The 57,671-nt window shown below is 34.2% G+C and carries 52 protein-coding genes (1 of these 52 running past the window's edge); 3 read left to right on the top strand and 49 right to left on the bottom strand.

Going from position 1 to position 57,671, the window contains the following annotated elements:
- The 11 genes from B5D16_RS06775 to B5D16_RS06825 form a co-directional block, all read right to left on the bottom strand.
- Nucleotides 1-381: transposase (locus tag B5D16_RS06775; protein ID WP_078766240.1), on the bottom strand; the 381-nt coding region annotated here is incomplete at its 3' end.
- Nucleotides 382-463: 82 nt separating this feature from the next.
- The gene (locus B5D16_RS12660) at nucleotides 464-2,014 is read right to left on the bottom strand and encodes a cellulase family glycosylhydrolase (RefSeq protein WP_143405068.1); all 1,551 of its coding nucleotides are present in this window, start codon (nucleotides 2,012-2,014) and stop codon (nucleotides 464-466) included.
- Between the two features lie 499 nt (nucleotides 2,015-2,513).
- Complete coding sequence (locus B5D16_RS06785) at nucleotides 2,514-3,209, bottom strand: ABC transporter ATP-binding protein (RefSeq protein WP_143405069.1); 696 nt, start codon at nucleotides 3,207-3,209, stop codon at nucleotides 2,514-2,516.
- Between the two features lie 24 nt (nucleotides 3,210-3,233).
- A complete protein-coding gene (locus tag B5D16_RS06790; protein WP_078766243.1) occupies nucleotides 3,234-5,591 on the bottom strand; it encodes an ABC transporter permease in 2,358 nt (785 codons plus the stop codon).
- Nucleotides 5,592-6,376: 785 nt separating this feature from the next.
- Entirely contained in the window at nucleotides 6,377-6,652 is a 276-nt protein-coding gene (locus B5D16_RS06795; RefSeq protein ID WP_341465201.1) for an acylphosphatase, read from the bottom strand.
- 80 nt (nucleotides 6,653-6,732) lie between these two features.
- On the bottom strand, nucleotides 6,733-9,681 hold the full coding sequence (locus B5D16_RS06800; RefSeq protein WP_078766245.1) for a glycoside hydrolase family 3 C-terminal domain-containing protein: 2,949 nt from the start codon (nucleotides 9,679-9,681) through the stop codon (nucleotides 6,733-6,735).
- A gap of 40 nt (nucleotides 9,682-9,721) precedes the next feature.
- Nucleotides 9,722-10,441 carry a YesL family protein gene (locus tag B5D16_RS06805; protein WP_078766246.1) on the bottom strand — a complete coding sequence of 240 codons (720 nt, stop codon included), beginning with the start codon at nucleotides 10,439-10,441 and terminating at the stop codon, nucleotides 9,722-9,724.
- A gap of 140 nt (nucleotides 10,442-10,581) precedes the next feature.
- Nucleotides 10,582-11,430 carry a carbohydrate ABC transporter permease gene (locus tag B5D16_RS06810; RefSeq protein WP_242943006.1) on the bottom strand — a complete coding sequence of 283 codons (849 nt, stop codon included), beginning with the start codon at nucleotides 11,428-11,430 and terminating at the stop codon, nucleotides 10,582-10,584.
- 9 nt (nucleotides 11,431-11,439) lie between these two features.
- Entirely contained in the window at nucleotides 11,440-12,414 is a 975-nt protein-coding gene (locus tag B5D16_RS06815; RefSeq protein ID WP_078766248.1) for a carbohydrate ABC transporter permease, read from the bottom strand.
- Between the two features lie 124 nt (nucleotides 12,415-12,538).
- On the bottom strand, nucleotides 12,539-13,969 hold the full coding sequence (locus tag B5D16_RS06820) for an ABC transporter substrate-binding protein (RefSeq protein ID WP_078766249.1): 1,431 nt from the start codon (nucleotides 13,967-13,969) through the stop codon (nucleotides 12,539-12,541).
- Between the two features lie 157 nt (nucleotides 13,970-14,126).
- Nucleotides 14,127-15,149 (bottom strand): LacI family DNA-binding transcriptional regulator, encoded by a 1,023-nt coding sequence (locus B5D16_RS06825; protein WP_078766250.1) that lies wholly within the window; start codon nucleotides 15,147-15,149, stop codon nucleotides 14,127-14,129.
- Nucleotides 15,150-15,721: 572 nt separating this feature from the next.
- Between B5D16_RS06825 and B5D16_RS06830 the strand changes: the two genes are divergently transcribed.
- Nucleotides 15,722-18,157: a glycoside hydrolase family 94 protein gene (locus tag B5D16_RS06830; RefSeq protein ID WP_078766251.1), complete on the top strand. Its 2,436-nt coding sequence runs from the start codon at nucleotides 15,722-15,724 to the stop codon at nucleotides 18,155-18,157.
- A gap of 282 nt (nucleotides 18,158-18,439) precedes the next feature.
- Here the strand turns inward: B5D16_RS06830 and B5D16_RS06835 are convergent, their stop codons facing one another.
- The 8 genes from B5D16_RS06835 to B5D16_RS06865 form a co-directional block, all read right to left on the bottom strand.
- Nucleotides 18,440-20,329, bottom strand: coding sequence for a leucine-rich repeat protein (locus B5D16_RS06835; RefSeq protein WP_078766252.1), 1,890 nt, complete (start codon nucleotides 20,327-20,329; stop codon nucleotides 18,440-18,442).
- Nucleotides 20,330-20,480: 151 nt separating this feature from the next.
- Nucleotides 20,481-22,265 carry a leucine-rich repeat protein gene (locus tag B5D16_RS06840; RefSeq protein WP_078766253.1) on the bottom strand — a complete coding sequence of 595 codons (1,785 nt, stop codon included), beginning with the start codon at nucleotides 22,263-22,265 and terminating at the stop codon, nucleotides 20,481-20,483.
- Between the two features lie 401 nt (nucleotides 22,266-22,666).
- Nucleotides 22,667-26,503 (bottom strand): leucine-rich repeat protein, encoded by a 3,837-nt coding sequence (locus B5D16_RS06845; protein WP_078766254.1) that lies wholly within the window; start codon nucleotides 26,501-26,503, stop codon nucleotides 22,667-22,669.
- 35 nt (nucleotides 26,504-26,538) lie between these two features.
- Complete coding sequence (locus tag B5D16_RS06850; protein WP_078766255.1) at nucleotides 26,539-28,047, bottom strand: SH3 domain-containing protein; 1,509 nt, start codon at nucleotides 28,045-28,047, stop codon at nucleotides 26,539-26,541.
- 233 nt (nucleotides 28,048-28,280) lie between these two features.
- Nucleotides 28,281-28,406, bottom strand: coding sequence for a hypothetical protein (locus B5D16_RS12720; RefSeq protein ID WP_278286358.1), 126 nt, complete (start codon nucleotides 28,404-28,406; stop codon nucleotides 28,281-28,283).
- 250 nt (nucleotides 28,407-28,656) lie between these two features.
- The gene (locus tag B5D16_RS06855) at nucleotides 28,657-29,838 is read right to left on the bottom strand and encodes a hypothetical protein (protein ID WP_078766256.1); all 1,182 of its coding nucleotides are present in this window, start codon (nucleotides 29,836-29,838) and stop codon (nucleotides 28,657-28,659) included.
- Between the two features lie 244 nt (nucleotides 29,839-30,082).
- Nucleotides 30,083-31,381, bottom strand: coding sequence for a hypothetical protein (locus B5D16_RS06860; protein WP_078766257.1), 1,299 nt, complete (start codon nucleotides 31,379-31,381; stop codon nucleotides 30,083-30,085).
- Nucleotides 31,382-31,891 carry an RNA polymerase sigma factor gene (locus tag B5D16_RS06865; RefSeq protein ID WP_078766258.1) on the bottom strand — a complete coding sequence of 170 codons (510 nt, stop codon included), beginning with the start codon at nucleotides 31,889-31,891 and terminating at the stop codon, nucleotides 31,382-31,384.
- Between the two features lie 253 nt (nucleotides 31,892-32,144).
- On the opposite strand from B5D16_RS06865, the gene B5D16_RS06870 reads away from it, so the two are divergent.
- Both B5D16_RS06870 and B5D16_RS06875 read left to right on the top strand, forming a co-directional pair.
- Nucleotides 32,145-32,711 carry a transposase gene (locus B5D16_RS06870; RefSeq protein ID WP_078766259.1) on the top strand — a complete coding sequence of 189 codons (567 nt, stop codon included), beginning with the start codon at nucleotides 32,145-32,147 and terminating at the stop codon, nucleotides 32,709-32,711.
- Nucleotides 32,678-33,529, top strand: a complete 852-nt coding sequence (locus B5D16_RS06875) for an IS3 family transposase (protein WP_242943013.1) — start codon at nucleotides 32,678-32,680, stop codon at nucleotides 33,527-33,529. Before B5D16_RS06870 ends, B5D16_RS06875 begins: the two co-directional genes overlap by 34 nt.
- A 143-nt stretch (nucleotides 33,530-33,672) precedes the next feature.
- On the opposite strand, the gene B5D16_RS06880 is transcribed toward B5D16_RS06875, so the two are convergent.
- From B5D16_RS06880 to B5D16_RS07025, 30 genes are all read right to left on the bottom strand, one after another.
- The gene (locus tag B5D16_RS06880) at nucleotides 33,673-33,978 is read right to left on the bottom strand and encodes a hypothetical protein (protein WP_078766261.1); all 306 of its coding nucleotides are present in this window, start codon (nucleotides 33,976-33,978) and stop codon (nucleotides 33,673-33,675) included.
- A gap of 193 nt (nucleotides 33,979-34,171) precedes the next feature.
- Nucleotides 34,172-34,351 (bottom strand): chorismate--pyruvate lyase, encoded by a 180-nt coding sequence (locus B5D16_RS06885; protein ID WP_078766262.1) that lies wholly within the window; start codon nucleotides 34,349-34,351, stop codon nucleotides 34,172-34,174.
- Nucleotides 34,352-34,367: 16 nt separating this feature from the next.
- A complete protein-coding gene (locus B5D16_RS06890; RefSeq protein WP_479723673.1) occupies nucleotides 34,368-34,721 on the bottom strand; it encodes an arsenate reductase family protein in 354 nt (117 codons plus the stop codon).
- Between the two features lie 109 nt (nucleotides 34,722-34,830).
- Nucleotides 34,831-35,718, bottom strand: a complete 888-nt coding sequence (locus tag B5D16_RS06895; RefSeq protein WP_078766264.1) for a phosphotransferase — start codon at nucleotides 35,716-35,718, stop codon at nucleotides 34,831-34,833.
- A 149-nt stretch (nucleotides 35,719-35,867) separates the two neighbouring features.
- Nucleotides 35,868-36,677 carry an HAD family hydrolase gene (locus tag B5D16_RS06900; protein ID WP_078766265.1) on the bottom strand — a complete coding sequence of 270 codons (810 nt, stop codon included), beginning with the start codon at nucleotides 36,675-36,677 and terminating at the stop codon, nucleotides 35,868-35,870.
- Between the two features lie 150 nt (nucleotides 36,678-36,827).
- Complete coding sequence (locus tag B5D16_RS06905; protein WP_078766266.1) at nucleotides 36,828-37,664, bottom strand: hypothetical protein; 837 nt, start codon at nucleotides 37,662-37,664, stop codon at nucleotides 36,828-36,830.
- A gap of 707 nt (nucleotides 37,665-38,371) precedes the next feature.
- The gene (locus B5D16_RS06910; protein WP_078766267.1) at nucleotides 38,372-40,117 is read right to left on the bottom strand and encodes an NADH-dependent [FeFe] hydrogenase, group A6; all 1,746 of its coding nucleotides are present in this window, start codon (nucleotides 40,115-40,117) and stop codon (nucleotides 38,372-38,374) included.
- 17 nt (nucleotides 40,118-40,134) lie between these two features.
- Nucleotides 40,135-41,955 carry an NADH-quinone oxidoreductase subunit NuoF gene (gene nuoF, locus B5D16_RS06915; RefSeq protein WP_078766268.1) on the bottom strand — a complete coding sequence of 607 codons (1,821 nt, stop codon included), beginning with the start codon at nucleotides 41,953-41,955 and terminating at the stop codon, nucleotides 40,135-40,137.
- Between the two features lie 17 nt (nucleotides 41,956-41,972).
- Nucleotides 41,973-42,344 carry a (2Fe-2S) ferredoxin domain-containing protein gene (locus tag B5D16_RS06920; protein ID WP_078766269.1) on the bottom strand — a complete coding sequence of 124 codons (372 nt, stop codon included), beginning with the start codon at nucleotides 42,342-42,344 and terminating at the stop codon, nucleotides 41,973-41,975.
- A gap of 54 nt (nucleotides 42,345-42,398) precedes the next feature.
- Nucleotides 42,399-42,950: an ATP-binding protein gene (locus tag B5D16_RS06925; RefSeq protein WP_479723672.1), complete on the bottom strand. Its 552-nt coding sequence runs from the start codon at nucleotides 42,948-42,950 to the stop codon at nucleotides 42,399-42,401.
- The gene (locus B5D16_RS06930) at nucleotides 42,947-43,684 is read right to left on the bottom strand and encodes a PHP domain-containing protein (RefSeq protein WP_078766271.1); all 738 of its coding nucleotides are present in this window, start codon (nucleotides 43,682-43,684) and stop codon (nucleotides 42,947-42,949) included. Before B5D16_RS06930 ends, B5D16_RS06925 begins: the two co-directional genes overlap by 4 nt.
- Nucleotides 43,677-44,009 (bottom strand): DRTGG domain-containing protein, encoded by a 333-nt coding sequence (locus B5D16_RS06935; RefSeq protein WP_078766272.1) that lies wholly within the window; start codon nucleotides 44,007-44,009, stop codon nucleotides 43,677-43,679. Before B5D16_RS06935 ends, B5D16_RS06930 begins: the two co-directional genes overlap by 8 nt.
- Nucleotides 43,996-45,258 (bottom strand): [Fe-Fe] hydrogenase large subunit C-terminal domain-containing protein, encoded by a 1,263-nt coding sequence (locus tag B5D16_RS06940; protein WP_078766273.1) that lies wholly within the window; start codon nucleotides 45,256-45,258, stop codon nucleotides 43,996-43,998. Before B5D16_RS06940 ends, B5D16_RS06935 begins: the two co-directional genes overlap by 14 nt.
- Nucleotides 45,259-45,269: 11 nt before the next feature.
- Nucleotides 45,270-45,719, bottom strand: coding sequence for an ATP-binding protein (locus B5D16_RS06945; protein ID WP_242943007.1), 450 nt, complete (start codon nucleotides 45,717-45,719; stop codon nucleotides 45,270-45,272).
- Nucleotides 45,691-46,041: a hypothetical protein gene (locus B5D16_RS06950; RefSeq protein ID WP_078766274.1), complete on the bottom strand. Its 351-nt coding sequence runs from the start codon at nucleotides 46,039-46,041 to the stop codon at nucleotides 45,691-45,693. Before B5D16_RS06950 ends, B5D16_RS06945 begins: the two co-directional genes overlap by 29 nt.
- A gap of 30 nt (nucleotides 46,042-46,071) precedes the next feature.
- Nucleotides 46,072-46,569: an NADH-quinone oxidoreductase subunit NuoE family protein gene (locus tag B5D16_RS06955; RefSeq protein ID WP_078766275.1), complete on the bottom strand. Its 498-nt coding sequence runs from the start codon at nucleotides 46,567-46,569 to the stop codon at nucleotides 46,072-46,074.
- 458 nt (nucleotides 46,570-47,027) lie between these two features.
- Complete coding sequence (locus B5D16_RS06960; RefSeq protein ID WP_242943008.1) at nucleotides 47,028-47,834, bottom strand: radical SAM protein; 807 nt, start codon at nucleotides 47,832-47,834, stop codon at nucleotides 47,028-47,030.
- 65 nt (nucleotides 47,835-47,899) lie between these two features.
- Nucleotides 47,900-48,505: a protein adenylyltransferase Fic gene (fic, locus tag B5D16_RS06965; RefSeq protein ID WP_078766277.1), complete on the bottom strand. Its 606-nt coding sequence runs from the start codon at nucleotides 48,503-48,505 to the stop codon at nucleotides 47,900-47,902.
- 53 nt (nucleotides 48,506-48,558) lie between these two features.
- Nucleotides 48,559-49,035, bottom strand: a complete 477-nt coding sequence (locus B5D16_RS06970) for a dihydrofolate reductase (RefSeq protein ID WP_078766278.1) — start codon at nucleotides 49,033-49,035, stop codon at nucleotides 48,559-48,561.
- 16 nt (nucleotides 49,036-49,051) lie between these two features.
- The gene (gene crcB, locus B5D16_RS06975) at nucleotides 49,052-49,414 is read right to left on the bottom strand and encodes a fluoride efflux transporter CrcB (RefSeq protein WP_078766279.1); all 363 of its coding nucleotides are present in this window, start codon (nucleotides 49,412-49,414) and stop codon (nucleotides 49,052-49,054) included.
- 97 nt (nucleotides 49,415-49,511) lie between these two features.
- On the bottom strand, nucleotides 49,512-49,640 hold the full coding sequence (locus B5D16_RS12725) for a hypothetical protein (protein WP_278286359.1): 129 nt from the start codon (nucleotides 49,638-49,640) through the stop codon (nucleotides 49,512-49,514).
- A gap of 142 nt (nucleotides 49,641-49,782) precedes the next feature.
- On the bottom strand, nucleotides 49,783-50,781 hold the full coding sequence (locus B5D16_RS06980) for a type II toxin-antitoxin system antitoxin SocA domain-containing protein (protein WP_078766280.1): 999 nt from the start codon (nucleotides 50,779-50,781) through the stop codon (nucleotides 49,783-49,785).
- Nucleotides 50,782-50,816: 35 nt separating this feature from the next.
- Nucleotides 50,817-51,200, bottom strand: a complete 384-nt coding sequence (locus B5D16_RS06985) for a hypothetical protein (protein WP_078766281.1) — start codon at nucleotides 51,198-51,200, stop codon at nucleotides 50,817-50,819.
- Between the two features lie 179 nt (nucleotides 51,201-51,379).
- The gene (locus B5D16_RS06990) at nucleotides 51,380-52,051 is read right to left on the bottom strand and encodes a DNA cytosine methyltransferase (protein WP_242943009.1); all 672 of its coding nucleotides are present in this window, start codon (nucleotides 52,049-52,051) and stop codon (nucleotides 51,380-51,382) included.
- 117 nt (nucleotides 52,052-52,168) lie between these two features.
- The gene (locus tag B5D16_RS06995) at nucleotides 52,169-52,924 is read right to left on the bottom strand and encodes a DUF6414 family protein (RefSeq protein WP_078766282.1); all 756 of its coding nucleotides are present in this window, start codon (nucleotides 52,922-52,924) and stop codon (nucleotides 52,169-52,171) included.
- 37 nt (nucleotides 52,925-52,961) lie between these two features.
- Nucleotides 52,962-53,744: a DUF4393 domain-containing protein gene (locus B5D16_RS07000; protein WP_159444321.1), complete on the bottom strand. Its 783-nt coding sequence runs from the start codon at nucleotides 53,742-53,744 to the stop codon at nucleotides 52,962-52,964.
- Between the two features lie 29 nt (nucleotides 53,745-53,773).
- Nucleotides 53,774-54,676 (bottom strand): Eco47II family restriction endonuclease, encoded by a 903-nt coding sequence (locus B5D16_RS07005; RefSeq protein WP_078766284.1) that lies wholly within the window; start codon nucleotides 54,674-54,676, stop codon nucleotides 53,774-53,776.
- Entirely contained in the window at nucleotides 54,676-55,902 is a 1,227-nt protein-coding gene (locus tag B5D16_RS07010; RefSeq protein ID WP_341465202.1) for a DNA cytosine methyltransferase, read from the bottom strand. The genes B5D16_RS07005 and B5D16_RS07010 overlap by 1 nt, the downstream gene beginning before the upstream one ends.
- A 996-nt stretch (nucleotides 55,903-56,898) precedes the next feature.
- Nucleotides 56,899-57,483 (bottom strand): HD domain-containing protein, encoded by a 585-nt coding sequence (locus tag B5D16_RS07020; RefSeq protein WP_078766286.1) that lies wholly within the window; start codon nucleotides 57,481-57,483, stop codon nucleotides 56,899-56,901.
- A 97-nt stretch (nucleotides 57,484-57,580) separates the two neighbouring features.
- A protein-coding gene (locus tag B5D16_RS07025) for an L-lactate dehydrogenase (protein ID WP_078766287.1) crosses the window boundary here: on the bottom strand, nucleotides 57,581-57,671 show its 3' portion. Its footprint extends 854 nt past the window's final position; the window shows 91 of its 945 coding nt (coding positions 855-945); its start codon lies off the right edge, out of view — the gene reads right to left on this strand; it ends in the stop codon at nucleotides 57,581-57,583.

The raw sequence follows: 57,671 nt of genomic DNA on the forward strand, positions 1-57,671 counted from the left end.
AAATATATCCTCGATTGACGTGGAAAGTTCGTTACGAATAAAGTTGCCGAAAGTGGCAAAGGTAGGAGCTTTCATTTCATCCAACAGATACATGAATCTTATGTCATTATTACAGAGCTTTTCAATTTCTCTTAGCGAACAATAACCATTCTCCATGAAAGCAAACAGAATTACTTTTAGTAACTTTTCTGCATCACATCTTGGACGACCTGTTTTGTAGCCTTTCCCTTCTACAAAGTATGGTGTTAGGTCGATGTGGTCCATTACATCACAAAAAGTATAAACCGGATCAGAAATATCAATTAATTTTTCGATAACTAATGGTAATTTTAGTTGTTTTAATGTATAATTATCATTGGTTTTATAATTAGTTAGTTGCATAACCTAATTATACCAAAAAGTAGCTATGAGCGCGAGCTCATAGCTACTTTTCTGTTAGGGGAGTTTTTTTACAGCCCCTTTACTATTTAATCTTCAATTCTTCATCATCACTTGTAAGAATGAAACCTATATCGTTAAGTGATGCACCCTTAGCAACATCTTCGTTATAATCAACATTTGTAATAGTAAGCTTGTTACCCTTAGCTTTATACTTACCATTCCAGCTCTGATCAACCTTAATGTCAGAAGAGAACTCAAGTTCAATCTTCCATCCACCTTCGATATCATCACCTTTATTCTTAACCTTTAAGTCAAACTGATAATAATTCTTGCCATTGCCTTCCCAAGTATTTGAGATGTTTGCCTTAATGTCGAACTGGTCATTAGCTACCTTAGTTCCTTCATCATCATCGCCATCTTCTTCCTTGTCAGCATCACCCATGTTGCTCTTACCGTCTTTTTCGTTATCTGAAGCACCACTGAGCATCTTCTTAAGCCAGATACCTTCATCACTTAAGTCATCATCCTTAAATCCTGACTTTTTCTTACATCCGCTATCAATAATTGCAGATGATTCATCCTTATTTGAAATGTTCCAGCATACATAGCTTACACCATAATCGTTCATGGCCTTAACCCATTTATCAGCTTCTGCCTCATTGCATCCACCATTACCAGATGCATCACAAATACCAAATTCAGAAACAAACACTGGAAGGCCATCCTTAATTGCAGCCTTCATAGTCTTACGTAAATCTGCCTTATGTGTATTTGCATAAAAATGTACTGTATACATTATATTATCAAATTTCTTAAGCGGATCTGCTGCTGCCTCATCAGGCTTCTGACACCACTGAGGTGTACCAACTAAAATAACAGCGTCCTTATCTTCTTTTCTAATTACAGGAATAACTTCTTCTGCGTATTCCTTAATGTCATCCCAAGTTGTTCCACCATTAGGCTCATTACAAATTTCATAAATAACATTATCGTTATCCTTTAATTTGCCACATACTTCTTTGAAGAACTTCTTAGCTTCGTCTATATTATCATTAGGATTGTTATCTGATAAAATATGCCAGTCAACAATAACATACATATCGTTCTCAGTAGCATACTTAACACCATCATAAACTAAATCCTTAAGTCCATCCTGATCACCATCTGTACAATATCCGCCATTTTCAGCAGTATACATTGCAAGTCTAATTACATTAGCACCCCATCCCTTAAAATCAGCAAATGCATCCGCATTTACATATTCAGGAAACCAGCCAATACCATGAGTACTAAGGCCACGAAGCTGAATAGGATTTCCATCCTTATCGCAAAGTCTTGTACCCTTAACCTGAAGTGCACCACATGTTTTTGGAGAAGCACATACTAGCTTTCCATCTGACTTGCTGTCTTTATCATCATCGTCTTCTTCGTCTGAATCTTCATCATCCGAATCCTCATCGTCATCATCTTCATCTTCGCTATCATTATTAGACTTATTCTTATCTTTCGAATCTTCTGTCTTCTTATCATCACTCTTCTTACTACTATTGCAAGCACTCATGCTTCCGATAGAAAGAATCACGATTAACATAGCAATTAATAATCTTCTTAATAAATTAATTTTTGTCTTCATTTCTACTCCACCTTGTAAAAAATATTTATTGATAAACATCAACCTCGTTCTTTATTTTCCCCATTATTAAGTCATGTTTACCACAAATAATACTACCATATTTTCAACTCATTAACAATCAGATTTTATTTGTTGTCAATAATTTATTTGCTTCACCTGCGTTCTTGTGTTATAATTATTTTGCTACCATATTGAAACTGTAGCTGGGAGGAGGTGATTCACTTGGAGACGCTTATATCCTTTTTGATTTCAGTTGCAGCAAGCATCGTTGCATATTTTATATGTAAATGGTTAGACTGAATCATATGGTAGTGTTTAGGTTATGTTCTTCCTACAAAAAAAGAACAACCCCTTAGAGCAGCAACTCTAAGGGGTTATTTTTATTCACTTGAATAAAACTTATATCCTTTGTATGTCAAATATAATACTTTTTTATCTTTTTGTCAATTATGAATCATAAAAACAAGGTCCCAAGTGGGACCTTGCAAGTATGTATTTATTAGGCTGTCATGGAAACAGGTTTAACAGTTTTAATCTGGCCATCAACAAGTTTTACAAGTGATGTACCATATTCTGCTGCCTCTTCTGAATGAGTAACCTGAATAATTGTTTTATTGTACTTTTCATTAATCTTTCTGAAAAGTTCCATAATCTTAAATCCTGTCTTTGAATCAAGGTTACCAATAGGCTCATCAAGGAATAAAATCTTTGGATCAAAAACTAATGCTCTTGCAATAGCAACTCTCTGCTGCTGACCACCTGATAATTCACGTGGAGTAAGCTTTCTCTTTTCCTTCATTCCAATGATATCAAGACATTCATCAATCTTATCCTTATAATCTGAAATCTTCTTTCCACTAAGCATAAGTGGAAGTGCAATATTATCCTCAACACTTAAATTTGGAACCAAGTTATAAAACTGGAACACAAATCCAATGTCCTCATTTCTCATTCTGCAAAGTTCCTTATCCTTAAGAGTGCTCAAATCAACACCATCAATTTTAACTGAACCAGATGTAGGCTGATCAAGGCCGCCTAAAAGATATAACAATGTTGACTTACCACCACCTGATGGACCCATGATTGATACAAATTCTCCCTCTTCTATATTTAAACTAATATTCTTTAAAACATGTGCTGTTTCCTTACCATTCTGAAATGATCTATTTACGTTCTTTACTTCTATAATTCCCATTTTAAATTCCTCCATTATATCTAACTATTCATATTTAAGTTCAGCAATTACGCTGATGTTCTTACTCTTCTTTAATGCTGAAAGTGAAGCTACAATTACAATACCAATTACAACTAATCCATATACCAAAACTGCCTTAGGATCAAAGTTTACTGGCATTGGAGTATCCATACTCTTTAATAATGATTCAATTCCAATGTTAAAAGCAAATGCGATTGGAATCGCTACAATAACACTCCATACAGCACACATCATGTTCTCTGCTAAAATAAGGTTTCTTCTTTTACTCTTATTCATACCAACTGATGTCATTACAGCAAATTCTTTTCTTCTCTGCATAAAGCAAATTGTAATATTATTGAAAATACCAATTGCTGCAACACCAAGTGCTATATAAGCAAACGCCGAAAACATCTTCATCATTACTGCATTATTTTCAACATTTAATTGTTTCTCTTCTTCCTTACTTCTTACTGTTGCTCCGTATTTCTTTGTCATTTGCTGGTATTTCTTATCCATACTTGCACCATCTTTAACTATTTCAAATGTAATACCTCGAGCTTCTCTAAGACCATATAATGATTTCATCTTTTCCTGATTAATAAGACAAATCATTCCACTGTTATAAAGTTTAAAATCTGCAATAGTTACAATTTTAAATTCATTTTCTTTTTCATTAACTGTAAGTTTAACTGTATCTCCAAGTTTCTTATCTAACTTCTTAGCATAACTTGTTGAAATTACAATAACATTATCTTTTGAATCTATGAACTTCTGGTAATCATCCTTAAGATCTTTTTCATAAAATCCAACATAACTATTGAGGTATCTACCGTATGCTTTTGGCTCAACACCATATACGCCAAGAGACTTACCATTAAGCTTACCTTCAGTACCATAAATAGGTGAAATTGAATCTGCTTTAACATTTTTATCATTTTTAAGTTCATTAATTAAACTATCTGTTGTACTCTGTGTTGCGTTACTATCAATTATGTTTCCAATATCATAATCATATTCCATGTCTTCATATGCACCAACAACAACGTCTGTCATACTTGTTGATGATGAAACAATACTAAGTATTGCTGCTAAACTAATTGTAAGAAGTTTAATATTACTTCTTAAAAGTTTTGAAGTTCTAATATTATTAATTGCAAGGAACATACTTGTGTTTCCTCTGAATAACTTAGCTCCAATTCCTGTAAGGAACCTTGTAATAATACCAGTTTTTTCGTGAACTTCAACTCTATTTATAATAACTTCCTTAACCTGAAGTTTCTTGATCTTTCTAATTGGAGCATGCGCTGAATACAATGAAAGAATCACAGCAAATGCACATCCAATTGCGATATGAACTGGATTAAAGTGAACTTCATTATAAATACCATACTTTTTATATGGACTAATAAGTCTTGTTAAAATAGCAAGTCCACCACATCCAACTACGCTACCAATTATTGCTCCAACTACTGCATAGAGGAAAGCCTCTAAAAGCAACATACGCTGAACTTTTTTCTTAGTAGCACCCTGGCTCATAAATGTTCCGATTGTCTGCATTCTTTCAGTAATTATAAGTCTGAATACACCTCTTATGATCAAGACGCATACTACACAAACAATACCAAGCATAATGTAAAGAATTGTTTGAATCATATTGTCGCCTTCACTATCATAATTGTATTCTAAATTTGTACCTATAACTTTTTCGTTATTCTTATTAAACTTTTTAAGTTCCTTATCAAGTTCGTCCGGTGATAAATTATCTTTTGTGTAATCTGCAACAACGCGATTATAAGCACCATTTGCATTTAATAACTTGTTTAAGAATTCATAATTAACAACAACTGTAAACTGCTTTGTTTCATCACTATAGAATATTCCATCTGCAGTTGCTAATCCAGTAATCTTTAACTCTTTCTTCTCACCAGAGATAAGAACATTAAGTTTATCTCCAACCTTAAGTTTTCTTTCATCTGCAATTCTTTTTGAAATAATACAATCTGTATTATCTGATGATTTAAGACTTCCCTCAATCATATCTTTATCATATGATTTCATACCTCTAAGGTTTGTATAAATCATCTCATCTTCATCATCAACAACTGCTGGCATATCAATTTCGCCATCTAAATTTTTAATACCAGTCTTGTTAATGTCCTCTTCTTTAAAGAAGATCTCCTCAGTATTTGAACTGATTGCAATGTCTCTTCCTGCAGCCGCTTTCTTCATCGGCTCTGTGAAGCTTTCCACGATTGTATCAATAAGTCCTAAGCTCATAACCATCAATGCACAGCTTAGCATTATTGAAAAAATCAATAGGAAAAGTCTTCCCTTTTTTTCTAACATGTTTTTCCTAATGTACCTAATAAATACTTTCAAACCTGTCCTCCTTCTAAATTCTTCCTGAATTCATTTTTTCATGTGGTTAATTTTTTCATGTTCTTAAGTTTTTAAACTCTTTTCTTGTATTTCTCTTTATTCTTTCATATAAATCTCTTTTTCCCTCTTTAATAAATCTTTCATGGTTCTTGTCCGCTTAAATTTTTTCATGATTTTGTTGTTCTTTTCTTACTCTTTATAAATTTTGTTTCTCTTCTTCTTTCCAGATGCGATGGCCATTCTCGACTGTCGTTGCATTGTTTGTCGTAGTACGTTACTCGTTGCAACGCCTGTCGTACTACATCTGTCGTAGTAAATATATCATATATAAAAATCACTGTCAACACTTTTTAAAAAAATTTTTTATTTTCTGGATTTTAGACAAGTCCATTAACTCCTATACACTTAAAATACATAGCTTTTAGCATATTAGATTAATTTATATACATAACGCTTTTATCATATATATAAATAATAACTAATCTTTATTAAGTAACACTTAATTTAAGTCTTAAGAAAGTCTTAATTGTATTAGAGATACTATATCCATCATGTCCATCCTAATATATTAATTATTAAGGAGTCATTAAATGAACTTTTATATCACGAAATTTACTTTTGGCTACCTTCAACTTATTTTGGCTCATAGGTAGGCTTACCCCTTACTCCACCCACCCCACCATCTCACAATAAAAAAGCAAGCCGAGCATAACACTCAACTTGCTTCACACATCATATTATTAAAATTATTTTACTAGTATTCCAATAATATCTAAATCTTCTCTCTACCTGACCCTAAAGCTTCTTTCATCTTCATCCACAGGTAAAGACTTAACTTCCATATTCTCGATTTTAATAAATCTACCTTGTTCAATGGTCATAATAACCTGATCTATTTGTGCTTCACTTCCTTGGATTTCCATGGATACACTACCATTGTATTCATTTCTAACCCAACCAGTACAACCAAATCTAGATGCTGCATGACTTGCTCTATATCTAAATCCAACACCCTGTACCCATCCATAGAACACTATGCTCTTTCTAATTATCTCATCCATCATAATTCTCCATAACAAATATAACTTAGCATAAATAAAATTACACTAAGTTATATTTTTATAATACATTTTAATATTTTTTATTTAAGTTTACTTCTCTCGATTTCAACAACACATCTTATAACAGATGCTGCACATGCCTCTAAGTCAGCTCTACTAATCTTGAATCCTTCAACTTCTTCACCACTTTGAACAGCCTTAAGAATATCTTCAACATCCTGAGTGCAACCGGGCATAATAAGGTCATTACCAGCATACACACATCCTGAAGGTGCAGACTTTGGATTAACAATTTCATACATATAAAACTGATCGAAGTTACCCATGGTTGTGCACCAATCACTCATAACAAGACCGCTGTATCCCCATTCATCCTTAAGAATATTTTGAACAAGTCCGAAACTATTTGAAGAATGATAACCATTAATCAAGTTATAACTTGTCATAAGAGCTCTAGGCTTAGCTCTTCTAACACAGATTTCAAAACCTCTTAAGTAAATTTCACGAAGTGCTCTCTCACTCATAATATTATTAACGAAAAATCTATTATCTTCCTGATTATTAGCAGCAAAATGTTTGATAGTTGTACCCTTACCCTTATGAGCCTGAACACCTTCAGTAATTATTGCAGAGCACATACCCGCAACAAATGCATCCTCTGAATAATACTCAAAGTTTCTACCACAAAGAGGATTTCTATGAATATTCATACCTGGTGCAAGCCAAAGGTCGACACCATATTCTTCCATTTCACCACCTACAATATCACCAGCTTCATAAAGAGCACTCTTGCTCCAAGTCATAGCAAGTGACCAAGCAATAGGAATAGCTGTACAATACTGATAATAAGTAACACACTTACTCTCATCTAAATCATCGGCCCATGGTGTATATGTATCATCAAAAATCTCACCACCAGGAATATAATTTCCATCAAGATCTGTTTTAAATACAGGCTGAAGTCGTAAACCTGCTGGTCCATCTGCAGTAACTAACTTTCTAACTCCTCTGCTTTCAAAGATGCAATCTGAAGTATCCGCAGCTGCACCTGGTACAGAGACTGAAGAATTACCTGCTATCTCTTCAACATCCTTTTCCTCGTTAGATACTTCTTCCTTATGCTTACCAACTGCAAGAAGTGCAAGTTCTCTATCAGATAACTGTGAAACCATATCTTCTACAGAAGCTTCACCACTTAGTATCATATCGATACTAACATCCTTCTTTAACCTACAATTATTATCATCTTCTAAACTTGTAATATCTTTAGTGTTACTATCACAAGAATATGCCATACTTTCACTACATTTCTTCTTTGCAATATCACTAGCGCTTTCTCTAACTTCAGTATATTTAAATTCAGTAATTTTAATATCTCTAGCCTTAACATCTACAACAAACTTAGACTCTGCTTTTCTTTCATCAAAATCTTCACCTTCAGCAAGCTTATAACCTGACTTAAGTTCAGAAAGTGCGCTAGGCTTCTCCCATATAGTTTTACAAAGACCAAACTTAACCATCTCATCCAAATTGATATCTGCCACATACTCAGTCTCTGCAACATTCTTACCAACATAAATTCTATAATTACCCTTGTGAAGAACCCATGCACTACAATTCTCGCAATATGAAGCCATATCCTTAATATCAACAACCACATATGCATCCACTTCTTCACCAGGTGCAATTTCACCTGTCTTTGTATATCCGATAAGAACCTTACTAGCCTTATCCATTTTTCCTTTTGGAGCAGAACCGAATACTTCCACTACTTCCTTACCAGCAAATGCTCCTGTATTCTTAACCTTAAATTCCAAAAGCACCTTATTAGACAATTCTTCAAGATTCTCAAAACGACCGCAATCAGCGAAAATCTCATTTGCATATCTTTCATACACATCTGAATCTGAATTGAATTTTCCATTTACCTTATCACTAGAATTTTTATCATCCTCAAACTTTAATATATCATTTATATTGTTTGAACCACTTAATCCACCTGCAAGTTCACCCCACGTCTTCTTACATAATGCTTTATAAATGTCCATATCACCAACTGGATTTATATGAGCGAGTTTAGAATAAACTTCATTCATCTTACAAACATTAACAAGCTTAGTTTCAAAACTAGTATAAGATTTTCCATAACCAAATGGATAAATAACCGGAATCTTAAAAGTATCAAAATACTTATATCCAACATAGATTCCTTCACTATATACTTCCTCATTAACATTGCCATTTACATGGCTAAATGTAGCTGATGAAGGATAATCCTCGTATGCATTTGCCCATGTATCTGTAAGACGTCCTGACGGATTAACCATTCCAAGTAAAACTTCAGGTAATACTTCACCTGTTAAATTTCCAAGCTGTCCTAAAAGAATAATAGAATTAATACCCTCTACCTTTTTAATTTCAGACATATCTAAAACACCGCCAACATTAAGAACTAAAACAAACTTCTCATAATGCCCGGCAAGTTTCTTTATACTTTCAAGTTCTTCAGGGAATAATACATAATCACCTTTATTCTCTGATCTATCACATCCTTCACCAGAATTTCTAGCAAGAATGTAAATACACAAATCTGCATCCACAATATCATCTTCAAGAATAGGATTAATTTCACATTCCTTAATTCCTTCATTCATGGCTACTGATGCAACATTAACGCCTAATGATGCTGCACGCTCTGCAGCCCATGCTCTATATTCACTAAAATGTTTTCTTCTTTTTTCATCATATCTTAGTAGCCAATCGCTACTAACTATTCTAAAACCATACTTATTAAGGCCTTGTTCAATAGTTACAAAACTTCTACTATTTACAGAACCCGATCCTGTACCACCCTTAACTGTCCATCTAACGCCATTACCAAAAAGCGCAATATTACATGGTTTCTCAATTGGAAGCAAACCGTCATTCTCTAATAAAACAACCGCTTCCCTTGCAATATCTTTCGCTCTTTTAGCATTATCTACTTCTCTTTGTGAAATCTCATTACTTGTTGATGCAAAATATTTCATACAACCTCCAAACACTGTTCTTTAATATATGTACATACATTTATCTATTGTTTTCTGTTTCTTCTACTTTCTCTTCTTTATTCTCTTCTTTCTCATCATTTGTTTTCTCTACTCTTTCACTATTAATTCTAAATACTTTTCTTACTGTATATGAAGTTCCATATGCAATTACTGCTGGAATAAATAATACCCACAAATACCATGTAAGAAGGAATATCATAGGTTCAAAATAAAATGAAAACAACACTGGTGTAACCCATGCAACTACAATCTTAATCCAACTACCAAAATATCCAACTGATAAAATAATTGAATTCTTTATTGTTCCCAAAAACGTATTTTTATATCTTGCAATAAGAGGAAATAAAAACGGAATTGCAAGAACAACAATTAGCAATTCTATAAACAAAACAAAGAAATATACAACTCCTATAACTCCTCCGACTTTCTGTATAACAAGAAATTCAGCAGCCATTACAACAAATGCAACTACTAATGCAAGCCATGTTAATGTAGCCTGTTTAAAATTCTTTTTAAATTCCGTAAAGAATGGGTATATAATTGTTTCTTCTTCATTTTCCTGCAATCTGATACACATAGAATACAACGCTGTAAATGATGCTCCTATTGTAACTATTGGCAAACAAGCTATTATAAAACAAATATTTAATCCAAACACATTTCCAAATACCTCAAAATATCTAAATAATCTATTTCTATCATCCTTAACTGGTTTTTCATTATTATCTATATCTGCCATCTCTCTAATCCTTTCTAGTGTTTATTATATATAACCAACTCCATATATTTTAACATTAAAACCGATATTTTTACATAGATATATTGTTTTTTCTATATAAAAAAAGCAGGCATTTCTGCCTGCTTTATAAACATATTAAATTATTCTTTTACACCACCAAGAGCAACACCTGCAACGATATATCTAGATAAGAATGCGTACATTACTAAAATAGGTAATACTGTGATGAAAAGTCCACAGTAAATCTGACCCATATCCTGAGTTTTATCATTAGCTTTTAACGCTTCTACGTACATAGGCATTGTCATCTTCTTTCTCTCATTACCAATAATCATTGTTGGTGTGAAGAGGTTGTTCCATGAACCAACGAATGCGAAGATAGCCTGTGTAGCCATAGCAGGTTTAATCAATGGAATTACGATTCGGTTAAATGTACCAAATTCTGTTGTACCATCAATTCTTGCTGCTTCAATTATTTCATATGACAAACTTGCTTCCATGTACTGCTTCATAAAGTAAACAGTAGTTGGAGCAGCCATAGCTGGAATAATCAAAGGAATATAAGTTCTATATGTATTTGTCATTTTAGCAACCTTGATGAAACCGACGATAGAAATCTGAGTTGGTACCATCATGATAGCATAAATGAATCCCCATGCTGCTTTTTTAAATTTAAAATCATATGTATGAACACCATAAGCTGTAAGTGCAGCAAAATAAACCTGTAAGAATGTAGCAGGTACAGTAACCATAAGTGAGTTCTTCATAGCCTGAAGTACGTTTACGTTACTTGTTTTTGCTTCACCTTCAAGAAGTCCCTTAAGATTCTTGAAGAAGTTTAAGCCTGGTATCAAACGAATTGTTCCCTGAATATCACTTGATTTCAAAGTTGAATTTATAAATAACAAATAGAAAGGAAATAGTGATAAGAAACAGAGAAAAATACAAATACAGTTACGATAAATCTTATTACCTGATAATTTTTTCACTCTGTCCACCTACCCTTCTACAACTTCCGCATTTTTAGCATTATTTTTTGGTTTCTTTTCCTTCTTTTCAGAAGTAGCAATGTAGAATACCATACTTACTGCTAATGTGATAAAGAATAATACTACTGAGTAAGCAGCTGCTCTACCATGATCAGGCTTATCAGCGAAAATAAACTTCTTAATCAACATAACAACAGTCTGTGTTGATGATACATGCTCTTTACCAATATTGATAATAGGACCACCATCATTAAACAAATATGGAATATCGTACATCTGTAAACCACCGATAGCCGATGTTACTAATGTAAACTGTAAAATTGGCTTTAACAATGGAACTGTAATCTTAAAGAACTGCTGTCTTGAAGTAGCTCCATCAACCATGGCAGCCTCATATAATGAAGGGCTGATACCCATGATACCTGCGCATAATACAATCATAGTATTTCCATACCACATCCAGAACTGTATAAACGCAATAATAAAGAATGTTGCCCATCCTTTTTCTAGTACATAATGTTCCGCCTTAACCATACCTAACTTTCGCATAATCTCGGTCATCGGACCATTATTATTAAACATCTTGTAGAATAATACCGCAATAGTAGCTGCAGTAATAATGTTTGGCATGTACATAATAACTTTGTACTTACCATCATGTTTTAATTTATATTTTATATCGGTAAACCATGCTGCTAATAATAATGAAAGTAAAATCTGTGGTACAAAGTTTAACAACCACAAACCAACTGTTATAGCAACGGCCCACCAAAACTCTTTCTCAGTACCAATATACTTTTTGTAGTTTTCTAAACCGAAGTGTTCTATACTTCCAAATCTTGTAAATGTTGAATAATAAAATGATTTATAGAATGTATAAATCAATGGATATAACTGAAATACAATGAAGATAAGAAAGAATGGAGCTATAAATATATATCCATACTTACTTAAGTCTACTGTTTTTTTCTTATGACCTTTCAAACTGTCACCCCGTTTCCTTAATGATGTAATAATTTAATATATTTTATTTTAACTATATATCGCGCACCAGAATTTCTGGTGCGCGACCATAATAATTTATTTAATTTAAATAATTATCAAATAATTATTTGCTAATGTGAAGATCTGAATCACACTTCTTCTCTACGAACTCAACAGCTTCGTCAACTGATTTAAGTTCACCAGCGTTGTAACTCTTAGCAGCGTCATCGATAAATGCTTTGATTGAAGCATCAGCGTATGTAACATTAGCCTGTGAGATACCTTCAGCAGCCTTAGCCCAAGCTTCGATTGGGTTCTGTCCACCTAAGAACTTCATAGCAGCGTTATCAGCAGCAAGTTCTCCACCAGTTGTTAATCTTTCATTAGCAGCTTTATTGTTACAGAAGTCACCTGTCTTATTTGTGATTTCAACAGCGATATCTGGATCACATGTTAACTCATAAAGTAAGAATGCAGCGAGTTCTTTGTTGTTTGTGTCTTTACCAACTGATACGTATGTACCGCCCCAGTGATATGATGTAGGTCCTGTGATTGCGCCCCAATCTCCGTCTGTTGCGCCGTTACCCTGCATAACGCCTACCATCCATGGACAGCAGAAGTAGCAGAATACTTTACTATCACTCTTCTGACCTGCAGCCCAAGCGCCATCCTGTGACCAAAGGCTTGTGTTGTTTGTATATCCACCATCATAGAGTTTCTTACCTGTTTCGAAGTAATCTTTAACAGCATCGTCTAACTGTAAGTTTTCTGTTCCATCATCATTAACCTTAACCCAAGGCTGTGTCTGTGAATCCCAGATTGCATATTTAACATCATCTGGACCAGATGTAATCTTGTATCCAGCTGCTTTAAGCTTATCAGCTGTTTCAAAGAACTTATCCCAGTCAGCCATAGCTTCCTGAACTTTTTCAGGATCATCTGAACCAAGAACCTCTTTAGCGATGTCTCTTCTGTAGAATACAGAACCTGGACAACCCTGCCATGTCAAACATTTAAGCTTGTCACCGAATTTACCATACTGCTTAGCGAAATCATAGCTGTTAGCAAGCATATCTTCTGTGAAACCTAATTCAGCAAGATCCATTGTAATACTGTCGTCTTCTGAGAAGTACTTAGCAACATCGTTATCAGCTGGGATAAATGTTGGATACTTATCACCTTCTAAAGCATCCTTGATACCCTGCTTATATTCATCACCTGTACCTGAAACACCGAGAGTAACGAACTCTACATAATCTTTGTACTCTGGGAACTTATCAAGAACAACGCCTAATTTCTTTGAGAAGTCATCATCCCAAGAATAAGCATAAATCTTCTTGCTATCATCCCAACCATCTGTTGATGGAGCTTCAATCTTAGCATCACCTGCTGGTGCAGCTGTTGTGTCTTCTCCACCCTTTGTTCCTGTCTCTTCTGTCTTCTTTGTTGTGTCGTTGTTAGCCTTCTTTGTCTCGTCATCTTTGCCACCACATCCTGCTAATAAAGATGCAGCCATTGTTGAAACAAGAACAACGCTTAAAAATTTCTTTCTCATGCTATCTACCTCCAAAAATAGTTTGCCATTTCAATGGCATAAATTTTTCCGCCCTTCATGCGGTAATTTTTAATTTGTTTTTTATATTATTATTACCTACGTAAATAATATCGTTAATTAGCATTCAGTATTATCACGCCCCCGTAATATAATATTCTTATTTGTTTTTACGTATATCCTTTACCGTGTTCCCTTCAAACACTTCGCCTTTAACTACAACTTCTTCAATCTTAGTTCCTTTCGGATCTTCAATAAGAGAAATAAGTTTCTCTCCTGCCTTCTCGCCGATTGATTCAGTGTCCTGACGTAATGTTGTAAGTTCCGGTTTGATATGTCTTCCTATTCTTATACCATCATAACCAGCTATTGATATGTCATCCGGTATACTTAAACCTCTTTCATTGATTTCATTGATACCACCAAATGCTGCATAATCATCTGGATAAAAAATACAAGTTGGTGGATCAGGTAAATCCAAAAGAGCTGCTGTAGCATTCTGAGAAGCTGTCATAATTCTGTATGGTGCTTCTATGTAATACTTGTTTGGTATCTTGAGACCAAGTCTCTGAGCCGTTTTCTTAAATGAGTAGATACGGTCTCTTGATACCGACGAATCATCCCCATGTACATATGCTACTTTTCTATGCCCCATATTATATACATATGTAAGTAAATCTCTTATACCTGAAATATTATCAGAAACAACTGATATTCTTCCCATTGCAATATAGTCGATTATTACGACTGGAATCTTGCTTGCGATAAGTTCCTGGATTTGTCTGTCTTCAAAATCCATACAAGCAATCATGACTCCGTCAAATCCTCTGTATCTACAATGTTCTACTAATGATAGACCGTTTCGTCCTTCTATATTAGTGTTAACAAATGTAATGTCATAACCCTTTTTCTCAACTGTTCTCTTAAAGCTGTCGAGTACGCTGGCAAAATAATCATGCGTAAGTCCGTTCTTCGCTTCATCTTCAAAAAGAACTCCTATATTATAGGTTCGCCGTGTCTTAAGTGCCCTTGCGTTAGCATTAGGAAAATAGTTCATTTCTTTAGCGACCTTACGAACAAGTTCTTTTGTTTCATCGCTTATGTCTTTATGATCATTTAGCGCTTTACTAACCGTTGCCGTACTCACCTTGCACTTGGCAGCAATCTCTTTTAATGTTCCCATATTGCCTTCTCCAAATCTTCCATTTCGGTGTGTTTGTCTTGCGTAAAATCACTTAATCGTTTTCATAAACCTAATATAAAACATATTGCACAAAAGTGCAAGTCTTTTTTTTTATTTTTTTCACGAATTTATTAAATACCGCAAAATAACTAAAATTATTATAATTAATTTGTCTAAAATTTGCAAGATTAATACTTGATTTTATCCAGATTATTTTATATACTAATCCTATATTGACTTAAACGATTTAGTAAAAAGCTTTCGCGAGAAGGCATTTTGTACAATATATATAGTATTTGTTCAAAAACGCATCGTAATATATTGCGTTTTTGCGAAACATTAACGTTAAGTTTCGTTAACTTAAAACGTTTTCGTAAACGTTAAATATAGTACACTAATATTAAGTTTCCATTTATCTACCATATTATTAACAATTATTTCGATAATTTGTTACATTATAATAGTAGATAAACTCAGATTTCAAATTGCAATCTATGAATACACAATAATAAAGATACTATGAATACATAAATAAATGTTTTGAATAAATTTAAGAAAGGAGTATGTTACATATGAAATTCGGATTTTTCGATGATAATAATCGTGAATATGTAATTACAACACCAAAAACTCCACTTCCATGGATCAATTATCTTGGATGTAATGATTTCTTTACATTATATTCTAATACATGTGGTGGTTATACATTTTATAAGGATGCAAAACTTCTTAGATTAACAAGATATCGTTATAATAATGTTCCTACTGATAACGGCGGAAAGTATTTCTATATAAAAGATGGAGATACAGTTTGGAATCCTGGTTGGCAGCCTGTTAAAACTGAGCTCGACAATTATGAATGTCGTCACGGTATGGGTTATACAACTATTACTTCTAATAAGGGAGACATTAAAGCAACTACACTCGCATTTGTTCCACTTAACGACACATGCGAACTTACAAAAGTTACTTTAACTAATACAGGTAGTGCTGATAAAGAAGTTAAACTTTTCTCATTCGTTGAATGGTGTTTATTCAACGCTGATGATGATTCAAGAAACTTCCAGAGAAACTTATCTACTGGTGAAGTTGAAGTTGTCGGTTCTACTATTTATCATAAGACAGAATACAGAGAACGTCGTAATCATTACGCTTACTTCTCTGTTAATACTGAAGTTGATGGCTTTGATACAAATAGAGATGCATTCCTTGGTGCATACAGAGGATTTGATGATCCTGTTGTAGTTGAAGAAGGAAAAGCTACTAACTCTATTACAAGTGGTTGGAGCCCAATCGGAAGTCATCAGATTAATGTTTCACTTAAAGCTGGTGAATCAAAGACTTTCGTATTTATTTTAGGTTACGCTGAAGTTGATAGAGATAAGAAGTGGGAAGCTCCTAATGTTATTAACAAGGAACCTGCTCTTGCTCTTATTAATAAGTATAAAGATGAAGCAGCTGTTGATAAGGCATTTGCTGAACTTAAAGATTACTGGACAAATCTTTTCAAAGCTTACCAGGTTAAGAGTAGCGATGAAAAGCTTGACCGTATGGTTAACATTTGGAACCAGTATCAGTGTATGATTACATTTAATATGTCACGTTCTGCTTCATATTATGAATCAGGTATCGGACGTGGTATGGGATTCAGAGATTCTTGTCAGGATCTTTTAGGTTTCGTTCATTTAATTCCTGAACGTGCTAGAGAGAGAATCCTTGATATCGCTGCTACTCAGTTCCCTGATGGTAGTGCATATCATCAGTATCAGCCACTTACAAAGAAGGGTAATGCTGATATCGGTTCTGGTTTCAACGACGATCCACTTTGGTTAGTAGCATGTACATCTGCTTACATCCGCGAAACTGGTGATGTTTCTATTTTAGATGAGATGGTTCCATTTAATAATGATGAATCACTCGCAAGACCACTTCTTGAACATTTAAAGAGATCTTTCGATTTCATAACAAATGCTCGTGGTCCTCATAATCTTCCACTTATCGGAAGAGCTGACTGGAACGATTGTCTTAACCTTAACTGCTTCTCAGAGCATCCAGGTGAATCATTCCAGACATTTGGTCCTAGTGAAGGTCCAGTTGCTGAATCTGTATTCATCGCTGGTATGTATGTTAAATACGGTAGAGAGTATGCAGATCTCAACGAATTAGTTGTAAATAATGATGAAGCTTCCAGAGCAAGAAAGCTTGCTGACGAAATGGTTGATATCGTTCTCGATGCAGGTTGGGACGGCGAATGGTTCGTTCGTGCTTATGATGCTAATAGTAATAAAGTTGGTTCTAAGGAATGTGAAGAAGGTCAGATCTACATTGAGCCACAGGGATTCTGTGTTCTTGCTGGTATCGGTGTTGAAGGTGGTCAGGCTAAACAGGCTTTAGATTCAGTTAAAGAAAAACTCGATACTAAGTACGGTGTAATGATTTTACAGCCTGCTTATACAAAGTATCATGTAGAACTTGGTGAAGTAAGTTCTTACCCACCAGGATATAAAGAAAATGCAGGTATCTTCTGCCACAACAACCCTTGGGTTTCAATCGCTGAAACAGTTATCGGTCGTGGTGATAGAGCTTTCGAAATCTATAGAAAGACATGTCCTGCATATGTTGAAGAAATCAGTGAAATCCACAGAACTGAGCCATATGTTTACTCACAGATGGTTGCAGGTGCTGATGCACCAAGACATGGTGAAGCTAAGAATAGCTGGCTTACAGGTACTGCTGCTTGGACATTCGTTAATGTTTCACAGCATATCTTAGGTGTTTACCCAACTCATAAAGGTCTTCAGGTTAATCCTTGTGTACCTAAGGGATTTGGTGATTTCACACTTACAAGAAAATACAGAAATACTACATATAATATAGAAGTTGTAAACCCTGACAATGTTGAAAAGGGTGTTAAGGAAATGTATGTAAACGGAAACCTTGTTTCTGGTAACATAATCCCTTATGATGCATCACAAACTGAAGCATCTGTTAAAATTGTAATGGGATAAATTTTCTTAAAATAATGATTGCAATTTCTTGTAAATCCTATATAATATATCATTAGGATATATTACTTGAGATTATTACTTTTGGATAAAAGTTTTTTCTCATAGACTTCTGCACCAGGGTGCGTGACGCCAGAGCGTCACCCCCGCGGTGCGCTAACTAAGTTTTTTCTTTTTTTCTTTTTTCTTTTTTTGTTTTATAAATATTTTAAAAAACACCGGTGCGTACAGCAATGTACGTCACTGGTGTTTTTTGTTATTTATATATAAAACCTTCCCTATAAGCTATTTTTCTATGATTGGTGTTCCATTTGATCTCTGCATTAATGCAACTAAATCTACAGTACTTATTCTTCCATCAAAGTTTATATCAAGTCCTTTAGAATCAATTAATAATTTGGCTCTATTAGCTGTTTCATCATATTCTACTAATTTATATTTTGGTTTTCCGCCACCAACTCCATTAAGAGCATCTGCTTCTTTTTTACTAGCCGATATATAACCATCCGTTGAATTCATTATTCTTTCTTTTAAATAATCATCCTGTAAAATAAATGCTTTATACTTGTTCACTTCATCATCATTATCATATTTATCATAACAATAATAATCCATGTTAATATCACCATTTACCTCTTTACATTCTGGTACTTGTAACATAGTTTTTTCATTTTGGAATGGATGTGAAGCCATTCTCCATTCATTAACCCAATCTTCGTAACCATATAGTTCATAACTTTCAAAATGTGGGAATATATGATTTCTATTATTATATGCTTTTGTATTTCCATCTTCATCTTCTATTATTACAAGACTAAAGAAAAGATTTCCTTTTTCAATGGACTCATTAGAGAACAAGAAGAATGCATAAAAATTATTTGCTCGGTCAGTTGTAGTATCTATGTAATACCATTTTCCACCAATTTTTACTGCATCCCATGCATGATTCCCGTCATATCCATACTTATAATTTCCTTTAGGGTATGACTTCCCCGGATTTTCTTTCACTAACTTTTCTTTTTCACTACTACTTATTTCTTCTACCTCTTGCGAAGCAACAACCTCTGCTTCAACACCTGCACATTCTAACAAAAAAGCATACATCTCTGCATCAAATTGACATTTTGTAATTGTATGACAATTAAACACCGAATCAAAAGAAGTGTTCACACTTTTATCATATACATAATTATTTACAATATAATCATGTAGTTTTAATGCTATATCATATTCTTCTGAAGCTTCTAAGCTTCCCTTTACCTTTTCACTGTTTTTACCGTAATACTTAATTCCTAAATCATTTAATAAATATTCCGCTTTTTTGTATGAATAATTTATACCAAATGGAGTACCTTCAAATATTGCATAATTATCCTTTATAATATCTGGACAAGTATCATCAGCCGATTTACATTTTACTTTTCTACCATCTATATATACATTTTCTATATACCGATTACAGTAATTCCAAAAAGAACTCTGCTGTAATATAATATTATAGTTCTGTATATTGCTTGAAAGCATTAAATCTGTTACATTTTCATCAAATATTATTGCAGATCCACAAACCTTTTTAACATTCGCCAACTTTGCTTTAGTTAAATATAATGTATCACTTCCCTTTTTTACTCCCGCCTTAACAAGCCATTCTCCAAAAACGATTATTTCTGGACAATTATCAGAATAAAAACAACAAGATCCAATACTAGTTATTTTCTTTGAATTACAACTTACAGAATTAACTTTTGCTTCATAACAAAAATAACCTTCCAATTTCTCTAAATTGTTTGAAATTTGTAAAACATCCATTTCTGCTAGTCCAAATACTAATCCCCCTATTGTCGTTACTGAATTTGGTACATAAACCTTTGAAAATTTCTGGCCGTATCCAAAATAATCTTCCAAAGTCGTAACTTTATAAACACTACCATTAATGTTTACGCTTGATGGAATACCTAATTCCCCGCACTGATCCAACACACGAACTAAACCTATTTCTGAGTTTCCCTTATTCTTATACTGGTATCTTCTTCCATTATATGTAAACTCTCCATCGTGGTCCTCTTCTGCCACTACACTAACAATATCATCAACTTTTGTTGTTGGTACCATTACTGTTAGTGCTAACGCAGCACACAGTATGCCTGCACATACCTTCTTCATTTTCTTTTTCATTTTTCATCCTCCAATATCTTAATCTACAAAACCCTTATAATAAAAACAAAACAATATTTCTTCCCCTCTAAATATTTCATGTTTTAATAATAGAGAACTAGATAAACATAAACTTAAGTTATATCTATCTAGCCCTCAATTGTCCTATATATTATTTTTTTAATGGATCTCCCAATCTCTGAGCAATACAAACCAAGTCACAAATATCAACTGCGCCATCAAAATTCACATCACATGCTGATGGATCAAATAATAATTTAATCTTGCCATTTTCTTTCTTAGCTAATGTTATTGTCTTATTACCACTTGTAGATGAATTAATTGTCTTAAATTCACTATCTGTTAAAGAAACATATCCATCTTTTGATTGTAAGCACTTATTTCTTATTGTGCTTCCCACGCAAAGGAATGCACCAAGCATTTCATCATCTCCGCCTCTACAATAATAATCTTTATTTATATCTCCATGAATCTTACTACAATTTGGTTTCTTAAGTGCGTTACTACGATTTTGGAATGTAATAGTTAATTTATTCCACTTATCATTTGAATAATTTGAATATATAGGAAATTCATCTATATGTCCGCCTCCCCACATATCTGTACCATAATCAGTTGTGTCATTAGAGAATAAGAACAAGCAATACATATGATTTGTCCTATCATTCGTTGTATCTATGTAGTATAACTTACCACCGATTTTAACAACATTCCATCTATGATTTCCCCATTTTCCATACTTATATTTTCCATCTGGGGTAACTTTACTTGGATCTTTTTTTAATAACTCTTCCTTTTCTTTCGCACTAATAGGAATTAATTCCTGTGAGTCAACAGTTTCCGCATCAACACCTGCGCACTCTACTAAATATGCATACATCATAGCATCAAAAGCACATTTTGTAACTGTATGACAATTAAACACTTTACCAAATGAACCATTTGCTGAAGTATCATATGTATAATTTTTTACAATATAATCATGCACTTTCTTACAAACATTATATTCTACCTTTGGAGACAAACTACCAAGATACTTATAATTCGGACCATAATATGTAAGTCCTAAGCTTTCTAATACATATTTTGCTTTCTGCTTTGTATATTCAGCATTAAAATATCCCCAATCAAAGAAATCATAGTTATCCTTTATAATCTTAGGAACTGTTTCATTTGCGCCTGTACATTTTACAAGTTTTCCATTCAAATAAACATTTTTAATATTGTGCTGACAACCATTCCAATAATAATTTGTCTTAAGTAAAGCATTATTATTTCCGATTTTTAAATCAGTAACATGTTCATCAAAATTAAAAACGTAATTAACTGCCTTTGTTACTCCCGATAACTTACTTGATGTCAAATCAATAGTTTTTACATCGCTTGGAACATTATATCTAACAAGCCAATCTCCTAACACTGCGATATCAGGACTTTTTGCATCACAGAAAATATATCCGCCTACTTCTTTAAGCTTTTTAGAAGCACAACTTATCTGCTTTATATCTGCTCCCCAAAAAACCCACTCTCCAATTTTTTCCAAGTTATCAGAAAGTTTTAATTTGTTAATAACGCAAAAAGCAAATGCACTATATGAAACCTCGGTTACTGTACTAGGTAACGAAATAGCAGTATATGTCTGATAATCAGCAAATGGGCCATCAATCCTTGTTACTGTTTTTTTCTTTCCTCCAATAGTTACAGTTGATGGAACTGTAACTTCTCCACCTTGCTCCTTAATTCTAACAATTGAAATTTTTGACGAATCAATATTTTTATATTGATACGTTTTTTTCTGATAAGTAAACTCACCATCATGATCATCTTCAGCAGTAACATTAATCATATCCTGCTTACTTGTTGATGGTACCTTAACGCCTACCACCATAGTTGCACAAAGTATACACGCGCATACTTTCTTCCATACATTTCTCATTTTTTGTTTCCTCCAATATAATTTCTTACCCCTGACTAACAGGAGAGCTTTCCCAATTCTCTCTGTTTTAAACTGAAAGTTATAATCCCTCAATTATAAATTCACACATTTATAAAAGCAAAAAACTAAGAACCCTTTCCCGCGCAAGTCCCTAGTTCCCTGTATTATCCTTATATATATTTAATTATTTATCTTCCCTTTATTCCGTACAAATAAAAAAAGCAAAACACATACAGTTTTCCTAAATTAATCTGTATGTACTTTACTCTTTTTCTCACTCGATTTCCATTATATTAAATCAATTATACAAAGTCAAGCAAAATTTTAACTATCGTTAACCATTTTTGCCAATATAGTTAAAATAAGGGAAACTCTTATCACGAGTTTCCCTTGTAAATCCTTTATTTTACTACGTATTTATTAGTTTTAGCTTTCTTTAAAAGTTTCTTATACTTCTTCTTAAGTTTCTTTGGAACCTTAATAACAAGTTTCTTTCCACCTTTTCTAAAGAATGCCTTCTTACCAATCTTACTAATTACATTTGACTTAATAACAACTTTCTTAAGTTTCTTATTACCAACAAATGCATTTGCTCCAATTGTCTTTACATTCTTACCAATAGTTACCTTTGTAACTTTCTTGTTCTTAAATGCCTTATTACCAATTGATGTAACGTTATATGTTACGCCATCAATCTTAACAACTGCTGCAACATTAACTTTTTTAACAGTCTTTTTCTTGTAGCCAACTACGCTTACTTCACCAATAACCTTACCGTCCTTAGTGCCAACCTTTGTTACCTTATAAATGTAATTCTTAAGTGTAAGCTTTGTACCAACTGCTGGACCATAAGCAACTTCGCTCTTAGCTTCGTCCTTCTTAGCAGGTTTAGTAGCTTCGTTTTTCTTATCGTCTGTCTTCTGTTCTTCTTTAACGTCCTTAGCTTCTTCCTTTGCAACAGTTACAGTTGCTTTATAACTAATTGAACCGTCTTCATTAATCTTAGCATCATGTTCTAATGCTTCAGTAGAAAGGAGCCATTCGATTGTCTCTACATCGTTAGGTGTAAAGATCACTTCATATGTTCCTGTTTCAAGCTTTGTATCAGCACTATCAACAAATGCGAACACACCTTCATCAATCTTTGGAAGTTCAACATCAGCTATTGTAGCGTTAGCATTTGCTGAGAATTCATATACTAATGGAGCTACAACCGGAGTTTTCTCTGGTGTGCCTTTCTTTCTAATATCAATCTTTACATTGATTTCAAGTCTAGCATTATCTGCATCCCATTCGCCAGCTTCAATAAGTGACCAATCGTAATTATCAGCATCGTTTGGATAGAAGTAAAGTGTATAACCAGTTTCTTCATTGTATGCACTATCTAAAACTGCATCTAAATCTTCTTTCCAACTATATGAACCTAAATTCAACTGGTTAATTTTAACCTTACCTAATGTATCTCCTTCGTATCCGAAAGGCTTAGGTGTAACGAACTTTGGAGTACCCTTATTAATCTTTTCAAATTTAACAGTAACACTGGCTCTTGTTAAGTTCTTACCTGTAATTACAACCTTTGCATCAAAACCATCTAAATAAGCTTTTTCAGGTGTACCTACAATCTTACCGTCAACAATTTTTAATCCTTCTGGAAGTGGATTTGAATTACTTTGTGCATACTTAACTGTTCCAGTCTGACCGTCATCATTAATTTTAATCTGAGTCAAATCATAAACTGTTCCTGCATTAACACCAACTGTTAATGGAGCAACGTTAATTTCTGTAGTATCAAGAGTAATCTGCTTACCTTCAGCAGGCTTAACATTTATTGCAATTTCTGATTTATTTGCTGGCATTGTAGCCTTAAAACTGTTATCTCCTGTTGCAGCAAATGTATCCTCACTACCAACAAATGCTACTGATTCAACATCAGCAAATGTATATCCTTCAGCCATTTTAGTAACTTCTACATTAATGTCCTTACCATATTCAGCATATATGTTTTTATCACCTTCAATGCCTTTTCCTTCAGCATCCATTGTTGCTTCTGCAACCATTCCTGGATATGTAAGTGTTACCGGGAAGAAGATGTGATTTCTTGTGCTTGTAAGAAGTTTTTGATCTGATAATTCAAAGTTTACTTTCTTAGCACAATAAATTGTTCCTACTTGCTCTCCTTCACCCTTCTGTTCACAATTACCATAATTATATATAGCACCTAAATTATAAATATTTGATTTAAATTTAAAAGTAGCGCCCTCTCTATTAATAAGATAACCTTCACTCATAATTGATAATCCATTATTATTACCATTTGAATTTAATAAATCAAATTCTCCGTAGTTATCAAATATAGATGTGCCTCCTAAAGAAATGCCAGATGTTCCATAAATTTCACCATAATTAATAATCTTTCCTAGCTTTTCTCCACCATTCCAATAAGTAACCTCAAGGCCATACTTATCACTTGATTCCATTCCTAGGTTGATTTCACCTTTATTAACAAGTGAAAGTCCATTCATAGAACTTCTTCCACCAAAACCTAAATAAGCATACTTATTATTTTCAATTATGTCAGTTTCAGCGCCCTTATTATAAGATAATGAAGTTCTTCCATTAATAATCAAATCACCATTATTAATTATCTTAGAACCTGATGCATTAAAGTCGTTACCTATACTAATTTTATTATTATTTACAAGTGTACCTTTTAATCTAAACTGCATATTTTCATCAACATTAACTATGCCGTTATTTGTTAAACCAGCATACTCAACACCAGCAAATGATCCCTCTAAATCTATACGACCATTATTTACAAAATTTCCTTCAGTACCAATTGATCCAGTATCAATATCATTCTTTGTAATCTTAACTGTAACATCTTTATCTACGGTGATGTTAGCATTTGCTCCATAAACATGCATATTGGTTATATCCATGTCTTTCTTAATCTCATAATCACCGAACAAGTAACAAGTTTTTCTTCCATATGGATCATTAAATCTAATAATACCACTCTTATTAATAGTACAATTATAATTAGAAAGCATGTAATAATCATATGTGTTTCCATAATAAGTAGTTGCGTTAGATAAGTCTATATCGATATTATCAGCTGTTGATTTATACAATGTAATATAACTCTCAGTCTTAAGATTTGCATTATCAGCTGCACGAACTATTACATTTCTTACTTTTGAACCATCTGATACAAGGCCCCAATGTTGTGGATAACTTCTATTTGTAGAAGATACATTACCTTTCTTCCAGTTGACTTTTAAATCACCAGAAACAACAGATTTATTAGAAATCATATTTACGAAATTGTCTGAAATAGCATCACCTACGTATTCGCAATTTACGTCTCCTTCAACATTTGTATGGTTAACACCACAAAATCCACCATATGTACCAAATACATTCTCTCCTTCTTTGGCACCAATTTTAATATTTACATCACCTTTTACGCTACCATAATATGTTGCTTTAGCACGTGTACTATCATAGGATATACCAGAATTACCTGTAATACACTTATTACCTGTAATTTCAAAATTAACTTCTCCTACATTAGTACAACTATTAGCACCAACAACACCATTAAAATTATATCCAATCTCACCACCTGTAACCTTACACTCAACTACAGGGGCTGTAATTCCATAAGCTGCAGTAACATCTTCCGTAATTTTACCACCACTGATATAAACACCAACTTTACCATTTAACGTCTTACCATAAGCATTTACACCATATAAATCTCTAATCTGGCCGCCTTCCATGTAAATAGTAACATCACCATCAGGTACATCAGTATTACTTGAATTCCCCCATCCAGTAATATCAGTAGTAACTGGCAAATCAGCAGTCATTTCACCATCTGTTCCTTTAAACATAAATGGTCTGTTATTATCAGCAACACCATCATGATTTGCATCAAGGAAAACGTTTGCACAATCGCTACCTTCTGTTGTTGTTTTCTTAATAACAACTGAATTACCTTTTAAATTTAAAGAGTTGCCGTTAGCAGCATATGTGAACATAGAATCAATATCGCTTTCATTAGCTAACACGTTAACCGAAGCATTTGCTGCAATACTTCCCTTTCCATTGTTCGAATCAAAGCTTTTCTTGCCATCTCTTACAACTGATGGATTAAACGCAGCAAATCCAAAAGCCGCACAAGTAACTAAGCCCGCTGCAATGAACGAACCACCTCTTAGTTTCTTATTCATTATTATACCCTCCTAGTATATTTCTTTTTTTTCTTCTAATTTTCATCAAGACGCTGGCAATATGAATATGTATATTCACGACGTCTTGTAAATCTACCAAATGTATGATTATTTAAAGCTTTTCTGTGAAGATATCTAAGACCATTTCTTGCTCTAGAGAATCCCCTTGCGCCGCCAAAATGGTCAATGCATTCATCTACAACTGCTCTTGCCTGTGCAGGATTCTGCCAGAACAAATCGCAAAAATATGCAACTAACGCATCATTTGATAAATTATATGTACGAATTGCAACAGTGACCTTGGCCTGAATATCAGACTGAATCTTGGAGCTTTGAACTTTAACACCCTGATCACTTCCAAGAAGACCCTTAACTGCAATAAGTTCCTCATTACTAAATAATCTCTTTTCGTTAACCCAGTTTTTACTACCTAAAATATCCTCATAGAGTTTCTCTGCCTTATCTCTTCCTCGTCTTCCAGCAAATGCACTCTCAATTATTTCAGCAGCCTTATCCCTGTTAGCATTACAAATCTGTCTTAAAATATTATGAGCATTCTCACCATACCACTGCCATGCACCAACAGTAATAGTCTTTTCACCACCTGTAATTGGATTTCTAGCAGATTTAAAATTACCAGATTCATTATGTGAAACAAGTTTAATTATAGAATCCAATAAAGAATTACCAGTAGGCTGTAATGAAATTGAAAGATAACTTTCTAATTCCTTCTTTTCTTTTTCAGAATACTCTCTCTGATATTCCTTAAATTCTTCTTTATCCATAGCCTTAGGACAAGTAACCTGAATCTTAATCTTTGAAATAGGAATCCAGCCTGTTATTGTGGCTGTTCTCTCAACATATGCATACTTTCTATTATCACTAAAAGCCTCAATTGGATAATCAGCTTCCTTATATCCAATTGCAACAACTGTACTATCTCTATTTGCCTTACCAAGTATTCCTACATTCTCACCTTCAACATGAGCAATAACGTCCTTATTATAAACTATGGCTTCCTTCATCTTCTTACCTGTAAGAACGTATTTGCTGCGAACAAATCCTTTTATCTTACCAGACTTAATCTTATACCAATTGTTATCATCAAGTTTTTCAAGAATTTTCATCTTTCCACCATGAGGAATATACCCAACAGTTTTTGATTTTTTATCCATAGTCTCATGAACATACAAAGCCTCAACATCGCTGTCGCCAAGATCAACAACACCCATGCCTTTAAGTGTTTCCTTATACTTTTCATACTTTGTAAGTTTCTTATTAGGCGTAGCAATATCCTTGCTCTCAGGATTATTTATATCACCTGAGCCGTCACCACCTTCAGACTTTTCAGTAGTAGCCTCACTATTATTTGATGATCCTGCAGCCCCCTCTGATGTAGTATTCTCAACATTTGTAACTGCACCTGCTGCCTTGCTTATATTCTGATTGTCATCCGATTTCCCTTTATTCTGTGTTGAGAAGAACGCCCCAAGCGTTAAAACAACACAAGCTCCGCCTATCGCCAAATACTTTTTCTTCTTCATCTTTTCTCTATAATCCTTCCTATATAAACTATGTATCCCCACATATATACCATGAATTGAGTTAACATCTACCCTACGTTAACCCACACTCCTCTATATTATACGACAAAACCCTAAATTTTACAAAATTATTACAAAATCCATTTATCAAGCATTTTCTGCATAAAAAAATCTCCGGAAACTCAGGTATTACTCAACCTGCTTTCCAGAGATTTTATTTAAATCTTTTCGCCCTACATTTCCATCTGATTTACGAATCTAAATTCGAAATCAATGTTTTCTTTAATTTTTGTCTCACGCTTTGTTCTCTTCGATGTTGCAAATAAATTGTTGATCTTTTCCCTCAAAAACTTTTTCATTACAATCCCTCCTAAATCTTTTCCTGAACCTCTTGTTCGATTCCTCTAAATAAATTTTTTCACGGTTAGTTCTCTATAAATTTTTTCTTCATGCATATATCATAGCAAATGCATATTATTATATCCATCTGCGATGCTTACATTTACCTTACAAATTTGTAAGATTACTATTTTTATATAAGCCCTTATCAATTACCCTTACACTATATAAACACTTGAAGGCTCTATTTTGTGACAAATCTAAAAATTTTTACTCTACAAACTCAACTCCCTTAAATACTGGCTCATTATTCTCATAGCCATCACCATTCTTTTTATTTGATTCAACCGGGTCCATATACAAATCTTTTCCATCCTTTGTAACAAAATGGTATAGATCGTAAAAACTATTTGCTACTTCATCGGATTTTATTTCCATGGCGATTACATGGTCTTTCTTATTCCAGCTTATATCTTCAAAATCAATTTCCTCACCTTTATCAATTCTAATCTTTTCTCCACTCTTATCATTATTAGAATAAAAATCCATAGGCTTATCCAAAACATACTTCATAAGAACCATATTCGCATTATCATCATCAAAGAAGTTTTTGTACTCATCTTCATGAATTACTTTGATCTTTTCACTATCTGTAACAAATGTCCCGTTTTTATAGCTGATTTCATAGCAAAGTGGAATCCAACCTGTATACATCAACTCATCCTTAAAGACCATTGTTAATACGTTTTCTTCCATGCTTTTAAACATATCATCCGATGCCTTATCCATATGTGGTAAATCAACTTCAGTTAAAGCCACCTTATAATCCTGTAAACTAACAAATCTACGTGAGCTTATCCAGCCTTCGCCATATACTGCAGTATCAAAATATACGAAATCATTTCCATCACTTAAATGAATCAACTTTACGTCATCAAAGAAATTTCCATCAAATTTATCTTCCGTATAATATTCCTCTCCATTACAGGATATGGCCGCTTCCATTACATTTTCACCGTTTTTATCATAGCCACTTTTACAAGTAAACTTAAGTTCATCATTCAGTCCATCATCATCAATATCATATTCATCAATAAGATACTCATACTTTGCAAGTACCTCTGAATACTCCTCATTAACTCCACCTTTTTTAGGATTAACAAGCTTAAAATCAGCAAATTCACCCGAAACAGCTTCATACATACCATCATCATTTATGGTTTCTGATTTCTTAGTCTCCTCTTTTGTTTCTTCCTTATCGCTACTTAATGTATTATCGACCATCTGAGTTTCTTTTAAAACTGTATCCTTTATTGCCTTTTCTGACTCCGTTTCTTCGTTAGTATCATTTTGATACTTTGCTGCTCCTAAAATAATTGAGCCTGTAGCAATAACAGAAAACGCCACAACTACTATATATTTAACCGCTCTTTCAAATTTTTCATTCTTCATATTTTTCTCCTTTTTATCTTCCTTTTTTTTTAATCTTATAAAAATTTTTAAAACATGTCGTGAAACTTATTATATTAATTTGTTCCTACACTATAAATACACTTAAAAGGAGCGGTTGGTCACATCCATAATTTTGTCGGGGCTGCAGGAAGGCATTTGCTGGAGATTCTTTGCACATTTACAGGTACTAAAATAGGAGCTACACATTAAGTGTAGCTCTTTATATATAGCATGATTAAAAATTTTACTGTGCCCAATGAACGTTTTCAAATATAGCTTCATCGCTATCTTCAACTGTCTGATAATATTCTATACCATCTTTTAATGGATTAAAATAAACATCCTTTCCTTCTTCAGTAACAAAATGATACATATCAATAAAACTATTAACATCTTCCATTATTTTATCTTTTCCGACTGATAATGTATCATTCCAACGAACACTCTTAAGAATTAATTTTTCACCCTTCTTAATAGTAACACTATTCGAATCGTCACTTTCTCCATCGAAAAATTCTGCGTCTTTTCTCACTGCATACTTTCCATCATTTTCCTGAAGCCATTCACGCCAATCTTCATCTGACCATTTTGTAACAACATCAACCCACTTATTATTGATTTTGAATGCATCATCAACACAGTTAATTTCAAGCATACATTCAATAGCTCCAATATAATTTAACTGACAATAATATTCAAAAATAATTTTTTTATCTTTGTTATCAACCAAAACTTTTTCTACTCTTTGCATGTATGGTAAGCAAGCATCAGATACTACTTCTTCATAATCTTGCAAACTTACTACTCTCTGAGCACTTAAAACAGTCTCTTCTCCTATATCAAAGTATACAAAATACTTGTTATCATCCATATCAATAAATTTTACATTTCTAGGATCCTGACCAAGACCAAGATCATATGTTTTCTTTTCAACATCATTTACATAAAGAGTAACCTTACCATTAACATTACCTTTATATTTTTTAGAAGTCTCATATGAAATCTTTATAACATCTTTCTCGCCATCGCCATCAATATCACTTTTAGCATATTCATACTCATATGGTTCGTTATCCCATTCACCATTATCATTTTGATTTGGCTTATTTGTACGCTTAAAATCCAACGCTTCTTTGGCATTTGCTAATTTTAAATCACTCTCTACATCTTTTACTGTTTCTGTTTCTTTTTCTGTTTCCTTTTCAGTTACTGTTTCAATTGCTGTAACACTCTCAGTTGCTACATTTTTACCGACAGTTTTCTTATTTGAACCATTATTATAATTTGCTACTCCAACAACAATTGCTAATGTAGCTGCGATTGAACCGAATGCAACAAGTGCAGTTTTTATTGTTCCTAACATTTTATCATTCTTCATCTTTTCGTTCATCATTCTTTCCCTCCTCAATCCGTCTAATTCCGATATATTATTAGAATTAGATTCGATTTTCTCAACTAATTCATCAATAATTCTTTCTTTAGACTCAGTGTTAAGCTTAATACCGTCATAGATTTCTTTGTTTTCGTTCTTAATTATACTCATCTATAACACCTCCTCTGAATAATGTTTCTTATATATCTTCTTAAGTTTCTCACGCGCCCTCTTTAATCTCATCTTAGTCGCTGATACCGAGATCTCTAAAATACCAGCAACCTCCTCAACTGACAAATCTTCAAAATAATGTAAAACAATTACACTTTGATATTTATAATCCAAATTTGCAATCTTTATAAATTCATCCATGGACCCAACGCTATAACTAGTTCCACCTTCAATACATCCCTCTAATTCATCATATGATATGTGAGCGTGTCTCCTCTTATAATCAAGAAGATTTTTACATAAATTCTGAGACACTCTAAGCAACCATGCCTTCTTATGTTCATCATCTTTAAAATCCGTATCGGACATATAATACTTAAGCATTGTCTCTTGTACAATGTCTTCAGCATCATACTTATTCTTAACCGTAAGAACACAGGTCTTAAATAAAAGATCTCCATATTTGCTCATTAAATATTCCATATCTGATCTTATATTCTGGTCACTCATAATATCTCCTTTACTTCCTAAAAGTCTAACCGGTTTATCCTTTTCACATACTACACAAATAAGTCATAACTTAGGTCACAAAAATTTTCCTAATGTATATTATACTGAAAAATAAACATTTGGTGAAATAAATATCATAGTCTTCAAGCATCTGAAAACAAGTTTTAGCATTTTCTCATCATATAAACAAAAACCGTGGCATCTTGATATGTACCCTCTTTACTGGACAAAAACCAGTAAGGAGGGTATTTTTATGCGTTATAGTTATGAATTTAAAAGAAAATGTGTTGAATTATATTATCGTGGTGAATATCCTGAAACTCCCAGTGGAATAATGGATAAAGAATTCCATGACCAAACGCGTGAGTGGGTCAGAATTGAAGAGTCCTGTGGTTCTGATGCTTTACGACACAAAAATCAGAATAAAGAATGGACTCCTGAAGAACGTTATGCTTTAGTTGCTCGCGTTATGGCTGGTGATTCTTTCAAAACAGTTGCTATTTCAGCAGGTATTAACCGGGGATTGCTGTATCAATGGGTTCGCAAATATAAGATTTACGGTTATAATGGTCTTATACTAAGGAAAGGTCGTAAATCAAAGAATACTGATATGAAAAAAGTAGGAACAAGAAAACCACCAAAACCTAATGAATCAGAGTATGAAGAATTGATTCGATTAAGGGCTGAAAATGAATATATGAAAGCTGAAATAGAAGTGATAAAAAAAGAGATCGCCTTGAGAGAAGAAAGGGAAGCTGCGCGACTCAAGGCGAAAAAGCAGCGATTATCAAAGAACTCAGAGAACAAGGATTCCAATTAAAATATCTTCTTAAAGCTATGTCTATGGCAAAATCGACTTATTATTTTGAAATTAATAAGAGGGATGTTATTGCAGAACGCAATCATGAACTATTAAAAGAGATAATAAATATCTTTGAGTCGAATAAACGAAGATATGGTGTTAGACGTGTTCATCAAGAGTTGATAAATCGCGGATACAAAGTAAACCATAAACGTGTTCAACGCCTTATGAATAAAGCCGGATTAATGGGGAAACGTCCAAAAGAGAAATACCACTCATATAAAGGTGAAGTGGGTAAAGTTGCTAATAATATAATAGATAGAGACTTTAGTACAACTGCCCCTTTACAAAAATGGACAACAGATGTATCTCAGTTCAATTTTTCATGGGGAAAGTGTTATATATCGCCAGTGTTAGATATGAATACAAATGAAATCATTTCATATGATCTATCTATGAGTCCTAATCTCGAACAGATAGCAAGAATGTTAAAGAAGGCTTTTGATAAATTTCCGTCAGTTGAAGGTCTAATATTCCATTCTGATCAAGGATGGCAATATCAGCATGCTTATTTTAGAAATACATTAAAAGAACATGGTATTATACAATCCATGTCACGAAAAGGGAACTGCTATGATAATTGTATTATGGAGACATTCTTTGGTAGATTAAAAAATGAGCTGTATTATGGCTACGAGAAAGAATACTCTTCATTCGAAGAATTCTCAAAAGCCGTTGAAGAGTATATAGATTACTACAATAACAAAAGAATTCAGGTGAAAACAAAATGGATGCCACCTGTACAATACAGGATAGCATCCATGTGTTCAACCTGATTAATAAATATGTGTCCAGGATTCTGGGTACATATCATCTAAACCACGGTTTTTATAGAATAATCATACTTTTCGGAAACTTGTTTATCCTTATCGCAATATATTAAATTATCAACTTTTCAACTAACTAAATTACTCTAATCTTAAAATTCAATTTGATTCATAAGTTTGAATTCTGAATCAACAATATCTCTCATCTTTTCATTCTTAGCTCTTTTATAAAACTTAGAACAAACAAAACTCATCACTCCGCAAACTGCTGCGTAAGCTATACAACTATTGCATAGCCCCATATCCACATCGATTCCACTTAACTTTAACGCTGCCATCATCCCACCAAATGTAGCGAAAGTACAAGTTGCGGAAGCAGCAAACATATAGTACGCTTTCATCTGTTCTAACTGCTTATAAGTATATGTTTTTTTCTTATCTCCAAATAAATTTTTCATATTCTAATCCTCCTGGTATTTATATGTTTAATTAAATAGTTTTTCTTTCGATGTATATATCTTAACAAATACCAGTCTGACTTACCATTTTTTATACTTACAATCACCTTACAGATTTGTAAGAAAATAACAAACTATCACTATCTCATAATATACGGTTATGTTATTCTATTCTCAATTTTTTTCTACCTTTTTAATCTTCTACAACTGAATACTGGAGCATTTCGTAATCTAATCTTACGCCCTCATTAATACCTTCAGGTAGTAATGCCCTCGCAACACATTTTAACTCAGCATCTGGCTCAGCTAAATTCTTTAAAAATGCATAATCTCCATCTATTCTTTCTACTATATATTCTATCTTTTCAAACATAATATTATCTTCATCCTTATTTTAATAGTTTTTCTGCCCATTCAACTTCTTTAAAACCAGTTAGTATCAAATTACCACTAACTAACAATGGTCTCTTTACTAACATACCATCACTTGCAAGCAATTTAATTTGCTCCTCCTCAGTCATATCAGGCAACTTCTTTGATAATCCCAAATCTCTATAAATCATGCCACTTGTATTAAAAAACCTCTTAAGCGCCAACCCGCTTTTCTCATAATACTTTTTAATAGTTGCCTCATCAGGATTATTCTCCTTAATATCAATCAATTCATATTTCACATTATTATCATCAAGCCACTTAAGTGCCTTCTTGCAAGTTGTGCATTTGCTGTAACAATATACCTTAATCATTTTTACCTCCTTGATTTTGGATAATATTTCTATTATTTTTATTGATCCTATCCATCTGTTTTGTCCTTGTTTTAAGCATTCTGCTTCTATGCTATTATTATAAATATTATAATTCTTGTGTATCAACTAGATTCATATTCTCGTACACCTCTCTGACCCTTTCTACGTCGCTTCCATGAAGGAAGAAGTGCCAGTACAAGAAAGTTGTGATAACTCGTGACGCCCACATATATTTTTTAATTTCAGTAACATCAACTTTTTCATCAAATATTTTTTGGTATGCATCGCCGTATGCATTTAAGAATCCATCCTCGTCAATGTTAACCCCATCAGCTCCAAGTCTACTTAAAAAGAAACTCAAATCCTCCGAAGGTCCACCAACCTTAACTCCTTGCCAATCACAAAGAATCAGATTCCCACTATCATCTTTCAAAATGTTTTCCCAATGAAAATCGCCATGAACTAGTACGCTTTTCTCTTTATTCTTAAGCGAAATAATGTCGTTGATATTTGCTGCAACATCATTAAGAATCCCCTCAGAAAACACGCCCTCATGTTCATTCAAAACACTCTTCCAGCCATTCACACAATCTTCAATTCCATTGTCAGATACGAGTTTTTGCTTGTCTGAATTATCATTCAAAAAGCCTGGAATGTCGCTCCCATGAACACCTGCCAGCAAATTCGCAATTTTGCTTATCAATTCGTCATCTATATCGGCGCGATTTAGCTCCGAATATTTCTTCATAATAAGAATTATCTCATCGTCCGATAACTCTAATTCCTTTATTACTGGAACAAATAGATTTTTTCCTTTTTTCTCCTGATAAAACAAAGCTTCTCTTTTGTACGTATCGAAAACCTTACTATCAAGTTTTTCCTTCTTAACATGCTTTAATATATACTCGCCGTCAATCATATATACTCCAGCACCACTCTGTCCATTTGTAATTTCTTCAACCTTATGTTTTACTAGGTATTCTTTTACATCCATTAATCGTTCTCCATCTATTTTCAACTAGGTATTCTATCTTTTCAAACACCGTTTTTTCTTTCTATATATGAATTAATTTATTCACTTAATTATATCAGACTTATTATAGAAAATTTGAAGCTAAATGTATATTTAGTAGATAATCTTATTTAATTACTATAGTTTTTAAAATCAGATATAAACATAAAATCACAATTTGCGTTATTTGCTGTGTTATAATCCTTTTCTTCGTCCCCAACTAGAAGAATCTGTTTCACATCCACCTCGCATTTGCTGGCTATATACTCAATTCCAGCCTTGTTCGGCTTACGATATCCGCAAGTTTTTGATGATACATACAGATCAAACTCGTTCACGATTTCCGCTATGTCTTCCCTGAAAATATAATCAGGCATACCACTCGCCAAATCCGTAAGACACGCGACCTTGCACCCATGCGCCTTACAAGACTTTATAAGGTTCTTTGTGTAATCAAAAATCACAGGTCTCAAGTTCATTCCATCGAAAAAATCTTGGATAATTTTTTTGATGAAGGAATCTATGTCTGAAGTATTATCTTTGTCGAATAATTTGTTTTCGCTTTCGTCTGAATTATTATCTTTGTCGAATTTTTTATTTTCGCTTTCGTCTGAATCATTTATATCAAAATTATGTTTATTATCTTTAGGAAAAACTTGCTCATATATTTGTTTATTTGCATTCCAAGATTTCAGAATTTCCTTAAACATATCTTCCGGATCAATTTCAATCTCTCGCTTCGTAATTCGAGGGTTGTAGGACTTCAATATCTCAACCGCTTTACTAATTTCTTCCTCAGACAAATTTAACTTATTGATTTCATTGACATGTCTAAATGCTTCCGGATAATACTCACTCCAGTTAAGCGGCATCCCAACATACTCCATTAATGTCCCACCCAAATCAAACACTATAACTTTATACTTATCAAATAAACTCATATTTCGTTCCCTCTAATAAGACCTGATTTATTCTATTGATACATCCAATTGATATTTCAATTAAATATTTATATCTTTTATTATTAAAATTATTGTATCCTTTATTATTTAAATATTGATATCTTTTATTATTTAGATTTTTACATCTTTCTATTTTAAATAATATTTAATCATTTCTTTAACATTTGCTGTATTTAATGGATGCTTTTTTGTTTCCTTAGTCAATATAAGTTTCTCTCCACTTCTGATTCCATTTTTCTCATAGGAATCCAACTTTATAAGAAACTTATTCAAGTAATCCTCATCATCAAGCAAACCTAGATGTTCCCAATAGTACTCTTTTCTATTCTTTACATTCAAAACCGTAAAGTCTGGATGAACGACCTTATTGCCAACCTTTAGAGGCTTCTCATAATGATACGGAATCTTCGCAAAATACAAAGCATCTGCAATAATAACTTCAGACTTTGATCTAACTATTTCACCACGTTGTGTTTCATATCCAACCAAACCGGATTCAAGTTTCTTAGCTACAAAAGTTTGCTCTTGCCATTTCTTTGCATACTCTTCATCCGTCATGACAATCGGCGTAACTAACTTTTTCCTACCCTCTACCAGTTTATCATAAACCTGCTCATAAGTAATCTCCGGCATAGTTTTGAAAAATCGTTCTATGCACTTTATTTCTTCTTCGATTGATTTAACAACTTGCTTTTCATAGTCGCGTTGAGCTATAGATTTTGCAATGGAGAGGTTGGATTTGGTTATGTATTTTAGATTTTGAGGGTTGCCTTTTTTGTAGACTACATACTGAATGAAATTATTTCTTTTTTCAGTTTTTAAACAGTTATCTTGTTCATAACTCCTCTTTTTTAATTCAACCAAAATCTTCTCGAGATATTCTTTCTTTTTCCTAAAATATAAGAAAATATTCATTCCCTCAAATCCAGCTATCTCTTTTGTTTCTTTATTAATATTATTACCCATAATATATCCTTTCTTTTGTTTATATTATTATTTTCAATTTAGGATTTTATATTATAGGTTAGCACGTATAGTGCAATTATATACATTGCACATCAAAAAGTAAATATCTTTTTGTCATTTTATCTATTTTTATTCCAGGTCTATTCTTACTTTTTACACTTTTTTCATTCAAAGGTAAGACTGCCACAAACCTCCACTCATCATTAGCAAGTTGCTTTTTCTTACTTTTCACGCTTTTTCAGTCAAAAGTAAGACTGCCACAAACCTCCACTCATCATTAGCAAGTTACTTTTTCTTACTTTTTACTCTTTTTCAATCAAAAGTAAGAATACCTCAGGCCTCTACTCATCATTAGCAAGTTGCTTTTTCTTACTTTTCATGCTTTTTCAGTCAAAAGTAAGAATACCACAAACCTCCACTCATCATTAGCAAGTTGCTTTTTCTTACTTTTCACGCTTTTTCAGTCAAAAGTAAGACTGCCACAACCTTCCACATACAAAAGCAACTTGGACCTCACAGAACTACAAACCCCAAACCATACACAGCTCAGCCCCACTACAAAGGGCGATTTTCCTTTATTCCTCGGGTCCGTTGCTCGTTAAATAAAAAAACGCCACCGGCAAGTAAACTTGCCATTACACCTCAAAAAAATAAGGCGCCGCATGCAAGCATGCGCGCCTTATTTTTATCCAACTCGCTTATTGCGACTATTCATATCTCTTTCTAGCAACATATGAAGTATGAAGTGTATGGTGAGCTTTTTCACTACCATATTCACCAAAGTACTCTTCATAAAGAGCCTTGATTACTGGTGATTCATGTGACATACGAAGTTCCATAGCCTTATCAGCATCGTAAAGAACTTTAGCACGGAGAGCCTTAACATCAACAGTATCACGAACATACTGAGGAACTACTGGCTGACCACCACCAGTTACACAACCACCTGGACAACCCATGATTTCGATGAATCCCCATCCTTCTGGGTTACCAGCAGCAACTTTTTCCATAACTTCCTTAGCAGCCTTAGCACCTGAAGCTACACAAAGCTTAAGGTCTGTACCACCAACATTAACTGTTGCTTCTTTGATACTTTCAGTACCACGAACTGCTTCAAGTTCGATAGCTTCTGTAGCGCCATTTAACCAAGCGTTAGCTGTACGAACAGCAGCTTCCATAACACCACCTGTAGCACCGAAGATAACAGCAGCACCTGTATCAATACCTAATGGTGAATCAAATTCACTGTCAGGTAACTTAGTGAAGTCAACACCAAGTCTGTCTAACATACGACCAAGTTCTCTTGTTGTGATAGCGATGTCAACATCTGGATAACCTGAAGCTGACTGATCTTCTCTACCAATTTCGAACTTCTTAGCTGTACAAGGCATAACTGAAACTGAAACGATATCCTTAGGATCAATGCCCATCTTTTCAGCATAATATGTCTTAAATACTGCACCAGCCATCTGCTGTGGTGACTTACATGTTGAAAGGTGTGGAAGTAAGTCTGGATAATAGAATTCACAGAACTTAACCCATCCTGGTGAACATGATGTTACCATTGGAAGTGTTCCACCATTCTTAATTCTTTCAACTAATTCGTTAGCTTCCTCAACGATTGTTAAGTCAGCTGAGAAGTCTGTATCGAATACCTTATCGAAACCTAACATTCTAAGACCTGTTACCATCTTACCTTCTACGTTAGTACCGATTGGGTAACCGAAGCATTCGCCAAGACCAGCTCTAACTGATGGAGCTGTCTGAACGATAACATACTTATCAGGATCATTAAGAGCATCCCAAACTTTATCTGTATCATCTTTCTCTGTAAGAGCACCTGTAGGACAAACTGTTGTACACTGTCCACATGAGATACAAGGTGTCTCATTAAGAGAAATTCTAAATGGCTGACCGATTGATGTATCGAAACCTCTATCGTTAGGACCAATTACACTTACGTACTGTTCCTTACAGATAGCTACACATCTTCTACAAAGGATACACTTATTGTTATCTCTTACAAGATGTGGAGTTGAGAAGTCAAGTTCATATTCTGGCTTTTCACCTTCGAACTTCTTCTGGTCTACGCCGTAATCATAACATAATTTCTGAAGTTCACAGTTCTGTGATCTTGTACATGAAAGACAGCTCATATCATGAACTGATAACATAAGTTCAAGTGTTGTCTTTCTAGCTTTCTGAATAGCTTCTGTATTTGTCTTAACTTCCATACCTTCTGATACTGGATATACACAAGCTGTTACCTGACGAAATCCTCTGCCTTCGTTAGCTTCAACTACACAGATACGGCAAGCACCGATTTCGTTGATTTCTTTCATAAAACATAATGTAGGAATTTCAATACCTACTGAACGTGCAGCGTCCAAAATTGTTGAGCCCTTTGGAGCACTGACATCGATTCCGTTAATTTTTAAATTTACCATTTCCATTATCTTATGCTCCTTTCTTACTGCTTGCTGATGGCTTTTGGTTTACAGTTAGCCATACAAGCGCCACACTTGATACATTTATCCTGCTGAATTTCGAATGCAGGAAGCTTCTTACCTGGTGCGATGTAATCTGTCTTAACGATTGTAGAAACTGGACAGTTTCTAGCACACATACCACAACCTACGCACTTATCTTTATCGATAACGAACTGAAGGAGTGACTTACATACACCTGCTGGACACTTCTTCTCATTAACGTGAGCTTCATACTCATGTCTGAAGAACTTAAGTGTAGCAAGAACTGGGTTAGGAGCTGTCTGTCCAAGACCACATGCAGAGTTAGCCTTGATGTAGTAACATAACTGTTCCATATCATCAATATCCTGCATTGTTCCCTTACCCTCTGTAATCTTTGTAAGGAGTTCTAAAAGTCTCTTAGTACCGATACGACATGGAGTACACTTACCACATGATTCATCTACTGTAAATTCAAGGAAGAATTTAGCAATATCAACCATACATGTGTCTTCATCCATAACGATAAGACCACCTGAACCCATCATACAACCGATAGCTGTAAGGTTATCATAGTCAATCTCTGTATCGATAAGGCTTGCTGGGATACATCCACCTGATGGACCACCTGTCTGAGCAGCCTTGAATTCTTTACCATTAGGGATACCGCCACCGATATCATAAATGATTTCTCTAAGAGTTGTTCCCATAGGAACTTCTACGAGACCTGTATGCTTAATCTTTCCACCAAGAGCAAATACCTTAGTACCCTTTGATCTTTCTGTACCCATTGATGCGAACCAGTCAGCACCCTTAAGTAAGATCTGTGGAACGTTAGCAAATGTTTCAACGTTATTTTCAACTGTTGGCTTACCGAAAAGACCCTTAACTGCTGGGAATGGTGGTCTTGGCTTTGGCTCACCTCTGTTACCTTCGATAGATGTCATAAGAGCTGTCTCTTCACCACATACGAAAGCACCGGCACCAAGACGGATCTCTAAGTCAAAATCGAAACCTGAACCAAAGATGTCTTTACCTAAAAGACCATATTCTCTAGCCTGATCGATAGCAATCTGAAGTCTATGTACAGCGATAGGATACTCAGCACGAACATAAACAAAACCTTTAGTTGCGCCTACTGCGTAACCACAAATTGTCATAGCTTCAACGATACAATGAGGATCACCCTCTAATACTGAACGGTCCATGAACGCACCTGGGTCACCTTCGTCAGCGTTACATACAACGTACTTCTGGTCTGCTTTATTTGGTGCACAAAGTGACCACTTAACGCCAGTAGGGAATCCACCGCCGCCTCGACCACGAAGACCTGATTTCTTAACTTCTTCGATAACGTCTTCTGGTGACATCTCAGTAAGAACCTTACCAAGTGCTGCGTAACCATCCATAGCAATATATTCTTCAATATTTTCTGGATCAATAACACCACAGTTTCTAAGAGCTACACGGTGCTGTGTCTTATAGAAGTCTGTATCTGAAAGTGAAACACCACCTTCTAACTCTTCCTTAGGTGTTGAAGTTTCATCATAAACAAGGCGGTCAACAACACGACCTTTGAGCAAATGTTCTTCAACGATTTCAGCTACATCTTCAGGCTTAACCTGGCTATAGAATGTACCTTCTGGGTATACGATAACAACCGGACCTAAAGCACATAAACCGAAACAACCTGTTTGTACGAGCTTAACTTCACCTTCAAGATCAAATTTAGTAAGATTTTCCTTGAAAGCTTCTTGAATCTTTTTACTACCTGAAGAGGTACAGCCTGTACCGCCACAGATAAGAACTTGTGAACGTATCATACAAATTTACCTCCAAATTATAATTCACCCTGATCGAGTGTATAGTCAGTGAGAACTTTGCCGCCCTGAAGATGAGCTTCAGCAACTTCTCTAGCTTTTTCTGCTGTCATTTTTACATATGTAACTTTTTCTTTACCTGCTTCAAATACTTCAACAACAGGTTCATACTGACAGATACCAATGCAACCTGTCTGTGAAACAGTTACTTTGTCGGATAATCCAAGCTCATTAACACTTTCAACAAGTGCGCTAAGTACTGGACGAGCGCCAGCTGCGATACCACATGTAGCCATACCAACAACTACACGGATTTCATTACTTCCTTCACGAAGAACAACTTTATTCTGCATCTTCTCTTTAATTGCTTGGAGTTCAGCTAATGATTTCATATTAAATCCATCCTTCCTTATTTCAATTAATCACTGAATATTTTTGTAAAATCATCATTCAGCTTCAACATATTGTTCCTTCAAAAAATCCTCAATCCACTTGATAACTTCATATTCACCAAGTGAAACTCCACCTAATACTTCTCTAAGCTCTCTTGTATCAAGCTTAATCTCTTTTCCATCCACCTTGTGAATGAACAAAAAGTCTGTATCAGGATGCCCCTGAATCAGTGTAGTGATTGAGGAAATCACATCACCAAGGGGTGTAAAATCTATATGATTTTTATTAAATTTTGCAACAACCTTCGTACCATGATTATCAGGATAATCTTTAGCAGTTCTAGATTCAACCTCTAGGCAACCACCAGTCTGTTCCGCAGCAAGCTTTAGAAGCGGAACTCCCAACCCAACCTTTCTTGTGGTACGAGTCGTATAAAATGGATCAACCACGGATTTAACAACTTCCTCACTCATTCCACATCCATCATCTATGAAAGATAAAGTGAAATTATCACCCTCTTCCTCAATTAGAATCTGTGTGAGTGTTGCTCCCGCCTTAACGGAATTCTCCGCAACGTCCAAAATATTTAAAGATAATTCTTTCATAATGTTTCACCTCTCAAAACTTTAAAGAGATTAGAAACTATATCCTGTTCTGTTGTAAGACCATCTGGTAATTCGATGCAGTTTTGTGCATCCCGCATCATATTAAGATAGTGTGCGTCTGAATTGACTAAAATAATCTTATCCCCTAGATTATATTTATCTTTATAAGTGATTATGCTTCCACTTAAATTAAATTCAACGCACTTAAAGTTTGGGGATTCCGGTAATGTTCCAAGTACTGAAACAACGCCATTTGACTTTCTATCAATATGCGCCGGAAAGCATACTCCATCAAACTCCTCCACATAATCTTTAACATTTTCATATGATATATCTGTTGCATTTGGTAAATAATACTCTTCCTGCCCGATTTCTTCATCCATACCGTTAAGAATTTGCTGCTTACCGAATATATCGACCTTATTTTTAACTAAGATTCTATGCTTTTGCAAATCCTCATCAAATGCCATCGCCCTTTCTAATGTTTCAAAAAGACAAACAACATGAATATCCTCACTTGTCGTAAGTTCCATGCCCGCAATCGGTACGATTTCATAACGCCTTGCCGCTTCAAAAAAAGCAGGACAATTCTTAGTGCTGTTGTGGTCTGTAAGTGCAACTATATCTAGGTTACACAACTTAGCCATACCAGCTATGTTATTTGGCGTATTATCGTCATCACCACAAGGTGATAAACAGGAATGTAAATGCAAATCGTAATAATACTTACTCATCAATCTTTCCACTAATCGCAAGAGCCGTTTCATATGATGGCAGTTTAGTCGATAAAACATTGACCATCTTAGCCATGGCCGTTTCAACTAAATCCTCTGAAAGTTCAACACCTTCAGATAAAATCACACATGAGCAATCACTTAATGATGCAACTGCAAGAGTATTTACATTCGTCATAATTGTAATCCATGCATTTCCCTCACTTGCTCTTCCCATAACCCATGATAAAAGATCACCTATATATGCACCCTTCACCACTCTGTCAGGTTCTGGCATTGCTAAAACATCAAATCCGCACTCCTGTGCTAACTCACTTACTGTCATCTTCACTAACTCCCTTGATTATACAAGAGCTAATATCAGCTCTTCCTCTTATAATATCCTCAGCAAATGCTCTACAACTTGGAGCACCGCATGCGCCACAATCAATTCCCGGAAGGGAACTTCTAAGGTCTCTTATATCAGCCATCATTCTCATAGACTCAGCTAAATTATCCGAAAGCCTTGCTATTGGCGCGTACTTTGGAAGTTCATTAAACAAATAAGAATCCGGAATATATTGATCCTTGTCCTTATCAAGAGTATTTCTTGAAACTGGAAGACCACGTCTAAGTGATCTTAGTCTTGCTTTTGCAATAAATGGATTTTGAACAGTTAAAACACCGCCCACACATCCACCAGGACAAGCATTAAGCTCGATAAACTCAAGCTGTGAAATATTTCCATTTTCAACCTGATCTAGAACTCTCATGACATTCTCTATGCCATCCGCAGCCAGATATTTTTCTGAAAAAATTGCTGTAGCCTCACCGCCTGACGACGCCCAGGACAACCCTATAATACCCGTTTCACAAAGACTCTTGATATCGCTACCATACTTCATTTCATCAATCAGTTTAAAATAGATATCACTAATTGAAACCACCACGTCAACCTTACTCTTATAATCAGCAAATCCGTTCTTTACGTAACTAACCTTTGCAGGGCAAGGTGTTATAAAACAAACTCCAATATCTTCATCCTTAAGTTCAGGATGTTCCTTCATAGCCTTCTCTCTTGCGAGATTAGCAGCAACTTCCATAGGTGGAAGCATGTGAATGATATTAGAATTAAGTGATGGATATCGTAGTTCTATAAGTCTTACAATAACCGGGCAGGCAGATGAAATCACAGGCCTTGTAATACCATCTGTCTTAAGGTATAACCTTGTGTACGCCGAAACTAGTTCAGCCGCTTTTGAAACCTCAAATACATCATCGAATCCAATTTTTAATAACCCGTCTAAAACATAATCAATATCATCAAGATTTTCAAACTGACCATACAACGTAGGTGCAGGTAGTGCGATTTTATATTTGAATTTATCCATTTCTTCAAACTTTGATGATACCGCCTTCTTCGCTTGGTGAGGACAATTTCTTATACACTCACCACAGTCTATGCATCTCGTATCATTAATCACTGCGTGACCATCTTGAATACGAATTGCTTCAGTAGGACAATGCTTCAAACAAGTTGTGCAGCCGGTGCATTTGCTAAGATCCAGCAGCACTGAATGTTGATAATTATTCATAATCCTTCTCTTTATGCTATATTGATCTTCATTGTAACTGTCGTTCCAACGTCCACTACAGAATCGATATGCATCTCATCCGAATATCTCTTCATATTTGGAAGCCCCATTCCGGCGCCAAATCCAAGAGACCTTGTGGTATCAGAAGCAGTTGAAAACCCTTCCTGCATAGCCTGTTCAATATCTTTAATTCCAGGACCTTTATCTGCGAGAATAATCTCAATACAGTCTTCATAAACCTTCACGTCAGCTGTGCCGCCTTTAGCGTGAATAACCATATTGATTTCTCCCTCATACATCGAGATGGAAACTCTCTTTATAATTTCAGGAGATAGTCCCAATTGTCTTAAGTTATTTTTTATAACCACGCTGGCCTGTCCGGCAGATGAAAAATCATCACCGTCTATATCAAAATGATATACCAGCATTGGCTCATTCGCTACTTTTTCCTGTAAGCCCATTCGTATATAGTATTCCACAAGCCTCGTACAATCTCTTTTTCGTTCTCATGATGACTATGCCATTAGCTCTAGCGAGTTCAAGCATCTCCTCTGTAGGTAATTTTGAACGAACAAATACGATACAAACCATATCCATCATGGTTGCAGTTCTTACAACCTGTGGATTAACAAGTCCTGTAAGTAAAACTCCCTGGTCTTTAACATAAGCTAAAACATCGCTCATAAGATCGCATCCGCAAGCGGAATATACAGGATGTGATAAATTCTCCTCGCAGCATAGAACCTCAGCATCCAATAATGTTTTTAATTCTTCAATTATCATAAATTTAACCTTCTCCACCTAAGCTATTAACTAACCCTGATACTTAGCTAAGATACCTGGGATATCATCAGCTGTAAGTTTACCATAAACTTCATCATTAACTGTAAGTACTGGGCCAAGACCACAAGCACCTATACAACGACAAGCTGTAAGTGAGAACTTACCATCAGCTGTACATTCTTCAAGTCCAATTCCAAGTTCTTCTTCAAGCTTGTCAACAAGACTCTGAGCGCCCTTAACATAACAAGCTGTACCAAGACATACTGAAATGTTGTATTCTCCCTTTGGTGTAAGAGAAAACTGAGCATAGAATGAAGCTACACCGAATACCTTCTCAAGAGGTACATCCATACCTTCAGCAATCATAAGCTGAACTTCTTTTGGAAGATAACCGTAGATTTCCTGTGCTTCCTGCATAACAGCCATAAGACGGCTCTTGTCACTCTTGTTAGCTTCGATTACAGCTTTTAATTTTTCTTCCTGTTCTGGAGTACCATTGAAAGGCAAACTGCTAATTTTCTTTTTCATTAGTACTGCTCCTCCTTCATTTTATTCTTTTGACTTTTTATTAATATCCTCTTGTTGTTGGATTATTATTCATTGTTATATAACCATTAGATTTCTTTATCATCATGTGAACTAATAATGCCACATGTCTTATTGATAAAATTTTAACAATAAAAAAGCCCGTGAAAACTCACCTAAACAATATTTTAACATAATTTCAAAGCGTTGTAAAAACCTTATTTTTACAAGCAAAAAGCGCATTTTTAGGCTAGAAAAATCATGTCATTTTCGTTTGATTTTTCTTAATCCAAAATGCGCTTATTGATAAAAATTATTGATATATTTTATTCAATTTTTAAAAATTTTTGTATTTTCGTTATAGTTTTTGATTATAATTTTCTATCTTACCGTCCTCAATAAGTATAACACTTTAGGCGTTAATGATATTTATTATCTATAAATATCATTAATTTGTCTTATCACTCTATGTTCAAAATTTCTTTAGTTTTCTTAATTGTATCTGCATCAGGCGCTGTTACTCCTTCTAATCTATACTTGATTCCAAGTTTCTCATATGTTGGAACACCCATTCTATGATAAGGTAACACTTCTACCCTTTCCACTGTTTTAAGAGTATCGATAAATTCAGCAAGTTTCTTAACATCACCTTCATCATCAGTAAGCCCTGGTACCAAAACATATCTAATCCACATAGCCTTATCATTATCTGAAAGATAAGTAGCCATATCCAATATGTTTTTGTTAGAGAACCCGGTTAAATCCTTATGTTTTTCATCATCAATCTGCTTTATATCAAGCATAAACAGATCTGTTACTTCACAAAGCTTTTTAAACTTCTCAAACCACTCTCCATCATTCATGTATGGATTACCTGAAGTATCAAGAGTAGTATGCACGCCCTCCTTCTTTGCAAGCGTAAATAATTCAATAATAAAATCAATCTGCAAAAGTGCCTCGCCACCACTCACAGTGATTCCACCGCCGTTCTTCCAATATGGTTTGTATCTAAGCGCCTGCTTAAAGATTTCTTCCGGTGTAACTACTTTGTATGAACAGAGAGAATCATTAGAATTTGTATCTTCTTTCTCTGCTTCTATACTCTCTTCTGAAGAGTCCCCATTCAATTCACTAGGAATCTTCCAAGTTTCAGGATTATGACAATATTTACATCTCATCTTACAACCTTGCATAAATACTACAAATCTTACACCTGGTCCATCTACTGCTCCAAAACTTTCTATTGAATGTACATATCCTTTTATCATATTAAAAATCTCCATTATTCCTAGTCATTATTAAATCACCACAACCTATAACTACTTTATTATGACTATAATTCTTCAGTCTTATATGTATAATATCCTTCATAAAAATAACTATTATCTATCCCCTTCATAAACACTTCTCTATTATTAACTTCATTTGTAAGAGCCTGTCTTAATATTTCCTTTATTTCCAAATCCTTTATCGGACTTCTCTCCATAGCCATAAGATAATCTTCTTTATCAACTCTACTCCAATCAACAACTTGACCTAGTTCTTCTTTAAAAATATGATCTAACCATATACGCATACTTCTTCCATTTCCTTCTCGAAATGGATGTGCAATATTCATCTCAACATATTTTTCAACAATTTCTTCGAAAGAAGATTGTGGCATATTCTCTATATTATTTAAAGCAACATCTAAATATACCAAAGGTGCAAACCTAAAGTTTCCCTTTGCCATATTTACATCTCTAATTTTACCAGCAAATTCATAAATATCTTCAAACAAAAATTGATGTATATACTTCAGTGTATCTACCGTTCCTGGTTTTTTATCACACAATACCTCTTCCATATATAACTTCAGCGCTTTCTTTTTAGTAATTTTTTCCTCTTCTCGTGCTAATTCTGAAGAAACCTTTATTCCCAATTTATTATCTAATGTCATTTTTTCTCCTAACTATCAAATACTAAAATATAGTATAATTCTACCACATATTATCACTTATTCCTACGCCTATAAATCACCCTCGTAAACTCTATATCATCACCAGCGCTTTCTCCAATTTCAACATCAAAATCCTCCTTGTTAAAATCTGGAAAAAACACATCACCATTCTCAATATATGTTTTAACCTCAGTAATATACATTACATCAACATACGGCATAGCCTCCTTATAAAGGCCGTACCCGCCAGCTATGAAAACCTTCTCATCACCCGCAAGGTCAATGGCCTCCTTAACCGAACCGACAGTCGCAAGATTCTCCCCCTCAAACACCTTATTATTCGAAACAACAATAGTCTTTCTGTTTGGTAAAGCTCTTCCAATCTCTTCAAAAGATCTACGTCCCATGACCACAACATTACCAATAGTTAACTCTTTAAACTGAGCCTGCTCGCCCTTGATTTTCCAAGGAATCTTGCCATCCTTACCAATGACATTGTTAATGGAACGCGCCGCAATAATACCAACCATAAGTGAACCTCACTTTCTAAAATGCTTTGGAAATCTTTCTTCCTACAATCACGCCAATAACACAACAAGTACAACTAAGCACCATGTACAAACCTCCAGCAAATACCCTCTTCTCATCAAACATATTTACCGTCTCAAGCGAGAATGTAGAAAATGTCGTAAATCCTCCACACACGCCAGTTTTCAAAAACAACATAGCCTCGTCGGAAACATTTTCATGATTATCCGCAAGCCCAACAACAAATCCAATCAAAATGGCACCAAGAATATTCGTCACCAATGTAAGAATAGGAAAATCAGACTTAACTGGAAGCAAACTTATCGCATACCTTGCCATCGCACCAAATGCGCCACCAAGCGCAACATATATAAATTTCATGTTATACCTCACTAATAATCTCAATGTAGTAATTATATCGCATGTATTGTTGATATGCAAAAGAAGAGGACATTAATCCTCTTCTTAAATATCAGGTTTATTTATGATACTTTGCTTTATGATTAGCTAAAGTTTTACCTGATTTACTCTTTGTGGCTTTCGAAGTTGACTTAGTAGCTAATTTTTTTGCTGCTGCACCAACTTTGCCACCATGATGTACTGCCATAGCACTTTACCTCCTTCTGAATTTCTCCTTGTCAGAAATAAAATACTTTGGTATCATTAATTTGAGTTTATGATCAAGTATTTTACTTGACAAGGGATTGCTGGAATTATCATTCCAGCTTTTTCTATATAAATACCGAAAACTATTTTTCCAGTATTTTCTTTATATATTTTCTAACTCCGTCCTCCGTTTCTATATTATATTTCTCATCAATACGCTTAAAGTAATCTTTCATACTATTTTTACTTATAAGAACATTTGATGGTATTCCATCATCATATCCTAATCTAGCTTCAATCCAAGGAGTTTCAGAATGTGTTATTCTTTCTAATGTTTTTGCACTATAAACGCCAAATGTATTAATGACTAAATCTATTATTTCTTTCTCATTTATATCAAGTTCACTTTCAGTATTTTCAAATATTACAAATCTATCATCTTCTATAGGGTTATATTTAAAATCTTTAAATATATCATATACTTCTCTAAATACTGGTCCATGTTCCCAGGCTTTACATTCTTCTTTTACCATTTCTTTTCCATATATAGCTAAATTAAATCCCTGAATAAAATATAATATTTTTTGTAAAGCTAACGGTGTTATCTCCTCCATTTTTTCAAAAATGTATGATATAACATTCAGCATTTTTTTCGATACTGAAAATAAATCTCGCATTTCTTTTGCCGCCTCATATGCTTTTTTATATGCTGTTTCCGCAATTTTATCTTTATTTTCTTCAAGTTTATCCATCATATATTTCGGTGATGCCAATACTTTTTTTATAACATCTGAATATTCCTTTGAGGGTACTTGCCCCATCAAATATCTAGTAATCGTTATTTCACCAAATCCTAACGCTATAGATAAAGGTGCTTTACCAATTTTATATATATTAATAACCTTTTCTATATCTTCAATCGAAACTATCCCCTCTATCTTTCTATATTGCTCATCGATTTCCTTTATATTTTTGTCCATCAACCCATGAACATCCATTTTCATTCCACATTCTTCACAAAATGCCTCTGTTATTTCAAATGTATATTCTTTATCTTTAATAAGTTTTTTAACATACTGCTTTCTTAAAGAGTAATAGCATTCCTTCCTGCATTCTATGCAAAAATCTTTCCTCTCACTCATAGTATTTCTCCTTCATTTTATCCTACCAAAAACTACTAAAAACAATACCTAAGCGGATATTGTTGTTTATGGAACGAAATAATTATAACATAATTATTTCCCAATTTATTAAACTTTATATATAATGGTACAATAACTTCTTCACTCCCATATCTTTCCAATAATTTAACTTCTTTACCAAATATATATAAAATTTCATTTTCCCTCCCTTCTTTTTCATTTCTAACTTTCTCCGAGAAGTCTTTTATATTCAAATCAAAAATAATACTTTTTATTTTTTTACTATCTATAACATAATCATCTATCAATTTTTTGTTTTCTGTTCTATTATCATTTAAAGAAAGTGTATATCTTCCCCTTTTTATCAATTCTCTTACATCATAAAGATATCTTTCAATTTCTTCTTCTGTAACATTCAATCATTTTCGCCTCCCTTTGATAGTTTTTTTATATTTTTCTATCATTATACGCAAATGATAGAGTTTTGTCAATATCCTATCATTTGACAACAGGCAAATAAATAAAGAGGATGTACAATCCTCTTTATTACCATCATTTCGTCCTAAGTCTGCATCCCTGCAAACTACTTTCAATATAATTATTCCTTCTCAAAAATCTTACTTAATTCTTTTTCCATCTGACCAATTACATTAACGACCAATGCGTTACCCATCATAAACCTTCTCTTATTAAGTGGCATTTCAACAACTTTATTACCTACAATAACATCCTTAGTCCAATCAGTTGGAAATCCCTGAATTCTCTCCGTTTCTGCTGCAGTAAGCAATCTAATTCTTCCTGTCTTCTTATCTTTTACGATATGAGTTGTTCTACTAAATCCACCTTCTGATGTAAGCATTGTTCTTGCTGGTTTATCGTAATCATCAATCATAGGAATTGCACCTTCTGAAAAGATATACTCATGACCATTTCCTGCTTTTCTAGGCAACTTCTTTGCACCCTTTAAATACTGCCATGTCTGTCTCTGTTCAACAGATAATCTTTCAAGCGTTTCATCACTATGTGTTATTTCTGGATATGTATAATATAATTTTTCCTCTGGAATAAAATATAATTCCTCAACATCTCCTTCATCCATAACATCACCTAATGTAACAACATCACCATGATAATTTGGAACAATTTTATAACTGTAAATTATTCCATCCTTCATAATTCCTGCATTTTCAAATCCAAAAGAAAATGTATCTGACAACTCACCTAAACCTGTTGGCAACTCTATAATTTTTATCTTGTTTCTTCTAGTCACGATACTTTATATTGGCTCTATATCGTGCTATCGTGTCTAGATATTGTGGTGAAATTCCACTCATTCTACGTAATTTTATTTTTTCTAAAAGTTTTTGCAACCAAATTGCAACCATCATTATTTATATATAGCAATCACTTCAACCTTCAAAACAGGACCATCCACACAAATACTTTCTAGCCCTTTTTTTGAATCCTCATCCATTCCTCTTCTAACTGCACGCGGAAGTTTAATAAAATCTTTTAGTGGATTAAATACCTCCACCTTTTCCTTGTTCATAACTCCAATTACTTTACATAACATAAACACATCTTGTTCCGTATATTCTTCTAACTCTGGATATGATTCAAAAAGACAATTTGTATTCAACTTGCCAGATATAACAACATCTTCATCCTCAACCAAGAATGGAATGTCCGCCGATGCCTTCCCTAAAAAAGCTTCAAGGATTTCTTTTTCATCATCACTACTTGTTTGAATCTGACTTGTAATTAAAGGCATAAAAGCTTGCGCAACGCTATACATATCAAACTGTTCAGGTATTTCAAATCTACCATCAAATCGTATAATGCACATCTTTGGGAGACTTTTTAAATCATAACCTGAATTCAACACAAAATCAAAATATTCGCTTGCTTCTAACTTTTCCAAATCTTTTTCAAATCTATCATAGTCATTAAATACATCTTTTTCATAACTTCTTTTTTCTTCAGTTTCTGTCCCAGCATTTAAGTTCAGTGAAGGCAAACCTATACTTCCCCCTTTGGCTCTCTTTGTATTTACTTCCATCGGTCTATTAACAAAATCTTTGTCAATCTGTTTTAAATATGAATACAGTTTTTCTTCATCTAAATATACAAAACTTCTAAACATTTACCATTCCCCCAACAAACAATAGTTTCCTCTAACATCATTTTTCCTTAAGGCAAATCTCATAAAAAGAATTAGCTAAAGCCGTCTTTTTAATATGTTTTTTTGTCTCTTTTATTTTGCCAATATTCATGTTTTCTAGTTTTTCCCTTTGTTCCTTGTAAACACTAGTATTTCTAATTGAATTGTATACTCGATCGTCAGCATAGCTCTCGCCAAAAGGAATTTCTATCAATCCCATTCTTTCCAAGTTATCAAGTGCTACAGCAATGTCATCATATGAAAAACAAGTAATCCATGAGATATTATATATATGATTATCATTTCCTTTATCAGTTCTAATCGACAAATCTATTAACGGAGTAAGAGATGATTTGAAAATACCATCAAGGATTAGCGCTTCTCGGGGCGCCATCTGCTTTATCAACTCAACAAATGCAGGGTGAACCTTGTCTTTTTCATCAACATTCATTGCTTTTGCCAGAAGATTAGCATACATATTTCTCAGTTCTTCGCTATCCATAGAGTACGAAATGGCTTGCAAAGCAGGCACTGCAACGTATGCTTCTGGAGTAACTATCTTATTATAATCTATATTTCTAAGCTTTATTTCTAGCAACTTTTCAGTCTCTGCCAAACTATACTCTCGTTCAGCAATCCATTTTCTAAGTGGAACTAACGCAGCATTAATAGTCTTCGGCAATAATGATAGAGTCTTCCCAGACTCTTGTACCGCTGGTTTCAAACCATCATCATACAATTCAGGAACCGTCTTTATAGCCTCGCCTGTTCCTTCTAATAATTTGTTTACACCTGTCTCCATTTTTCCTCCAAATACCAACATACACTTTTTTATCTGATATTTACTATCCTCTTCGCATACTCATAAATTCGCTTCAAAGCATTTTCATCAACATCATCAACTACATTGCCTGCGACTTTCGAGAATCCATTATATGTACTAAATCCAAGCAAATACACAGCTAGTGCCATTGCCAAGTTTTCATCATCTGTATCCATCTCCTCAGCAATTCTACGAAGCTCGCTCATTACAGAATCATGTGGTACTTTGACATCTTCTCCACCTTCATTGACAACCTTCTCTATAACCTTTGGGAGAACCATGCACATCTTATAAAACGCATCCTCCTGTCCTGTTACAAGAGCATAAAACTGATCTAAACTGACTCTACGAATCTTTTTATGCGAAACGCTCTTTCCATCAACAGTAGTGGCCCACTTAATGTTCTGAGATTTCTTTGCAATTGCTTCAACTAAAAAGCATGCGCAATCGTCATCATCTAATAACTGGCTCTGCATCTTAATATATGTTTTGCCAGCTGCAGCAGAGTTCATGGTGTTATGCTTATTTTTCATTTCTACATAAACAGTATGAACAATATCCCCTTCCGGAAGCGTTATTCCTTCAGGCACTTGAAATATAACATCCCAACCACCTTCTGTTCCGTTATCAGGAACATGGCAATTATTTATATACTGAAAAATACGCTGATGAAAATATCCGATGTCATTATTGTTAGATTTGTCTCTTTGCCTAAAAATCTCATTTCCAACGATTTCATCCCATGATGTCTGATATACAGTTTTATCGAATATCATCTTAATCGGATCAACAATGTTCTTGTTAAAACGTACAATGTCAAACGACTCCAGCTTCTCCCCGTATTTATCAATCGTATCTTTTACATGATTAGTAAAATCTTTCTCTGAAATAAAAGATAATTCCCAACTCATTAGTCCTCTGCTCCTTCCAATGCTTCATATATCATATTTGCTACTTCATATCCAAGATTAACCGGAACTGCATTTCCTACCTGCTTATATTGTGACATAACCTTCCCACAGAACTCCCAGCTATCTGGGAAAGATTGACACCTTGCGTTCTCTCTTACAGTGAAAGGTCTTGCCTCTAAAGGATGACACCTTTCCGTTTGCTTCTGCGACGGTGAAGTAAGTACCGTTAATGAAGGCTCGTCCATAGATAACCGCCTTAAAATTCCTGTTCTTCCACCTTCCATATCCCAACAACTCTTCATGTATGCTTTCGCCAATTCTGGGTCTATATCTCTCCAATATCCACCGGCCGGTACGAGTTCAAAAAGCTTACGCTTATTCTCTCCATATGACACACCTATACTCTCCGGGACATTTTCTAAGATATCTCTTAGCACTGGTTTATAGTCATGTGCCTCTGGGAATTCGAATGTTATTTTTTCCATTAAGTCCTTACGAATACCTATCGTGATAAGACGTTCTCTCTTTTGTGCAACTCCATAGTCCCAAGCATTCAAAACCTGCTTTTGAATGTCATATCCTGCATTTTCAAAAATTTCAAGCATGGTCTGATAGGTCTTTCCATGGTCATGCGTCAACAGTCCTCTAACATTTTCAAACAAAAACATCTTTGGCTGTAATTTTTCCAAAAAAATCGCATAGTGATAAAACAAAGTTCCTCTTGCATCTTCAAGTCCCAATCTTTTACCTGCGTATGAAAATGCCTGACATGGCGCTCCACCGGACAGTAAATCTAATTCACCTTTCTTGATTCCAAAGTAATCTTCTAAATCCAATTTAGAGATATTAGCTATATCGTCACAAATAACTCTCCAATTGGGACGATTCTTCTTTAATGTGTCGCAAGCATCTCTATCAAATTCAATCAATCCGATTGTATTAAAGCCAGCTTCTTCCACACCTAATGCTAACCCACCAGCACCTGCAAATAACTCTATTGTCGAAAACTTTTTTTCTTTAACTGGGTACACTATATTGTAAAATGTATTTTGCATATTCCTTCTAATGCGGCGAGGATCATCTGGTTTTTCTGTATTATCAGGGATTAACCAAGTATTTCCCTTTAAAACAGCACCTTCTATTCTTCCTTCACCACACAAACGAGTAATTCTTCTTCTAGAAATGCTCCATTTTTCGGCCATTTCAGTAGTTGTTGCAAAACTCATATTTACCTCCAATTAATAAAAACATACGTTTATATTATATTCCCTTTGCGGTACATTTTCAACACTTTCTGAACTCATTTTTAAATCGGACAATTATTCTACAAAGCGTTGATTTTATTGGTTTTGTTGTACTCATCATTTCATCCTATTATGTAATTCGGGTTTATTTAATTCTTTAAGTATATCTTCTGTCTTCACATTCTTGTTTTTCATCTCCAGATATTCCTCAAACTTGATTTCAAAATCAAATGTTAATCACGGTGATAAAATGTACATAAATCACGCTCAAAAAATGTACATCCAACTTCTAAAAGTGTATGATATTTTTCATAGACTTTTGGAAGTCTTAAAGCATGAATGGAGATAAATGGATGAGCATTAGAAGTGATTACAAAAAAGGAATGTCCTATGTTGATATTACAAAAAAATATAACATAGCTAGACGTACTGCAAAAAATATTGTATTGCTGAAACAAAACCAGAATATACATATACAAAACCAAAGAAAAAATAGAAGAACATTTCAATATAAAAATTGGATATACAACTGTTCAAGAATACGTAAAAAATGTAAAAGCTGATTATAATAAGCAGGCTACAGTAAGATTTGAAACCATACCTGGAATTCAAAGACAAGTTGATTGGGGGGTGAAAACTATAAAGTATATGACGAAGATGGTAACAAGAAAAAACTTTATTGTTTTTTGATGATTTTAGGCTATTCACGTATGAAAATAACCTTTTAAAGTTAATATTATTCATATTATCTCTATTATTCAATAAAAAGGTATCAAAATGCCCCACTTGTTACAAAAATATCTTTTTTGTTTTACCACTATCTGCCAACATTTTCACTCATCAAACCACATTTTCCCACAACAATTTCACGTTAAAATTTCAAAGACTTTAAAAGAAAATGAACTAATCTTTATTGAAGATATTCCCGGCAAAAAATCGATATTACATTATAAAAGACTCCACCCCATAGGGTGAAGTCTAATTAATATACTTAAGGTTATCCCCCATCTCCTTTTCAAATTCCTTCAGAAATGATTCCATAAAGGAGTGCCTTGCATTTGCTACGATTCTGGCTTCGTCCGTATTCATCTCATCCTTAAGAAGTAGGAGTTTATCATGAAAATGCTCTATAGTTTGTTCAAAACTTCTACCGTTCTTCCCACCATAAGCAAATGCTCTAGCGATACCAATCGCTCCGATTGCATCAAGCCTGTCTGCATCCTGCACAATTTTAGTTTCTATGGTATTAGGCTTTTTGCCTTTGTTCTTGCTATACGATACCGCATTAATTATCGCACAGATTTCCTCTATTCTTTCATCGTCAACATTCTGATTTTTAAGACAATTACGTGCATTTTCATTGTTTGTGTTTTTAGTCAGTTTATAATCATCAACATCGTGAAGCAATGCTGCATATGCTACTAATTCCTTATCACATTCATCATAATGTGCTGCAATTTTCATCGCTTCATGATATACGCGCATAGTATGCGCCACGTCATGCCCATCTGAATTATTCTTAAATATATTTCGTATATAATCGACTATATAAGTTATATCCATATTACGTAATATTTGCTATTGCTTTCCTTCCCTAATTTTAGCTAATCCTCACTATTGATTTGTACAAATTTTTCTTACTTTCCCCTAACCATTTCCTTTATAAACAATCGCACTCACCAATTGCTTTCTTAAGTGTATCTGCTGATTCCTTTAGCTTACTTAATTCATCATCACTAAGCTGAATTGGT

The organism is Eubacterium uniforme, assembly GCF_900167115.1.
In the GTDB taxonomy this organism is placed as follows: domain Bacteria; phylum Bacillota; class Clostridia; order Lachnospirales; family Lachnospiraceae; genus Eubacterium_S; species Eubacterium_S uniforme.

Bases quoted from the DNA above. Each gene is read 5' to 3' on its own strand.
- B5D16_RS07020 (WP_078766286.1), bottom strand. From the start codon at position 57,483: ATGGATATAACTTATATAGTCGATTATATACGAAATATATTTAAGAAT.
- B5D16_RS06935 (WP_078766272.1), bottom strand. From the start codon at position 44,009: ATGACAGTAAGTGAGTTAGCACAGGAGTGCGGATTTGATGTTTTAGCA.
- crcB (WP_078766279.1), bottom strand. From the start codon at position 49,414: ATGAAATTTATATATGTTGCGCTTGGTGGCGCATTTGGTGCGATGGCA.
- B5D16_RS06920 (WP_078766269.1), bottom strand. From the start codon at position 42,344: ATGAAATCATTAGCTGAACTCCAAGCAATTAAAGAGAAGATGCAGAAT.
- B5D16_RS06970 (WP_078766278.1), bottom strand. From the start codon at position 49,035: ATGGTTGGTATTATTGCGGCGCGTTCCATTAACAATGTCATTGGTAAG.
- B5D16_RS06870 (WP_078766259.1), top strand. From the start codon at position 32,145: ATGCGTTATAGTTATGAATTTAAAAGAAAATGTGTTGAATTATATTAT.
- B5D16_RS06830 (WP_078766251.1), top strand. From the start codon at position 15,722: ATGAAATTCGGATTTTTCGATGATAATAATCGTGAATATGTAATTACA.
- B5D16_RS06800 (WP_078766245.1), bottom strand. From the start codon at position 9,681: ATGAAATATTTTGCATCAACAAGTAATGAGATTTCACAAAGAGAAGTA.
- B5D16_RS06835 (WP_078766252.1), bottom strand. From the start codon at position 20,329: ATGAAAAAGAAAATGAAGAAGGTATGTGCAGGCATACTGTGTGCTGCG.
- B5D16_RS06880 (WP_078766261.1), bottom strand. From the start codon at position 33,978: ATGAAAAATTTATTTGGAGATAAGAAAAAAACATATACTTATAAGCAG.
- B5D16_RS06855 (WP_078766256.1), bottom strand. From the start codon at position 29,838: ATGAAGAATGAAAAATTTGAAAGAGCGGTTAAATATATAGTAGTTGTG.
- B5D16_RS06860 (WP_078766257.1), bottom strand. From the start codon at position 31,381: ATGAGTATAATTAAGAACGAAAACAAAGAAATCTATGACGGTATTAAG.
- B5D16_RS06825 (WP_078766250.1), bottom strand. From the start codon at position 15,149: ATGGGAACATTAAAAGAGATTGCTGCCAAGTGCAAGGTGAGTACGGCA.
- B5D16_RS12720 (WP_278286358.1), bottom strand. From the start codon at position 28,406: ATGAAAAAGTTTTTGAGGGAAAAGATCAACAATTTATTTGCAACATCG.
- B5D16_RS06885 (WP_078766262.1), bottom strand. From the start codon at position 34,351: ATGTTTGAAAAGATAGAATATATAGTAGAAAGAATAGATGGAGATTAT.
- nuoF (WP_078766268.1), bottom strand. From the start codon at position 41,955: ATGATACGTTCACAAGTTCTTATCTGTGGCGGTACAGGCTGTACCTCT.
- B5D16_RS06820 (WP_078766249.1), bottom strand. From the start codon at position 13,969: ATGAGAAAGAAATTTTTAAGCGTTGTTCTTGTTTCAACAATGGCTGCA.
- B5D16_RS06955 (WP_078766275.1), bottom strand. From the start codon at position 46,569: ATGAAAAAGAAAATTAGCAGTTTGCCTTTCAATGGTACTCCAGAACAG.
- fic (WP_078766277.1), bottom strand. From the start codon at position 48,505: ATGACATTAGATAATAAATTGGGAATAAAGGTTTCTTCAGAATTAGCA.
- B5D16_RS06925 (WP_479723672.1), bottom strand. From the start codon at position 42,950: ATGAAAGAATTATCTTTAAATATTTTGGACGTTGCGGAGAATTCCGTT.
- B5D16_RS12660 (WP_143405068.1), bottom strand. From the start codon at position 2,014: ATGAAGACAAAAATTAATTTATTAAGAAGATTATTAATTGCTATGTTA.
- B5D16_RS06980 (WP_078766280.1), bottom strand. From the start codon at position 50,781: ATGAGTGAGAGGAAAGATTTTTGCATAGAATGCAGGAAGGAATGCTAT.
- B5D16_RS07000 (WP_159444321.1), bottom strand. From the start codon at position 53,744: ATGGAGACAGGTGTAAACAAATTATTAGAAGGAACAGGCGAGGCTATA.
- B5D16_RS06845 (WP_078766254.1), bottom strand. From the start codon at position 26,503: ATGAATAAGAAACTAAGAGGTGGTTCGTTCATTGCAGCGGGCTTAGTT.
- B5D16_RS06840 (WP_078766253.1), bottom strand. From the start codon at position 22,265: ATGAGAAATGTATGGAAGAAAGTATGCGCGTGTATACTTTGTGCAACT.
- B5D16_RS06960 (WP_242943008.1), bottom strand. From the start codon at position 47,834: ATGATAAAAGGATATGTACATTCAATAGAAAGTTTTGGAGCAGTAGAT.
- B5D16_RS06805 (WP_078766246.1), bottom strand. From the start codon at position 10,441: ATGGCAGATATAGATAATAATGAAAAACCAGTTAAGGATGATAGAAAT.
- B5D16_RS06850 (WP_078766255.1), bottom strand. From the start codon at position 28,047: ATGAAGAAGAAAAAGTATTTGGCGATAGGCGGAGCTTGTGTTGTTTTA.
- B5D16_RS06795 (WP_341465201.1), bottom strand. From the start codon at position 6,652: ATGGATGAGATAATTAGAAAGAGCATAGTGTTCTATGGATGGGTACAG.
- B5D16_RS12725 (WP_278286359.1), bottom strand. From the start codon at position 49,640: ATGGCAGTACATCATGGTGGCAAAGTTGGTGCAGCAGCAAAAAAATTA.
- B5D16_RS06950 (WP_078766274.1), bottom strand. From the start codon at position 46,041: ATGATAATTGAAGAATTAAAAACATTATTGGATGCTGAGGTTCTATGC.
- B5D16_RS06930 (WP_078766271.1), bottom strand. From the start codon at position 43,684: ATGAGTAAGTATTATTACGATTTGCATTTACATTCCTGTTTATCACCT.
- B5D16_RS06895 (WP_078766264.1), bottom strand. From the start codon at position 35,718: ATGGATGTAAAAGAATACCTAGTAAAACATAAGGTTGAAGAAATTACA.
- B5D16_RS06905 (WP_078766266.1), bottom strand. From the start codon at position 37,664: ATGGGTAATAATATTAATAAAGAAACAAAAGAGATAGCTGGATTTGAG.
- B5D16_RS06945 (WP_242943007.1), bottom strand. From the start codon at position 45,719: ATGGGCTTACAGGAAAAAGTAGCGAATGAGCCAATGCTGGTATATCAT.
- B5D16_RS06900 (WP_078766265.1), bottom strand. From the start codon at position 36,677: ATGAGTTTATTTGATAAGTATAAAGTTATAGTGTTTGATTTGGGTGGG.
- B5D16_RS06910 (WP_078766267.1), bottom strand. From the start codon at position 40,117: ATGGAAATGGTAAATTTAAAAATTAACGGAATCGATGTCAGTGCTCCA.
- B5D16_RS06865 (WP_078766258.1), bottom strand. From the start codon at position 31,891: ATGAGTGACCAGAATATAAGATCAGATATGGAATATTTAATGAGCAAA.
- B5D16_RS06940 (WP_078766273.1), bottom strand. From the start codon at position 45,258: ATGAATAATTATCAACATTCAGTGCTGCTGGATCTTAGCAAATGCACC.
- B5D16_RS07010 (WP_341465202.1), bottom strand. From the start codon at position 55,902: ATGAGTTTTGCAACAACTACTGAAATGGCCGAAAAATGGAGCATTTCT.
- B5D16_RS07005 (WP_078766284.1), bottom strand. From the start codon at position 54,676: ATGAGTTGGGAATTATCTTTTATTTCAGAGAAAGATTTTACTAATCAT.
- B5D16_RS06995 (WP_078766282.1), bottom strand. From the start codon at position 52,924: ATGTTTAGAAGTTTTGTATATTTAGATGAAGAAAAACTGTATTCATAT.
- B5D16_RS06785 (WP_143405069.1), bottom strand. From the start codon at position 3,209: ATGGGAATTATAGAAGTAAAGAACGTAAATAGATCATTTCAGAATGGT.